Annotated in this window: 52 protein-coding genes, 1 tRNA gene, 1 rRNA gene, 1 pseudogene and 1 riboswitch (1 of these 56 running past the window's edge); of the genes and pseudogenes, 26 read left to right on the top strand and 29 right to left on the bottom strand. The window is 52.7% G+C overall.

Annotated features, from left to right (window positions below; translation table 11 throughout):
• The 7 genes in view from murA to mlaF are tightly spaced (at most 9 nt apart) and all read right to left on the bottom strand, a layout consistent with a single transcriptional unit that may run on beyond the window.
• Positions 1 to 281 carry the beginning of a UDP-N-acetylglucosamine 1-carboxyvinyltransferase gene (gene murA, locus C7A19_RS08500; protein WP_069363317.1) on the bottom strand. It extends 979 nt beyond the left edge of the window, so the window shows 281 of its 1,260 coding nt (coding positions 1–281); the start codon lies at positions 279 to 281; its stop codon lies off the left edge, out of view.
• A gap of 9 nt (positions 282 to 290) precedes the next feature.
• Entirely contained in the window at positions 291 to 560 is a 270-nt protein-coding gene (gene ibaG, locus C7A19_RS08495; protein WP_116644691.1) for a BolA family iron metabolism protein IbaG, read from the bottom strand.
• Positions 561 to 562: 2 nt separating this feature from the next.
• Entirely contained in the window at positions 563 to 877 is a 315-nt protein-coding gene (locus C7A19_RS08490) for an STAS domain-containing protein (RefSeq protein ID WP_069363315.1), read from the bottom strand.
• A complete protein-coding gene (gene mlaC, locus C7A19_RS08485; RefSeq protein WP_069363314.1) occupies positions 874 to 1,548 on the bottom strand; it encodes a phospholipid-binding protein MlaC in 675 nt (224 codons plus the stop codon). Before mlaC ends, C7A19_RS08490 begins: the two co-directional genes overlap by 4 nt.
• 5 nt (positions 1,549 to 1,553) lie before the next feature.
• Positions 1,554 to 2,033 (bottom strand): outer membrane lipid asymmetry maintenance protein MlaD, encoded by a 480-nt coding sequence (gene mlaD / locus C7A19_RS08480; protein ID WP_069363313.1) that lies wholly within the window; start codon positions 2,031 to 2,033, stop codon positions 1,554 to 1,556.
• A 2-nt stretch (positions 2,034 to 2,035) separates the two neighbouring features.
• Entirely contained in the window at positions 2,036 to 2,818 is a 783-nt protein-coding gene (gene mlaE, locus C7A19_RS08475; protein ID WP_069363312.1) for a lipid asymmetry maintenance ABC transporter permease subunit MlaE, read from the bottom strand.
• The gene (gene mlaF / locus C7A19_RS08470; protein ID WP_116644690.1) at positions 2,815 to 3,612 is read right to left on the bottom strand and encodes a phospholipid ABC transporter ATP-binding protein MlaF; all 798 of its coding nucleotides are present in this window, start codon (positions 3,610 to 3,612) and stop codon (positions 2,815 to 2,817) included. The genes mlaE and mlaF overlap by 4 nt, the downstream gene beginning before the upstream one ends.
• A gap of 460 nt (positions 3,613 to 4,072) precedes the next feature.
• Between mlaF and C7A19_RS08465 the strand changes: the two genes are divergently transcribed.
• The 12 genes from C7A19_RS08465 to mgtE all read left to right on the top strand — a co-directional run bounded on the left by C7A19_RS08465 (position 4,073) and on the right by mgtE (position 13,449).
• The gene (locus tag C7A19_RS08465; protein WP_046073915.1) at positions 4,073 to 5,035 is read left to right on the top strand and encodes a calcium/sodium antiporter; all 963 of its coding nucleotides are present in this window, start codon (positions 4,073 to 4,075) and stop codon (positions 5,033 to 5,035) included.
• 12 nt (positions 5,036 to 5,047) lie between these two features.
• Positions 5,048 to 6,022 carry a KpsF/GutQ family sugar-phosphate isomerase gene (locus C7A19_RS08460; protein ID WP_116644689.1) on the top strand — a complete coding sequence of 325 codons (975 nt, stop codon included), beginning with the start codon at positions 5,048 to 5,050 and terminating at the stop codon, positions 6,020 to 6,022.
• Entirely contained in the window at positions 6,022 to 6,582 is a 561-nt protein-coding gene (gene kdsC / locus C7A19_RS08455; RefSeq protein WP_116644688.1) for a 3-deoxy-manno-octulosonate-8-phosphatase KdsC, read from the top strand. Before C7A19_RS08460 ends, kdsC begins: the two co-directional genes overlap by 1 nt.
• A complete protein-coding gene (gene lptC, locus C7A19_RS08450; protein WP_069363307.1) occupies positions 6,579 to 7,142 on the top strand; it encodes an LPS export ABC transporter periplasmic protein LptC in 564 nt (187 codons plus the stop codon). Before kdsC ends, lptC begins: the two co-directional genes overlap by 4 nt.
• Positions 7,123 to 7,656, top strand: coding sequence for a lipopolysaccharide transport periplasmic protein LptA (lptA, locus tag C7A19_RS08445; protein ID WP_046074202.1), 534 nt, complete (start codon positions 7,123 to 7,125; stop codon positions 7,654 to 7,656). The genes lptC and lptA overlap by 20 nt, the downstream gene beginning before the upstream one ends.
• 8 nt (positions 7,657 to 7,664) lie before the next feature.
• Complete coding sequence (lptB, locus tag C7A19_RS08440; protein ID WP_046073911.1) at positions 7,665 to 8,390, top strand: LPS export ABC transporter ATP-binding protein; 726 nt, start codon at positions 7,665 to 7,667, stop codon at positions 8,388 to 8,390.
• A 172-nt stretch (positions 8,391 to 8,562) separates the two neighbouring features.
• The gene (locus tag C7A19_RS08435) at positions 8,563 to 10,038 is read left to right on the top strand and encodes an RNA polymerase factor sigma-54 (protein WP_077457699.1); all 1,476 of its coding nucleotides are present in this window, start codon (positions 8,563 to 8,565) and stop codon (positions 10,036 to 10,038) included.
• Between the two features lie 25 nt (positions 10,039 to 10,063).
• The gene (gene hpf / locus C7A19_RS08430) at positions 10,064 to 10,351 is read left to right on the top strand and encodes a ribosome hibernation promoting factor (RefSeq protein WP_046073909.1); all 288 of its coding nucleotides are present in this window, start codon (positions 10,064 to 10,066) and stop codon (positions 10,349 to 10,351) included.
• Between the two features lie 3 nt (positions 10,352 to 10,354).
• On the top strand, positions 10,355 to 10,798 hold the full coding sequence (gene ptsN / locus C7A19_RS08425; protein WP_069363305.1) for a PTS IIA-like nitrogen regulatory protein PtsN: 444 nt from the start codon (positions 10,355 to 10,357) through the stop codon (positions 10,796 to 10,798).
• 25 nt (positions 10,799 to 10,823) lie between these two features.
• On the top strand, positions 10,824 to 11,675 hold the full coding sequence (gene rapZ, locus C7A19_RS08420; protein WP_069363304.1) for an RNase adapter RapZ: 852 nt from the start codon (positions 10,824 to 10,826) through the stop codon (positions 11,673 to 11,675).
• Positions 11,672 to 11,947: an HPr family phosphocarrier protein gene (locus C7A19_RS08415; protein WP_116644687.1), complete on the top strand. Its 276-nt coding sequence runs from the start codon at positions 11,672 to 11,674 to the stop codon at positions 11,945 to 11,947. Before rapZ ends, C7A19_RS08415 begins: the two co-directional genes overlap by 4 nt.
• Before the next feature lie 134 nt (positions 11,948 to 12,081).
• Positions 12,082 to 13,449, top strand: coding sequence for a magnesium transporter (mgtE, locus tag C7A19_RS08410; protein WP_069363302.1), 1,368 nt, complete (start codon positions 12,082 to 12,084; stop codon positions 13,447 to 13,449).
• Positions 13,450 to 13,517: 68 nt separating this feature from the next.
• On the opposite strand, the pseudogene rpoD reads toward mgtE, so the two are convergent.
• From rpoD to rpsU, 4 genes and pseudogenes are all read right to left on the bottom strand, one after another.
• Positions 13,518 to 15,395: pseudogene (rpoD, locus tag C7A19_RS08405) on the bottom strand (RNA polymerase sigma factor RpoD); the annotation flags it as partial.
• Positions 15,396 to 15,458: 63 nt separating this feature from the next.
• Positions 15,459 to 17,210: a DNA primase gene (gene dnaG, locus C7A19_RS08400; protein ID WP_069363300.1), complete on the bottom strand. Its 1,752-nt coding sequence runs from the start codon at positions 17,208 to 17,210 to the stop codon at positions 15,459 to 15,461.
• Positions 17,211 to 17,293: 83 nt separating this feature from the next.
• The gene (locus C7A19_RS08395) at positions 17,294 to 17,737 is read right to left on the bottom strand and encodes a GatB/YqeY domain-containing protein (protein WP_069363299.1); all 444 of its coding nucleotides are present in this window, start codon (positions 17,735 to 17,737) and stop codon (positions 17,294 to 17,296) included.
• Between the two features lie 24 nt (positions 17,738 to 17,761).
• Entirely contained in the window at positions 17,762 to 17,977 is a 216-nt protein-coding gene (gene rpsU / locus C7A19_RS08390; RefSeq protein WP_046073901.1) for a 30S ribosomal protein S21, read from the bottom strand.
• Positions 17,978 to 18,228: 251 nt separating this feature from the next.
• Between rpsU and tsaD the strand changes: the two genes are divergently transcribed.
• Positions 18,229 to 19,254: a tRNA (adenosine(37)-N6)-threonylcarbamoyltransferase complex transferase subunit TsaD gene (gene tsaD / locus C7A19_RS08385; protein WP_069363298.1), complete on the top strand. Its 1,026-nt coding sequence runs from the start codon at positions 18,229 to 18,231 to the stop codon at positions 19,252 to 19,254.
• An 88-nt stretch (positions 19,255 to 19,342) separates the two neighbouring features.
• Here tsaD and plsY read toward each other — a convergent pair whose 3' ends face one another.
• Positions 19,343 to 19,942: a glycerol-3-phosphate 1-O-acyltransferase PlsY gene (plsY, locus tag C7A19_RS08380; RefSeq protein ID WP_077457707.1), complete on the bottom strand. Its 600-nt coding sequence runs from the start codon at positions 19,940 to 19,942 to the stop codon at positions 19,343 to 19,345.
• A 170-nt stretch (positions 19,943 to 20,112) separates the two neighbouring features.
• On the opposite strand from plsY, the gene folB reads away from it, so the two are divergent.
• The 3 genes from folB to C7A19_RS08365 are packed head-to-tail and all read left to right on the top strand — an operon-like array spanning position 20,113 to position 21,763.
• Positions 20,113 to 20,466 (top strand): dihydroneopterin aldolase, encoded by a 354-nt coding sequence (gene folB, locus C7A19_RS08375; RefSeq protein WP_077457709.1) that lies wholly within the window; start codon positions 20,113 to 20,115, stop codon positions 20,464 to 20,466.
• Complete coding sequence (gene folK / locus C7A19_RS08370) at positions 20,463 to 20,960, top strand: 2-amino-4-hydroxy-6-hydroxymethyldihydropteridine diphosphokinase (RefSeq protein ID WP_077600027.1); 498 nt, start codon at positions 20,463 to 20,465, stop codon at positions 20,958 to 20,960. Before folB ends, folK begins: the two co-directional genes overlap by 4 nt.
• Before the next feature lie 5 nt (positions 20,961 to 20,965).
• Positions 20,966 to 21,763, top strand: a complete 798-nt coding sequence (locus tag C7A19_RS08365; RefSeq protein ID WP_077600026.1) for an undecaprenyl-diphosphate phosphatase — start codon at positions 20,966 to 20,968, stop codon at positions 21,761 to 21,763.
• 67 nt (positions 21,764 to 21,830) lie between these two features.
• Here C7A19_RS08365 and pmbA read toward each other — a convergent pair whose 3' ends face one another.
• Positions 21,831 to 23,171 (bottom strand): metalloprotease PmbA, encoded by a 1,341-nt coding sequence (gene pmbA, locus C7A19_RS08360; protein WP_116644686.1) that lies wholly within the window; start codon positions 23,169 to 23,171, stop codon positions 21,831 to 21,833.
• Positions 23,172 to 23,299: 128 nt separating this feature from the next.
• Between pmbA and yjgA the strand changes: the two genes are divergently transcribed.
• Entirely contained in the window at positions 23,300 to 23,827 is a 528-nt protein-coding gene (gene yjgA / locus C7A19_RS08355; protein ID WP_046073894.1) for a ribosome biogenesis factor YjgA, read from the top strand.
• A gap of 35 nt (positions 23,828 to 23,862) precedes the next feature.
• On the opposite strand, the gene tldD is transcribed toward yjgA, so the two are convergent.
• From tldD to csrD, 10 genes are all read right to left on the bottom strand, one after another.
• A complete protein-coding gene (gene tldD, locus C7A19_RS08350) occupies positions 23,863 to 25,311 on the bottom strand; it encodes a metalloprotease TldD (RefSeq protein WP_077659034.1) in 1,449 nt (482 codons plus the stop codon).
• Positions 25,312 to 25,377: 66 nt separating this feature from the next.
• On the bottom strand, positions 25,378 to 26,196 hold the full coding sequence (locus C7A19_RS08345; RefSeq protein WP_077649959.1) for a carbon-nitrogen hydrolase family protein: 819 nt from the start codon (positions 26,194 to 26,196) through the stop codon (positions 25,378 to 25,380).
• Positions 26,197 to 26,198: 2 nt separating this feature from the next.
• Entirely contained in the window at positions 26,199 to 30,035 is a 3,837-nt protein-coding gene (locus tag C7A19_RS08340; RefSeq protein WP_162300260.1) for a YhdP family protein, read from the bottom strand.
• A gap of 24 nt (positions 30,036 to 30,059) precedes the next feature.
• A complete protein-coding gene (gene rng, locus C7A19_RS08335; protein ID WP_069361774.1) occupies positions 30,060 to 31,529 on the bottom strand; it encodes a ribonuclease G in 1,470 nt (489 codons plus the stop codon).
• 47 nt (positions 31,530 to 31,576) lie between these two features.
• A complete protein-coding gene (locus C7A19_RS08330) occupies positions 31,577 to 32,143 on the bottom strand; it encodes a Maf family protein (RefSeq protein ID WP_116644684.1) in 567 nt (188 codons plus the stop codon).
• 23 nt (positions 32,144 to 32,166) lie between these two features.
• Entirely contained in the window at positions 32,167 to 32,655 is a 489-nt protein-coding gene (gene mreD, locus C7A19_RS08325) for a rod shape-determining protein MreD (RefSeq protein ID WP_046073888.1), read from the bottom strand.
• Positions 32,655 to 33,584, bottom strand: coding sequence for a rod shape-determining protein MreC (gene mreC / locus C7A19_RS08320; protein WP_077457725.1), 930 nt, complete (start codon positions 33,582 to 33,584; stop codon positions 32,655 to 32,657). The genes mreD and mreC overlap by 1 nt, the downstream gene beginning before the upstream one ends.
• Before the next feature lie 33 nt (positions 33,585 to 33,617).
• Entirely contained in the window at positions 33,618 to 34,661 is a 1,044-nt protein-coding gene (locus C7A19_RS08315; protein WP_046073887.1) for a rod shape-determining protein, read from the bottom strand.
• A 158-nt stretch (positions 34,662 to 34,819) separates the two neighbouring features.
• Positions 34,820 to 35,329: a hypothetical protein gene (locus tag C7A19_RS08310; RefSeq protein ID WP_077457729.1), complete on the bottom strand. Its 510-nt coding sequence runs from the start codon at positions 35,327 to 35,329 to the stop codon at positions 34,820 to 34,822.
• Positions 35,326 to 37,305, bottom strand: coding sequence for an RNase E specificity factor CsrD (gene csrD, locus C7A19_RS08305; protein WP_069361771.1), 1,980 nt, complete (start codon positions 37,303 to 37,305; stop codon positions 35,326 to 35,328). The genes C7A19_RS08310 and csrD overlap by 4 nt, the downstream gene beginning before the upstream one ends.
• A gap of 120 nt (positions 37,306 to 37,425) precedes the next feature.
• Between csrD and C7A19_RS08300 the strand changes: the two genes are divergently transcribed.
• The gene (locus C7A19_RS08300; protein ID WP_069361770.1) at positions 37,426 to 38,313 is read left to right on the top strand and encodes a LysR family transcriptional regulator; all 888 of its coding nucleotides are present in this window, start codon (positions 37,426 to 37,428) and stop codon (positions 38,311 to 38,313) included.
• A gap of 144 nt (positions 38,314 to 38,457) precedes the next feature.
• Positions 38,458 to 39,618: an alpha-hydroxy acid oxidase gene (locus C7A19_RS08295; protein WP_077457731.1), complete on the top strand. Its 1,161-nt coding sequence runs from the start codon at positions 38,458 to 38,460 to the stop codon at positions 39,616 to 39,618.
• Between the two features lie 105 nt (positions 39,619 to 39,723).
• On the opposite strand, the gene C7A19_RS08290 is transcribed toward C7A19_RS08295, so the two are convergent.
• Positions 39,724 to 40,272 (bottom strand): single-stranded DNA-binding protein, encoded by a 549-nt coding sequence (locus C7A19_RS08290; protein ID WP_069361768.1) that lies wholly within the window; start codon positions 40,270 to 40,272, stop codon positions 39,724 to 39,726.
• 285 nt (positions 40,273 to 40,557) lie between these two features.
• Here C7A19_RS08290 and C7A19_RS08285 point away from each other — a divergent pair, with 285 nt between their 5' ends.
• The 5 genes from C7A19_RS08285 to C7A19_RS08265 all read left to right on the top strand — a co-directional run bounded on the left by C7A19_RS08285 (position 40,558) and on the right by C7A19_RS08265 (position 47,970).
• Positions 40,558 to 41,265, top strand: coding sequence for a LuxR C-terminal-related transcriptional regulator (locus C7A19_RS08285; RefSeq protein WP_069361767.1), 708 nt, complete (start codon positions 40,558 to 40,560; stop codon positions 41,263 to 41,265).
• A gap of 63 nt (positions 41,266 to 41,328) precedes the next feature.
• Complete coding sequence (locus C7A19_RS08280) at positions 41,329 to 42,294, top strand: DHH family phosphoesterase (RefSeq protein ID WP_116644683.1); 966 nt, start codon at positions 41,329 to 41,331, stop codon at positions 42,292 to 42,294.
• Between the two features lie 180 nt (positions 42,295 to 42,474).
• Positions 42,475 to 43,338 carry a UTP--glucose-1-phosphate uridylyltransferase GalU gene (galU, locus tag C7A19_RS08275; protein WP_069361765.1) on the top strand — a complete coding sequence of 288 codons (864 nt, stop codon included), beginning with the start codon at positions 42,475 to 42,477 and terminating at the stop codon, positions 43,336 to 43,338.
• Positions 43,339 to 43,474: 136 nt separating this feature from the next.
• Positions 43,475 to 46,300: an excinuclease ABC subunit UvrA gene (gene uvrA / locus C7A19_RS08270; protein ID WP_077659031.1), complete on the top strand. Its 2,826-nt coding sequence runs from the start codon at positions 43,475 to 43,477 to the stop codon at positions 46,298 to 46,300.
• Positions 46,300 to 47,970, top strand: a complete 1,671-nt coding sequence (locus C7A19_RS08265) for a Wzy polymerase domain-containing protein (RefSeq protein WP_116644682.1) — start codon at positions 46,300 to 46,302, stop codon at positions 47,968 to 47,970. The genes uvrA and C7A19_RS08265 overlap by 1 nt, the downstream gene beginning before the upstream one ends.
• Here the strand turns inward: C7A19_RS08265 and C7A19_RS08260 are convergent.
• A complete protein-coding gene (locus C7A19_RS08260) occupies positions 47,967 to 49,100 on the bottom strand; it encodes an alanine--glyoxylate aminotransferase family protein (protein ID WP_116644681.1) in 1,134 nt (377 codons plus the stop codon). The genes C7A19_RS08265 and C7A19_RS08260 overlap by 4 nt on opposite strands.
• A 263-nt stretch (positions 49,101 to 49,363) precedes the next feature.
• Positions 49,364 to 49,551, top strand: a riboswitch (Lysine riboswitch).
• A gap of 121 nt (positions 49,552 to 49,672) precedes the next feature.
• On the opposite strand from C7A19_RS08260, the gene lysC reads away from it, so the two are divergent.
• Entirely contained in the window at positions 49,673 to 51,031 is a 1,359-nt protein-coding gene (lysC, locus tag C7A19_RS08255; RefSeq protein ID WP_116644680.1) for a lysine-sensitive aspartokinase 3, read from the top strand.
• Positions 51,032 to 51,069: 38 nt separating this feature from the next.
• On the opposite strand, the gene metH is transcribed toward lysC, so the two are convergent.
• Entirely contained in the window at positions 51,070 to 54,729 is a 3,660-nt protein-coding gene (metH, locus tag C7A19_RS08250) for a methionine synthase (protein ID WP_116644679.1), read from the bottom strand.
• A gap of 183 nt (positions 54,730 to 54,912) precedes the next feature.
• Here metH and C7A19_RS08245 point away from each other — a divergent pair, with 183 nt between their 5' ends.
• Positions 54,913 to 56,205: a sodium:proton antiporter gene (locus C7A19_RS08245; protein ID WP_116644678.1), complete on the top strand. Its 1,293-nt coding sequence runs from the start codon at positions 54,913 to 54,915 to the stop codon at positions 56,203 to 56,205.
• Between the two features lie 44 nt (positions 56,206 to 56,249).
• Here the strand turns inward: C7A19_RS08245 and metA are convergent, their stop codons facing one another.
• From metA to C7A19_RS08230, 3 genes are all read right to left on the bottom strand, one after another.
• On the bottom strand, positions 56,250 to 57,197 hold the full coding sequence (metA, locus tag C7A19_RS08240; protein WP_077484117.1) for a homoserine O-succinyltransferase: 948 nt from the start codon (positions 57,195 to 57,197) through the stop codon (positions 56,250 to 56,252).
• 180 nt (positions 57,198 to 57,377) lie between these two features.
• Positions 57,378 to 57,493: ribosomal RNA gene (gene rrf / locus C7A19_RS08235) — 5S ribosomal RNA — on the bottom strand.
• A gap of 7 nt (positions 57,494 to 57,500) precedes the next feature.
• Positions 57,501 to 57,576, bottom strand: a tRNA-Thr gene (locus tag C7A19_RS08230).
• Positions 57,577 to 57,671 lie beyond the last annotated feature (95 nt).

Here is a 57,671-nt window from a genome sequence, read left to right as displayed (position 1 = left end):
ATAGACGCGCGCATGGTTTTGACTAAATCATACGGCGCACACAGCTCGGTGATGTCACTGGCATCCACATGGACAGAGCCGTTGCGGCTCACCTTGGCCCCCAGGCGAGATAACAGTGCCATGGTGGTATCAATGTCACGTAGTTTAGGGACATTCGCCACCTCGACCGGCTCTTCAGCGAGTAATGAAGCAAATAAAATCGGGAGGGCGGCATTTTTCGCGCCGGAAATGGCCACTTCACCTTTTAGCGGGCCATTGCCCGTCACTCGAAACTTTTGCATCAGACCCTCTTACAGCTGCATCAGCTTTTTATCGCGTGCCCACTCAGCTGGTGTCATCGCTTTAATGCTGACCGCATGAATATCATTACGCGCAATGTGGTCCGTTAGCGGACCATAGATCGTTTGTTGCTTTTTCACACGTGACATCCCGTCAAACATCTCTGCCACAGCAATCACTTCAAAGTGGCTGCCATCGCCTTTGACGTGCAGCTCGTCCACTGACAAAGCCTTTTCTGAAAAAGCGGCCTCTAAAATGGCTTTAACTTCGCTTGTTTCCACGTTTAAACCCCTTCTTGATGCTCAGCATCGTCAAAAAATGTGTCTAAATTACTCAGCGTTAACAACAGTTTAAGTTGCTCGGGCACCCCTTGATAACGCACCTGTTGCCCCTGGCTACGTAGTTGCTTATCAAGGTGTAGCAACATCGCCATACCGGCGGAATCGACGCGTGACAACGCGCTTAAATCCAGGCTAAAGGCGGTGTCGGCGGGGAGCCACTGGTCACGTTGACGCCAAAAGTCAGGCACTGTGTCACGATCTAATCGCCCTGACAAGTGATACTGTTGCCCCTCCCCGGCGGTTAAGCGGATGCTCATGAGGCGTCCTGTTTTTGCTTGTCTTCGCGACGGATGGGGCGCTCTGCCAAAGTTTTTAATTGTTCGATGACCGAATCAATGCCATCACGACGTAGCGGCGCTTTCCACTCCGACTGCTTAGACTGGATCATACTCACCCCTTCAGCGGTGACGTCATAGGCTTGCCAATTTCCTGTCCGAGAATTTTTACGTAAACTAAAATCAAGGCGAATTGGCGGTCGTGATGGGTCGGTAATGTCCACCCGCACTTTGACAATTTTATCGTCCGGGGCAATCGGCTGATCTTTTTGTACCTCGACGGCCTGGTCATCATATTCGAGCAGGATTTGGGCATAAGAAGCAATCATGTATTCAGTGAAGGCCTCGGTAAAGGCATCACGCTGCGCCGGTGTCGCTTTGCGATAATACTGCGCCCCTAACACCAACGATGCCGCATACCGGGTATGGATATAAGGCAGCAACTCGTCTTTCACCACATCTCGCAGCAAGTCCGGATCGGCGCGGAATAAGGTGCGATCTTTACGCAAGCGACTAAACGTGTTGTCCGCAACTTGCTCAATCAGCTGATAAGGGTTGGATTGATCAACCGGCTCACTGGCCTGCGCCACAGAACTAAGGCTAGAAACCATTAAGCAAATGGCGCTACCCAGTGCGATCAATGTCTTCTTCATGCTGTTTACTCCTTGTCACCCATGCTGTAGAGGAATTGACCGATCAGGTCTTCTAGCACCAGTGCCGATTTGGTGTCCTGAATTTTATCTCCCGCCTCGAGATAGCCAATGCCGAGGGCTTCATCCACGAAACCTGGAGTAATACCAATGTACTGCTCGCCCAATAACCCCGCGGTATAAATCGAGGCCGAACTTGATTCCGGAAAGCGCCCGGCGTCCGCGTTTATTTGCAAGGTGACCTGAGGGACATACGTCTCTGCATTCAAAGAAATATCTGTGACCTGGCCGACCGTCACGCCCCCCACCTTGACGGGTGAGCGTACTTTCAAACCACCAATATTGTCGAACTCAGCGGTTAAGGTATAGGTATCCGCCCGCCCCCAACGTTGGACGTCTGCCACTTGAAACGCCAAGACCAATAACGCTGCAATGCCCGCAATGACAAAGCAGCCTACCCAAAATTCTGTTTTACGACTCTGTTGCATGATTAATTCCCAAACATGAGTGCAGTAAGGACAAAGTCAAGGCCAAGCACGGCCAACGATGAATGTACCACAGTACGTGTGGTGGCGCGGCTGATCCCTTCCGATGTCGGCGTGGCATCATAGCCGTTAAAAAGCGCAATCCAGGTCACAGCCACGGCAAATACCACGCTTTTGATCAGGGCGTTGCCCACGTCATAACCCAGATCAACCGACGCTTGCATCACTGACCAGAAACTGCCGTGATCAATGCCTTTCCAGTCGACGCCAACTAACTCGCCGCCCCAAATGCCCACCAGCATAAAAATCACGGCCAGCAGTGGCATGGCGATTACGCCCGCCCAAAAACGCGGGGCAATCACTCGGCGTAGCGGGTCGACCGCCATCATTTCAAGGCTAGAGAGCTGCTCGGTGGCTTTCATCAAGCCTATTTCGGCGGTCAGTGCTGACCCGGCGCGTCCGGCAAACAGCAAGGCGGTCACCACGGGGCCAAGCTCACGCAGCAGCGACAAGGCCACCATTTGCCCAAGGCTGGTTTCCGCGCCAAAGTCTGACAACACCAGATAGCCTTGCAAGCTCAGTACCATGCCAATAAATAAGCCGGACACCATAATGATCGCCAGTGAGCGAACGCCCACCGAATAAAGCTGTTTGACCAACAATGGAAAGGTTTTGCTTGGCTGCGGACGGCCAATCAGTGCGCCTGCCATCACAAAGGTTGCACGGCCCATGGACTCGGCCACACGCATCGCCCGGCGGCCCACATCTTCAATTTGTGTTCTGATCACCGGAAAATCTCCTGCGTTAACTCGCCAGCGGGATAGCGAAAAGGCACAGGGCCATCGGCATGGCCTTCTAAGAATTGTTTGACCCAAGGATCAGGGTTGTCACGCAGCGACTGGGGCGAGCCACTGGCGATAATGCGGCTATCGGCCAGTAAATAAACCTGATCGGCAATGCTCATCACCTCAGGGACATCGTGTGAGACCACCACACAGGTCAACCCTAGTGCTTGGTTGAGTTGGCGGATCAAGGTGACCAGTACGCCCATGGTAATCGGGTCTTGGCCGACAAAGGGCTCATCAAACAAAATCAGTTCAGGATCGAGGGCTATCGAGCGTGCGAGTGCTGCACGACGTGCCATGCCGCCAGACAGATCACTGGGCATTAAGTCGTGTGCACCACGCAACCCCACCGCTTCTAACTTAAGCATCACGATGGTGTGGATCAATGACTCGTCTAAAGCGGTATGTTCGCGCAGCGGAAAGGCGACATTGTCAAACACCGACATATCGGTGAACAGCGCCCCTGATTGGAACAGCATACTCATACGCTGACGGACTTCAAACAGCTTGCGTCGTCCTAGAGTAGGAATGGCGTGACCATCAAACACAATCTCGCCCGCATCCGGTTTAATCTGACCGGCAATCAAACGTAGCAAGGTGGTTTTGCCAATGCCTGATGGCCCCATGATCGCGGTTACCTGGCCACGTGGCACTTGCAAATCAATATTGTCAAAAATGCATCGATTGCCCCGTGAGAAAGTCATCCCACTGATATCTATCAGGCTCTGTGCTGCCATGGCCGCATCTCATGGTTATAAAGGAACAAAATGAAGTGGCTGATAATAAGGCGTCACCCACCCTAACACAAGCCACGCCGCACCTCAGCGCCCGCAGGACGTGACTTATCCCTGATAATAGCAGCTTCTTTTCGCTTTTCGTGTCAGACATCAGTCAGCTTACGTCCGGTAAATGTAACGCCAAGTACGCCCAGGTATTGCCAGACACGATCCCGGTCAGCCAATAACCACTGCCGACAGCCTCTGTATGGCTAACCATCCTTTCGTGGCTATCGTTTTATCGTGTTCTTTCACGACGACCATTTCATGGCGACCGTTTCACGGCGACAACTCTCATGTTGATGAATGAAATCGCTGATTTCATCGCTAAAGCACGGGCTTTTCGCTTCACATTTACCCCGTTAGCCGTCAGAATTGCACCTCATTTGAACCCAATCAATAAACGCAAAGGATAGGTGTCATGGTCATAGCGGTTGCCATACTCATTGTTGGACTCATCGTGCTAGTGTGGAGTGCCGACCGATTAGTGTTCGGCGCGGCAGCAATCGCGAAAAACTACGGCGTCTCTCCGCTGGTGATCGGGATGACTATCCTGGCCATGGGCTCCTCCGCCCCCGAGATGATGGTCTCGGCCAATGCTGCCTTAGCAGATAAAACCGACACCGCCGTAGGAAATGTGTTGGGCTCCAACATCGCTAATATTGCGCTGATCCTCGGTTTCACCGCACTGATCAAGCCCCTTTCTATTGGCTCGACTATTATTCGTCGCGAGCTGCCTCTGATGCTAGGGGTCACCGTATTGGCTGGGGTGCTGCTTTGGAACAACCACCTGGGCTTTTTTGAAGGCGTGGGGCTGTTCACCCTGTTTGTGATTTTCATCCTAATGATGCTAAAAATCGGCAAAGACTCGGGTGGCACCGATCCAATACTGGCCGACCAACAATCGGATATTCCTAATGATGTCAGTAACCTGAAAGCGGTGCTGTGGATCATCATTGGTTTGCCATTGCTGCTGGTCTCTTCCGATCAAGTGGTTGACTCGGCGGTGACCATCGCGCAGTACTTTGGCATGAGCGATTTGGTGATCGGCTTGACCATTATCGCCATTGGCACCAGCTTGCCTGAGCTCGCCGCGTCGATAGCGGGGGTAATGAAAGGGGAAGATGATTTGGCCGTCGGCAATATTATCGGCTCAAACGTGTTCAATATTCTCGCGGTGATGGGGATTCCAGGATTACTCAACCCCTCAGCGATCAGTGAGTATGCCATGAGCCGCGATTATTATATTATGTTGGTGCTTTCCATCATGTTGCTGATTTTTGCACTCGGTAAATCACGTAGCATCAACCGCATTGAAGGCGCTGTTTTTCTCCTTTGTTATATCGGCTATCAAGGCTACCTGTTTGTTAACGCAGCAGCCTAAACGGACACGAGTATGAGTGATTACAGTTTTGATTTTCGCCGCGCAGGGCTTGATGTGCTCAACATTGAGCAAGACGCGATTGCGCAGCTAAAAACGGCAATTGATGCCCACTTCGAGGCCGCATGCGAGCTTATTTTGCACGCCACCGGCAAGGTCGTGGTCATGGGCATGGGTAAATCCGGTCATATTGGTAAAAAAATTGCCGCGACATTGGCGAGCACGGGCACACCGGCGTTTTTTGTCCACCCAGGGGAAGCCAGCCACGGCGATCTGGGAATGATAAACCAAGGTGATGTGGTACTGGCCATTTCCAACTCGGGGGAAGCCGGTGAAATCTTAACCTTGCTGCCCGTGATTAAACGCCTCGGGATCCCATTGGTCTGTATGACCGGCAACCCTAATTCCAGCATGGGTCAGCTCGCGAAAGTGAATCTTAATATTCATGTCCCGCAAGAAGCCTGCCCATTGGCCTTGGCCCCCACCTCCAGCACCACCGCCACCTTAGTGATGGGCGATGCCCTCGCGATGGCGTTGATGCAAGCCAGAGGCTTTACCGCGAACGACTTTGCCCTCTCCCACCCCGGCGGCGCACTGGGGCGTAAGCTATTATTACGTATCAGTGATTTAATGCACCAAGACGAGCGCTTACCCGTGGTTGAGGACTCCGCCACCGTCCGTGATGCGCTTTTAGAGGTGTCAGAAAAAGGCCTAGGCATGACAGCGATTGTTGATAGCCACGGGCAACTGACGGGCGTGTTTACCGATGGCGATTTGCGCCGCTTGCTGGATATGCGCATTGACCTGCATACCACCACCATTGGCTCAGTGATGTCGACAAACCCGGTCACCATTGAACCGGAACTGCTCGCGGCAGAAGGACTCAAACTCATGGAAGAGCGTAAAATTAACGGACTGCTGGTTGCTAAAAACGGCCAGCTGCTCGGCGCCCTTAACATGCATGACCTTTTAAAAGCCGGAGTTATCTAATGGCCTCCACTGTGATTGACACCCTCTATGGCCCTGTGGCTGCCGACGTTTTTCAACGTGCGGCGGCGATAAAACTGCTGATTTGCGATATTGACGGTGTCTTCTCCGATGGCCGCGTATACATGGGCAATCAGGGTGAAGAGCTCAAAGCATTTCATACCCGTGATGGGTATGGCATCAAATCGATCATGAATGCCGGCATCGAGGTCGCGGTGATCACAGGCCGCCAATCGCAGATTGTCGCGAACCGCATGCACGCCCTCGGTGTCCAACATGTTTATCAAGGACAAAGTGATAAACTTTCGGCGTATCAAGACTTGTGCCGCCATGTTGATGTTTTACCCGCACACACCGCCTATATGGGCGATGACTTAATTGATTGGCCGGTGATGGAGAAAGTCGGGCTTGCCTGCTGTGTCGCGGATGGTCATCCACTCCTTAAGCGTCGCGCGCACTTTGTCACGCAAACAGGCGGTGGCTTCGGCGCCGTGCGTGAAGTGTGCGATCTCATGTTAGAGGCGCGTGGTGAACTCGACCAACACAAGGGCTTGAGTTTATGATCCGGCGGCTTGGCCTGCTTCTATTGGTCGTGCTTTGTAGCGTAAGCGGTTACTATCTATTGGTTCAGCATGGCTGGCAGCAAGTACAACAGGTTACCCCTGATGCCGAAAAGCCGCTTTTTACTGGCGAAGCGATCCAAACTGTGCAATATGATGCGGATGGTGTGCGCAGCTACACCGTACACGCCAAGCATCTTGAGCATTATGCCAAGATTGATGAAACCCACTTTAATGAGCCCGTTCTGTGGACGTACAAAGCAGGCACAGAGGAAGAGTGGCGGGTGAGTGCAGACTACGCAATATTGTCCGATGACCACCTGTTGACCATGACGGGCAACGTGCGCATTTTTAACCTACTACCGAATGCACAAATAGATTCGGTAGCCACTGATTCGGTGACCTTGAATCTCACCACGCGAGATTTTTGGTCTGAGAGTCCGACGACGATCACCGGCACCCGTTTTCAAACCAAAGGTCAACGGGTGAAAGGAAATTTCGGTAACCACCAGATGGAATTGTTAGACGATGTTAGAGGCCGATATGAAACGACCCCTCGTTAAAGCGCTGGCAGGTGCCATGTTGCTACTGTCGCATTACTCACTGGCTCTAAGCAGTGATACTGAGCAACCTATTTATATAGAGTCAGAAAGCCAGCACCTGGATATGGCCACCAACACGGTGACCTTTACCCAGAATGTGGTCCTGACCCAAGGCAGCATTAAAATCTTGGCTGATAAACTGATCGTGATTCGCCCGGAGGGCCAAGAGGGGGATGAAACCATCGAAGCCTATGGCAAGCCGGCCACGTTTGAGCAAACCATGGACGATGGCAAAGAGATTCATGGCGAAGCCAACAAGCTGCGCTACGAAGTGGGCAATGAATTTCTTAAAATGTCGACCAATGCGATGCTTGAGCAAAGTGGCAATCAGGTGGAAGGCAACGTGATCACCTATGAAATCGACAAGCAACAGCTTGTGGCAGAAAGTGATAGCACCAAACGCGTCACCACGATTTTGCAGCCGAGCACCAAGTCGTCATCCTCTCAGGATGCATCAACGTCAGACGAGCAATAAGAGGCGACATGGCAACACTCACAGCGGCCAATCTGGCCAAAAGTTATAAAGGGCGAAAGGTGGTCGCCGATGTCAGCTTAGAAGTGAAATCCGGTGAAATTGTTGGTCTTTTAGGCCCTAACGGTGCGGGTAAAACCACCTCGTTTTACATGATTGTCGGCTTGGTCGCTCGTGACGAAGGGGCCATCTATATCGATGACAAAGACATCAGCATTCAGCCGATGCATAACCGCTCACGCTTGGGGATCGGCTACTTGCCACAAGAGGCGTCGATATTTCGTAAGCTGAGCGTCTACGATAACCTGATGGCCGTGCTACAAACCCGTAAGTCGCTAAGCAAAGAAGAGCGCCAAGACAAGGCAGAAGATTTGCTCGATGAGTTTAATATCCAGCATATCCGTGACAGCTTGGGGATGGCCTTATCCGGCGGTGAACGCCGTCGGGTAGAAATCGCGCGTGCATTGGCCGCCAATCCGAAATTTATTTTGCTGGATGAGCCCTTTGCCGGGGTCGATCCGATATCGGTGATCGATATTAAGAAAATCATCGAGCATTTACGTGATCGTGGCTTAGGCGTACTGATCACCGACCACAATGTGCGCGAAACGCTCAGTGTCTGTGAACATGCTTACATTGTCAGCCAAGGACACTTGATTGCACACGGCACCCCTGATGAAGTGCTTAATGATGAGCATGTCAAACGGGTCTATTTGGGTGATCAATTCAAACTCTAGTGCGCCCGATCATGCCAGCTTGGTGAGCGTGTTCGGATAAAATATAGTGGACTGGCTCACGCTACAAACTGCCAATCAAGGCTATAGTTACTAAAGAGCGCTTGCCCTGTTAGCCAGAGCAAGCGTTTTTAACCTCTTCGGTCGTTGAAATAAGGAAAGGTGTACCGCCTCTATGAAACCCACGCTTCAGCTTAAGCTTGGACAACAACTCGCAATGACACCGCAGTTGCAACAGGCGATCCGTCTGTTGCAACTGTCGACGCTGGACTTGCAACAGGAAATCCAAGAAGCGTTGGAAAGTAACCCGCTGTTAGAGCATGACGAGGGCCAAGAGCAAGAGGCCACTCAGCACGAGCCATCCCATGATAAAGACGCGGACGCACAAGAAACTGCAACCGCCAGCGCCGACACCATGGAAACCTCTGACGCGTTTGAAAAGAACGAAATGCCAGACGATCTCCCGGTCGATACTACCTGGGATCATCTCTACTCGGCTGGCACGGGCAACACGGGCGCAGGTGCCAGCGGATACGACGACCAACCGGTTTATCAAGGCGAAACCACCCAAACGCTTTACGACTACTTAAAATGGCAGCTCGAGCTGACGCCTTTTTCGGAAAACGATCAGGTGATTGCGATGGCGATCATTGATGCGGTGGACGATCAAGGTTACTTGTCAGTGAGTACCGAAGAGATCCTCGATAGCTTAGGCAGCGAAGAGATTGAACTTGACGAAGTCGAAGCGGTGCTCAAACGCGTGCAGCATTTTGATCCCCTAGGCGTTGCCTCTCGCACACTGCAAGAGTGCTTGATGCTGCAACTGGCCACCTACGACGCCGATACCCCTTGGCTGGACGACGCGCGGAAGGTGCTCACCGAACACATGGACTTGCTCGCCAACCGTGATTATCGCCAGTTGATGCGTGAAACCCGGCTAAAAGAGCCTGAGCTTAAATCAGTGATGCAATTGATTCATAGCCTCGAGCCACGCCCAGGTAACTTGATTGTGACCAACGAGGCCGAATACGTCGTCCCTGATGTCTCCGTATTTAAGCATCAAGGTCAGTGGGTGGTTCAAATCAACCCAGATAGTGTGCCCAAACTAAAAGTGAATGAGCAATACGCCGCCTATGGCCGTAATGGGTGTAGCCCTTCTGATAGCCAGTTTATTCGCTCACACCTGCAAGAAGCCAAGTGGCTGATCAAAAGCCTCGAGAGCCGCAATGACACCTTGCTGAAGGTAGCGCGCTGTATTGTCGAACATCAGCATGACTTCTTTGAGTATGGGGAAGAGGCCATGAAGCCGATGGTACTTAACGACATCGCCTTGGATGTCGATATGCATGAATCGACCATCTCCCGTGTGACCACCCAAAAGTTCATGCATACGCCACGCGGTATTTTCGAGCTGAAATACTTTTTCTCTAGTCATGTCAGTACCGACAATGGCGGCGAGTGCTCATCCACGGCGATTCGCGCACTGATCAAAAAATTGGTCGCTGACGAGCCGGCTAACAAACCGCTCAGCGACAGTAAGATTGCCACATTGCTGGCCGAGCAAGGCATTAAAGTTGCACGACGGACCATTGCTAAATACCGAGAATCTCTAGGTATTGCACCGTCAAACCAGCGTAAGCGTCTACTATAGGCGCCTCAACAGAAGGAAAGTGTGTATGCAAATCAATCTGACCGGACAGTCTGTCGACGTCACGCCACCACTACGCGAGTATGTGGAGACCAAGTTTGCTAAACTCGAGCGCTTTTTCGAGCACATTAATAATGTCCATGTTGTACTGAATGTCCAAAAGCTCGACCAGATTGCAGAAGCAACGCTCCACGTCAACAACGGGGAGATCCATGCAAAAGCACAATCGCATGATATGTATGCGGCCATCGATGGGCTGACCGATAAGCTGGTCAAGCAACTGAGTAAACACAAAGAAAAGCTCAAACAGCACTAAGCTATGGAACTGAAAGAAGTACTGTCAGTGGACTGCACCCGCAGTGCCGTCCACTGCTCTAGCAAGAAACGCGCACTGGAAATTATCAGCCAGGTTGCTGCGGACAAGCTAGGCACCAACGCACAAACCTTGTTTGAATGCATGCTAAGTCGCGAAAAGCTGGGGACGACCGGCATAGGAGCGGGGATTGCCATTCCCCATGGTCGCACACTCGATAGCCAACATGCCGTGGGGGTGCTGCTACAATGCGCCCAGCCCATTGAGTTTGATGCGGTGGACAAACGGCCTGTCGATCTGCTGTTCGCGCTACTGGTGCCCGACGAACAGTGCAAGGTACACCTGCAAACCCTGTCCGCGATTGCCGAGAAGTTGAATGACAAAAAGCTGTGTCGTCAACTGCGCAATGCTAATTCAGACCAAGAGCTGTACAATATCATTACCCAATAATGGGCAATGCTGACGGGAGCGAACTATGATGCTAAAAATTGTTAGTGGCCGTTCCGGCTCAGGAAAGTCAGTGGCATTGCGGGTGCTGGAAGATCTTGGCTATTACTGCGTTGATAACCTGCCCGTCAACTTACTGCGTGACTTTGTGGTCTCTCAAGACGATGTGGACGCCAAGATTGCGGTCAGTCTCGATATTCGCAATTTCCCTAACGCTAAAGAACCGGTTGCCGACACCTTGGCGGCGCTGCGCGACATCTGCGATGTCACTGTGTACTATTTAGACGCCGACGATAAAGATCTGATTAAACGCTTCAGTGAAACACGTCGGTTGCATCCACTGTCTCGCCAAAACCTTTCTTTAGAGCAAGCCATTTTGGCCGAGCGTCAGCAGATGGCACCGATTAAAGAGCACGCCGATCGGGTGATTAACACCACGGGCTTGTCGATTCACGACTTAAGTGAGTCCGTCCGTTCATTGGTGCTAGGTCGCACCAGTAGTGATTTGGTGATGGTGTTTGAATCTTTTGGCTTTAAACATGGCTTGCCTGCCGATGCCGATTATGTGTTTGATGTTCGCTTTCTCCCCAATCCACACTGGGAGCCCGCGCTCCGCCCTCATACTGGCTTGGAAAAACCGGTGCGTATGTTTCTTGCCGCCCAGCCTGACGTGGCCATGTTAGTGGCGCAGATTAAAGGGTTTCTCGAGTCTTGGTTACCTGCGCTTAAAAATAACAACCGTAGTTATGTCACCGTGGCGATTGGCTGTACTGGGGGCAAACACCGCTCGGTGTATGTCGCGCAATACTTATCGGATTATTTTCAGGAGCTGGGCGAGCAAGTGCAAACACGTCACCGTACCTTGGAGCAAAAACAGTGACCTCGATGTCGGCTCAAGTGTGTATTCGTAACCGCTTAGGCTTGCATGCGCGCGCGGCGATCAAATTAGTGGAACTGATGCAAGATTATGATGCTGATGTGATACTGCAAAGCGCGGATAAATCCGCAACGGCTGACAGTGTGATGGCGATGCTGATGCTGGAATCGGCGCAAGGTGAAACCATTACCGTTTCAGCCACTGGCCCACAAGCATCGCCTGCTCTCGATGCCGTGAAAGCATTATTTGAAGCCGGCTTCGACGAAGACAGCTAATCGTCTCCCCTTCTATGCCACTGCGCAGACCAGCGCGTTGAATCGCGCTAAATCCCGCCGATAACCGATTTGTCATGCGACAGACTCCCCTGATTGGGTTAGAATTTTAGTCATTGCATTTGGGGGAGTGGCCGATGGCAGAAACACTAGAACAAGAACAAAGTAACCTAACCCACCAACGGCTCCAAGAAGTCACTCAATTGCTCGAGCAAGGGATGTTCGTTCGCGTACGCCGTATGCTCGAGGACATGGAGCCAGAAGACATAGCACACCTTTTAGAGGCCTCTCCACCGAAAGGCCGTCTAGTGCTTTGGCAGCTCACCGATCCTGAAGATCAAGGTGAGATCCTTGATGAGCTATCAGAAGATGTGAAAGACGGCATCATGGTTCGCATGGCCCCTGACCAGCTCGCGGCAGCGACGGAGGGGATGGAAACCGATGATGTGGCTTACTTGCTCCGCAGCCTACCGCAAGACGTGTCCCAAGACGTGCTGGCGGAAATGGACGCCCAAGACAGGACGCGGGTACAGCAAGCCCTTTCTTACCCCGAGGAGTCCGCTGGCGGGATCATGAATACGGACGTCATCACTATCCGTGATGATGTCACCGTGGATGTGGTATTGCGCTATTTGCGGATGCGCGGTGAGTTACCCGACACCACAGATACCCTGTATGTGATCGACCCCAACGGCCGCTTGATTGGTAACTTGCCGATCAGTGCCCTGTTGGTTAACCAGCCGGATACCGATATCGCTGACATCATGGATGCCCCGGATGAAGCGATCAGTGTCACCATGGACGACGGGGATGTCGCTAGCTTGTTTGAACGCCGTAATTGGGTCTCTGCGCCCGTGGTGGATGAGCATAATCACTTGGTTGGTCGGATCACCATTGATGATGTGGTGGACATTATTCGCGAAGACGCTGAACACTCGATGATGAGCATGGCAGGTCTTGATGACGAGGAAGACACCTTTGCCCCCGCGTTTAAAAGTGCGCGCCGCCGTAGTATTTGGCTAGGGATCAATGTGTTGGCAGCGTTAACCGCGGCCTCGGTGTCCAACATGTTTGAAGGGACCCTGGATAAAATGGCGGCGATTGCGGTGTTGATGACCATTGTCCCCTCCATGGGCGGTGTGGCCGGTAACCAGACCGTCGCCTTGGTGATTCGCGGTCTGGCCGTTGGCCATATTGGTGATTCCAACACCCGCTGGCTATTGGCCAAAGAAGCCACTGTCGGCATGATTAACGGACTAGTGTGGTCGATGATCATTGGCGGTGTGGTGGTGTTATGGAAAGGCAATATTGAGCTGGGCTTGATCATCTCAGGCGCGATGATGGTTAACCTGTTTGTCGCAGGTATTGCTGGGGTAGCGATACCGACGTTGCTGAAAAAGTACAACATCGATCCGGCATTGGCGGGGGGGATGGCACTAACCACGGTCACCGATGTGGTCGGTCTGCTCGCCTTTTTGGGGCTGGCTACCTTATTTATTACTTAGCCTCTGTCGTATAAAAAAGGCGAGCCACCTGGCTCGCCTTTCTCATTGGATAGCTTGGAACCGCGTCATTACTCGTCCAAGAAACTACGCAATGTCTCAGAGCGGCTTGGGTGACGTAACTTACGCAGCGCTTTCGCCTCAATCTGACGAATACGTTCACGGGTCACATCAAACTGCTTACCCACTTCTTCCAGGGTATGGTCGGTATTCATTTCAATACCAAAGCGCATACGCAGGACTTTCGCTTCACGCGGTGTCAGACCGGCCAGCACATCATTGGTCGCCATCTTAAGATTGTTCGACGTCGCCGAATCCATCGGTAGCTCCAAGGTGGTGTCCTCGATAAAGTCACCCAGGTGTGAATCTTCGTCATCACCAATTGGGGTTTCCATCGAGATCGGCTCTTTAGCGATCTTCAATACCTTGCGAATTTTGTCTTCCGGCATCAACATCCGTTCAGCCAGCTCTTCAGGCAACGGCTCTCGGCCCATTTCCTGAAGCATCTGACGCGAAATACGGTTGAGCTTGTTGATGGTCTCAATCATGTGCACCGGAATACGGATGGTTCGCGCTTGGTCAGCAATCGAGCGCGTGATTGCCTGACGGATCCACCAGGTCGCATAGGTTGAGAACTTATAGCCACGGCGATATTCAAACTTATCGACCGCTTTCATCAAGCCAATGTTACCTTCCTGGATAAGGTCCAAGAACTGTAGACCACGGTTGGTGTATTTCTTAGCAATCGAAATAACCAGACGTAGGTTGGCCTCAACCATTTCTTTTTTCGCACGGCGTGCTTTCGCTTCACCGATAGACATGCGACGACTGATGTCTTTGATCCGCTCGACCGACAAGCCCGTCTCTTCTTCGATAATCTTCAGCTTCTGCACACAGCGGCGAAGATCTTCTTCGTAACGCGCCACACGCTCTGCGTAAGGCTTGCCAGAGTTCAGCGCTTCGTCAATCCAGGCATCCGATGACTCATTGCCCGCAAACAGTTGCACGAAGGTTTTCTTCGGCATTTTGGCCTGGTCGACACAAAGACGCATCACCAAACGCTCTTGGGTGCGCACCTTGTCCATGGTTTGACGCATGTCATTAACCAGACGATCAAACTGCTTGGGGATCAGACGGAACTGCTTAAACGTTTCAGACAGCGCATCGATCGACGCTTTAGTACGCTCATCATAACGACCGTACTGTTGGATCGCGGTTTCCATCGCCGCATAGGTACGACGAAGCTCGCTGAACTTCTCACGCGCCAGTTCAGGATCGATACCAACATCTTCATCACTCTCATCGTCTTCGTCGGTATCGTCTTTTTCTTCGTCTTCATCATCTTCGTCATCAAGCTCTTTTTCGCTGAGCTCGGAGCCGATATGGGTCGCCGTGGGCGCGACGTCATCCTGGTCTGGATCGATGAAACCAGAAATAATGTCGGTTAAGCGAAGCTCTTCCGCTTCCACTTTATCGAACTGATCAAGCAGTGAGGCAATCGAGGCCGGATATTCTGCCACCGAACACTGCACCTGGTTGATGCCGTCTTCGATACGCTTGGCGATATCGATCTCACCCTCACGGGTCAACAGCTCAACCGTGCCCATTTCTCGCATATACATGCGAACAGGATCCGTGGTGCGACCGATTTCACTCTCCACGCTAGAAAGTGCCGCCGCCGCTTCTTCGGCTGCGTCTTCGTCGGCCACGGTTTCTGACATCATTAGCTCATCGGCATCAGGGGCGGATTCCACCACTTGAATGCCCATGTCGTTAATCATCTGAATGATGTCTTCTATTTGGTCGGAATCGACAATGTCTTCCGGGAGGTGGTCATTAACTTCGGCATAGGTCAGATAGCCTTGCTCCTTGCCTTTTGCGACAAGCAACTTCAGCTGTGACTGCGGATTTTGATCCATAGACGATATCCAACTTCGGGTCTGAGTGAAGAATTTAGTATGCGGAAACGCAAACCGCCAATTTTAACAAATGTCACCTTTGCTGGCTACTTTCTAAACGGACTGGCTCTGTATCAGTAGCATCAGTTCCCGCTTCTCTTCGACTGATAAGCCGACGGTATTTGACTTCGCTTGCAACTTGGCTATTTGTTGTTCGACACACTGGGCGAGTATTTTATCCAGTGAATCGCAAAAAAGTTCTGACGCATTTTCATCGTCAACATGTAGATCCCAGCCAGCCAACCGGGCTAGCAAGGCTTCTTGCTTGGTTCCCCGCCAGTGCTCTAGCAACTGACCGGTAGTGATATGGGGGCGCTGTCGGCAAATCTCAAGGATGGGGTTTAACAACGCTAACCCGGGTAAATCAATGGTATCGGCCGATGGCAACGGCGGCACTTCTTGGCCGAGTTTGGGGTACTGCACTAACAGCGCAATCACCTCACGCATCGGCGTGCGCTTAATGTCCTGTTGACCATGCACTTTCACCGGCTGACCCTGACGACGAATCAGGGTATCAAGCTGATGATCATCCATAATCCCCAGCTTCTGTCCCAGAGTATTACGCAAGTAAAGCCGCAAGGTATCACCCGGCACCTTTTCAATCAGCGGCACCGCCAAATTCGCCAGCTTGGCTTTCCCCTCTTGGCTACTGGTATCCACCTGCTTGAGCAAGGTGGTAAACATAAAGGTCGATAAACTCTGCGCCTCGCCCAGACGCTGCTCAAACCCTTCTTTGCCTTCTTGGCGGATGATAGAGTCCGGATCGTCACCGTCAGGCAAAAACATAAATTTTAACTGGCGGCCATCGTGGATATAAGGCAGCGCTTGCTCCATCGCCCGCCAAGCGGCATCGCGTCCTGCTCTATCGCCGTCGTAGCAACACAGTATAGTACCGGTTTGCCGGAAAAGGGTTTGAATATGTTCGCCCGTGGTCGAGGTGCCCAAGGAGGCCACCGCATAATCCACGCCAAATTGCGCCAACGCGACCACGTCCATGTACCCTTCTACCACGAGTATACGCTCGGGATGGCGATAGCGTTGCATCACCTCATACAAGCCGTATAGCTCACGCCCTTTATGGAAAATCGGCGTTTCTGGCGAGTTAAGGTATTTGGGGGTGCCATCCCCTAATACACGGCCACCAAAACCGATTACTCGCCCACGGCGATCACGGATTGGGAACATCACGCGGCCACGGAATCTGTCGTAGCTATGGCCGTTATCGTTCTCAATCAACATGCCAGCGGTGAGCAACTGACGAATATCAGCTTGATTGCGACCAAAGCGGCGCTTAATGGTGTCCCATTTATCCGGGACAAAGCCAATACCAAATTGCTTAACTACTTCGCCGGATAGACCACGCTGTTTGAGGTAATCAATGGCCACTTGCCCCGCATCAGTGCGTAGTTCGCCACTGTAGGTACGCGCAATGGCTTCCATCATCTCGTAGATCTGACGCTTGTCATCACTGGGCATACTCGGACGCGTGTTGCCGCCCCCGGTTTGCTCACGAGGTACCTCTAAGCCTAAGGTGCTGGCGAGCTCTTCGATGGCATCAGGAAACTCCAGTCGCTCGAATTCCATCACAAAGTCGATAGCATTGCCGTGCACACCACATCCGAAGCAGTGATAAAACTGCTTGTCTTGGCTTACACTGAATGAAGGCGTCTTTTCGTTATGGAAAGGGCAACAGGCACTGTAGTTTTTGCCTTTTTTCTTGAGCTTGACCCGTGCATCAATGATCTCAACGATGTCGAGACGTGAAAGCAAGTCATCAATGAATGCGCGCGGGATTCTGCCTGCCATAACCTGAAATTTATAGGGAGAGAAGCAAACAAGCCGCGCCGTCCAAATAAGGAAAGCACGGCTTGTTATAGAGTGGGAAAAGACTAGCCTAGGTGTGCTTTAACACGCTGGCTTACTTTTCCCATATCAGCACGGCCTTGAACCTGAGGTTTTAATACCCCCATTACTTTGCCCATGTCTTGCATTGACGATGCACCGGCTTTCTCAACCGCTGCTTTCACCAATGCATCGACCTCGTCATCGCTTAACGGTTGGGGTAGAAATTCTTCTATCACCGCAATCTCGGCAAGCTCTGTCTCGGCAAGATCATCACGACCGGCTGCTTGGTACTGGGCTACGGAATCACGGCGCTGCTTCACATTTTTGGTCAGCACAGCCAGGATAGCTTCGTCGCTAAGCGACTGACGGGTATCCACTTCTTGCTGTTTAATCGCTGCCATCACAAGGCGAAGCGTCCCGAGACGCGCCTTGTCTTTTTGTTTCATCGCCGTTTTTTGGGCGTCTTTTAGACGTTCAAGCAATTCCATAGCACCTTCCTGAATCTGTCTTTATTAGTACAGACGTACGCGGCGTTGGTTTTCGCGGGCCAACTTCTTCAGGTGACGCTTCTGAGCGGCAGCTTTAGCGCGTTTGCGAACGGTCGTTGGCTTTTCATAGTTCTCACGACGACGAACTTCAGAAAGAATACCGGCTTTCTCACAAGAGCGCTTAAAGCGACGCAGTGCTACGTCAAATGGTTCGTTTTCACGTACTTTAACTACTGGCATGTGCCTTTCACCTCGGGGGTTGTCAGTTACTGCTGGCGAACAATTGGCCAGCCTTGATTAAAAATGGTGCGAAATTCTAATCCGAATAGGGGGTGATTGTAAAGCGCATCTGGCGAATTACTTCTAAGCCATGTAAGATTGCGCGCACGGTCAGCCTGCGCTGACACTGTCTTCTTCGCTTTGGTCATCACAATAATACGTGAAGCATGACTGTAAGTACTCCATCTATCGGCTGTTATTCTGAGGTTATGATGCGCATTCTAGGCATAGAGACATCTTGTGACGAAACCGGCGTCGCCATCTACGACGACCAAGCAGGCCTGCTGTCACATAAACTTTACAGCCAAGTCAAGCTTCACGCTGATTACGGTGGCGTGGTGCCTGAACTTGCCTCGCGCGATCATGTTAAAAAAACCTTGCCGCTGATTAAAGCGGCCATGGCGGAGGCCAATCTCACCCCCGCTCAGATTGATGGCATTGCTTATACCGCGGGCCCCGGCCTAGTCGGTGCCTTGCTGGTTGGCTCAACCATTGGACGCAGTCTGGCCTATGCATGGCAAGTCCCCGCGGTGGGCGTTCACCATATGGAAGGTCACCTTCTCGCCCCGATGCTAGAAGACAACCCGCCGCCTTTTCCATTTATTGCTCTATTGGTCTCTGGCGGCCATACACAGCTGGTCGAAGTGAAAGGGATTGGTCAATATCGCATTCTTGGTGAGTCAATTGACGACGCCGCCGGTGAGGCGTTTGATAAAACGGCCAAACTGATGAATCTCGATTATCCCGGTGGCCCCTTGCTGTCGAAATTGGCAGAAAACGGCACCCACGGCCGTTTTACTTTTCCACGCCCGATGACCGATCGCCCCGGGTTAGACTTTAGCTTCTCCGGTTTAAAAACCTTTGCCGCCAATACCATCGCCGCTAATGAGACGGACGAACAAACGCGCGCCGATATTGCTTATGCGTTTCAAGATGCCGTGGTCGATACCTTAGCTATTAAGTGTAAGCGAGCGCTCGATCAGTGCGGTCTGAATCGCTTAGTGGTCGCGGGCGGCGTGAGTGCCAACCGTCATTTACGGGAAAAGCTGGAGGCGCTGACGCAAAAGCGCGGCGGCGATGTGTTCTATCCTCGTCCTGAGTTTTGTACCGATAATGGCGCAATGATCGCTTATGCGGGCATGCAGCGGCTTAAAAACGGCGAGCATCTGGGTCTCGGTGTAAAAGCCCAGCCACGTTGGCCACTCGACACGCTTGCCGCGGTCGAAACCGACGCATAGTCGTTGGTCAAACCAGACAGACAAAAGGCAGCCTGAGGCTGCCTTTTTTGCTTCGAACGCGCTAGCGTAACCTGCCTCTCACCCGTCGCTAACGTCGCCACCAACCAAGAAGCACAGGTTTTTCATCACCATCCAGCAAGCGCCGGATATTGTCGTAGTGACGAAACAAAATCAAACACGAAAGCATGGCAACGGGCATGGTAAATTGCGGCTTTATCCACCAGGTAAATAGCGGGGCGACGATCGCTGTCACAATCGCACTGAGTGACGAGTAGCCCGTCAACACAAGCACCAACCCCCAGGTCACCACCAGCAGGCCAGTTAAGCTCAAACCAATCGGGGCCATGGCGCCCAGTGCGGTCGCCACCCCTTTGCCGCCACGGAAATGGAAAAAGACCGGGTAAATATGTCCTAGACAGGCCGCAATGGCGATAAGGCCCAGTAGAAATGGATTAATGCCAATCAGGTAGCTTAGCCAAACGGGGATCATCCCTTTTAGCATATCACACAGCAGCACCCAGGCCGCGGCAAAGCGCCCACCGAGACGATAAACGTTCGTCGCCCCTGGGTTTTTCGACCCTTGATCTCTTGGGTCTGGCAAGCCAAACGCGCGACAAACCAACACGGCACTGGACACAGAGCCAAGTAAGTAGGCAGCGATGATGATGGCAATGGCCAGTGCAGTCATGTGAAATCCCTAGAGTTTGTGCCGCATTCGTTGCTATAGTGCGCCGACGTTCATCGATAAACCTATCATGGATCGGAACGCATTGCGTATCCATCTGTCAATGAACACATCCAATAATACGAACTTTCTTACCACAGTGGTATCCGACCTGTCACGGAGTGTGAAAAAACATGGATTCCGTATTCATAGAGCAACTCGACGTGTACACCACTATCGGTGTCTACGATTGGGAACAAACCATCCAGCAAAAGTTGGTGTTCGATATTGAAATGGCGCACGATAATCAACCCGCCGCCCAGCAGGATGACGTGTCGCTAGCGCTTGATTATGCCAGTATCAGTGAGGCGGTTATCGCCCATGTACAGGCCAGCCGCTGTGCGTTGATCGAACGCGTGGCGGAAGAGGTTGCTCAATTAATTCAAACCCAGTTTGGCGTCAGCTGGATTAGAGTGCGGGTGGCCAAGCCAGGCGCAGTCGCTCAGGCTCGTAACGTGGGTGTAGTCATAGAGCGAGGCACACGGTGACACAAGCATTACTTAGTATCGGCTCTAATATCGAGCGCGATTATCACATCGAACAGGCCGTTAAAGCCTTGCGCCAGCTTGACCCACACTGCCGCTTTTCCCGCATTTTTGAAGCCGAACCAGTCGGATTTGAAGGCCCTCACTTTTACAACCTGATTGCCGAGCTTCACACCTCGCTTCCGTTGCACGACTTTTGGCAAGCCGTTCGTGACATTGAATCGCAACAAGGAAGAGAGCGCAACGACCCCAAATGCCGCGATCGCACCATAGACATAGACCTACTCACCTTTGGCGAACACTGCCAGGCAAAAGGGCCAACGTTGCCACGCAATGATATCTACAAATTTGCCTTTACCCTGTGGCCACTCGCCGAGCTCTGCCCTGACCAAGCCATTCCTGGCGATGGCCGGACGTTCGCCCAGCTTTGGCAAGCCTTTGACCAAGATCAACCACTATGGCCGATTGAGACGCCGACGTATTTGAAGGATATTTAAGCACCATGAGCCTCTTTGAAGCCTTTTTTTTGGCCTTGATTCAAGGATTAACCGAGTTTCTTCCTATTTCTAGCTCCGCGCACCTTATTCTGCCTTCACAGCTTTTTGGCTGGGCCGATCAGGGCCTTGCCTTTGATGTTGCTGTACACGTCGGCACACTGGCCGCAGTGGTGGGGTATTTTCGCCGTGAAGTGTGGAATCTCCTTAAAGCCTTTTTTGCCTCGCTCAAAGGTGAGCACAGCTCGGATAGCCAGTTGGCATGGATGATCGTCTTAGCCACGATCCCTGCGTGTGTGGCCGGTTTGTTTTTAAAAGACGTGATCGAGCTTTACCTGCGTGCGGCCTGGGTAATCGCGGCAACCACACTGATTTTTGGTGGCTTATTGTGGTGGGCGGATCGCAAAGCGACCCAAACATGCGATGAGTATCAAACCACGCCCTACCGCGCCGTACTGATAGGTGTGGCGCAAGCCCTTGCCTTAATTCCTGGGACGTCGCGCTCAGGCGCCACAATCACTGCGGCATTAATGCTCGGTTATACGCGCGAAGCCGCGGCACGATTTTCGTTTTTGATGTCGATTCCTATCATTACCCTCGCAGGCTCCTATCTGGGGCTGCAATTGGCGACCAGCCCAGAGCCGGTGGCCATGGATGCGATCGGTGTTGGGCTATTGGTGTCGTTTGTCAGTGCTTACGCGTGTATTCACGCCTTTTTAAAGCTGGTGACACGGGTGGGCATGTTACCCTTCGTGATCTACCGCTTGGTATTGGGTGTGCTGTTACTCGCCTTTATCGCCGGATAAAAAAACACCAAGCACGATACACGTGCTTGGTGATCTCTCCGTCAGGAATGGGTGGCTGACCGAGGCGTTACTCTCCGGCCACCTTCATGCCATCAATGATCACTGAGCCGGTTTGAATTTGGCTGCGCGTTTCGATATCGGTACCAATCGCGACAATGTTAGCAAACATCTCATTGAGATTGCCGGCAATGGTGATCCCGCTCACCGGGTATTGGATCTCACCATTTTCCACCCAAAAGCCGGCGGCACCGCGTGAGTAATCGCCAGTCACTGGGTTCACCCCTTGTCCCATCAACTCAGTCACCAATAACCCCGTGCCTAAGGTTTTTAGCATGGCATCGGCATCTTGACCGGTGTGGCTCACGTACCAGTTGTGAATGCCGCCGGCATGGCCGGTTGGTTCCATGCCTAGCTTACGCGCGGCATAACTGGTGGCGAGATAGGTGTTTAATACCCCCTTTTCAATGATGCGCCTGTCTTGTGTGATCACTCCTTCACTATCAAAGGGTGCACTCGCGGCGCCTTTTCGTACATGGGGTAACTCGTTGATGGTGAGCCAATCTGGGAAGATCTGCTCGCCTTTCTTATCCAATAAGAAAGAGGACTTGCGGTAAAGCGCTGAACCGCTGATCGCCATCACCAAATGGCCAAACAGCCCAGTAGCCACACTGCGATCGAACATCACTGGCACTTGGCATGTCGCCACACTGCGTGGGTTTAAGCGCGCCACAGCGTGTTTGGCCGCTTCGACTCCCACAAAGCCCGGTGTCCATAAGTCCGCTTTGTCCCGTGCCACCGTGTAGCTCATGTCACGCTCCATCCCTGCGTCACTCTCCGCTATCACTGAGCAGCTTAGCGCTTGGCGGCTTGAAGGGTAACTGCCGAGCATGCCATGGCTATTGCCATAGACACGCACCCCATAGTGGCTGTCATAGCTGGCACCATCGCTGAACTTGATTCGGCTGTCATGGCTCAGTGCCGCTTGCTCGGCTTCAATCGCCAACGCGGCGGCGGTATCCGGCTCGGGCTCATCGGGATAGAATAAATCGAGGTCAGGATAGTCAAAGGCCATTAACGCTTTAGGTGCTGGGCCTCCGAAAGGATCCGGCGAAGTATAGCTTGCGATCTCAAGCGCCGCTTCAACGGTTTTCGCGATCGCTTTGTCCGACAAATCAGTGGTGGATGCGCTGCCTTTGCGCTGATCCCGGTAAACGGTGATCCCAAGGGCACCATCTTGATTGAACTCCACGTTCTCGACTTCGCCCATCCGCGAGCTGACGCTGATGCCGGTACTTTTGGTAATCGCCACTTCCGCCTGGTCACTTTTGGCCGATGCCATGTCGAGCGCACGGCTGACAGCTTGACGAAGTTGCTGCTCTTGCTCGGCGACTTGTTGTTTCACACTCATAGTTGACCTTTTTGATTCGCATTCAAGTTCGACACACTCAGCGCCACGCGCCTATGATAAAAAAGCCCGCGTTTGGGCGCATTTCTTGTTAACATACGTGTCATTGCACATTCTCACTGAGGTTGAACATGGGCCGTAAAAATAAACCCGCTCCCTGGGAGGAAGAGGAAGAGATCATCTGGGTCAGCAAGTCCGAGATGAAACGCGATATGCTTGCCTTGCAAGAACTTGGCGAAGCACTGGTCAAACTCAAACCAGCCGTGTTAGAAAAATTCCCGCTCGACGATGACTTGCTCAGCGCGATTACAGACGCCCAACGCTTGAAGAACGAAGCGCGCCGTCGCCAACTGCAATATGTTGGCAAGCTTATGCGCTCTCGTGACCCTGAGCCGATTCAGGCAGCGCTTGATAAGTTGCAAAATAAGCATGCTCAGCAAACGGTCGAGCTTCACAAGCTTGAGCAACTGCGTGACCGCATCATTGACCAAGGCGACAGTGCGATTAGCGATGTGCTGTTGCAGTACCCTGATGCCGATCGTCAACGTTTACGTCAGCTAGCACGCCAGGCTAAAAAAGAGCAGCAGCAAAACAAACCGCCCAAGGCGTATCGCGAGATTTTCCAGTATCTCAAAAGCTTTTACGACCAAAGCCTGTAAATTGCCACGCCAGTGCCCCGCACTGGCGTGCAGACTTAGGACTCAGTGCCTCCGACCGTCATCGCATCCAGCTTCAAGGTCGGCTGTCCAACCCCCACTGGAACACTTTGCCCAGCTTTACCACACACCCCAACACCGGGATCGATGGCCAAATCATTCCCCACCATCGAGACTTGCTGCATCGCTTCGACGCCGCTGCCAATTAAGGTCGCCCCTTTCACTGGCGTGGTCAGTTCACCGTTTTCAATCAGGTAAGCCTCTGAGGTGGAGAATACAAACTTACCCGAGGTAATATCGACCTGACCGCCGCCAAAGTTTGGCGCGTATAAGCCACGCTCCACGCTGGCAATCATCGACGCTGGCGAGCTTTCACCGCCTAGCATGTAGGTATTGGTCATCCGCGGCATCGGCAGATGCGCATACGACTCACGACGGCCATTACCGGTGGGTGCGACGCCCATGAGGCTGGCATTGTGCTTATCTTGCATATAGCCTTTGAGCACACCCTTTTCGATTAACACATTGTACTGACCCGGCACCCCCTCATCATCGATGCTCATTGAGCCGCGGCGATCATTCATGGTGCCATCATCAACAATGGTACACAGCGGTGAGGTGACCTGCTCGCCAAGGCGACCGGTAAATACCGATGACTCTTTACGGTTAAAGTCTCCTTCTAAGCCGTGTCCAACCGCTTCATGCAATAAGACGCCTGGCCAGCCAGCCCCCAACACCACGGGCATGGTGCCTGCCGGTGCCGCGTCGGCGCGTAGGTTGACCAGGGCTAGGCGAATCGCTTCATCGGCAAACTGCAGCGCGCGTGACTTACCCGCATCCTCTTGCAAGAATACATCATAGCCATAACGGCCACCGCCCCCCGCACTGCCGCGTTCACGGCGTCCATCTTGTTCAACCAATACAGAAACCGACAAGCGAACCAATGGACGAATATCGGCGCCATAGGTGCCATCGGTGGCGGCCACCAGCACTTGCTCATAAAGGCCGTTTAGGCTGGCATTCACTTCTTTCACCCGTGGTTCTTTGGCACGGATGTAGCTGTCGATTTCTTTGAGTAGAGCGATTTTCTGCTCACGTGTTAGGCTCGCGAGCGGATCGATGGGACCATAGTACGGCCTTGCGTGCACCGCAGAAAACGCGCTCACTTTGCCTTGCCCGCCAGCCGGGGCAATCCCGCGTGCTGCAGTGGCACTTTGCATCAAGGCATCGGGGGTGAGCTGATCCGAATAGGCAAATCCGGTTTTTTCACCGCTGATCGCTCTCACACCGACCCCGCGGTCGATATTAAATGAACCGTCTTTAATGATGCTGTCTTCCAAGGCGAGGGATTCATGCCAGGTGGATTGGAAGAAAATATCACCGTAGTCAATCTGGCGACCGCTCAGGTGCGCCAGTGTCGCATGCAGTTGCGACTCACTCACGCCCGCCGGGCGCAGCAAGGTTTCTTCGACCTGTTCCAGACTCATTCGTTTACTCTTGGTTGTGGCTGCCGAGCCGGCAGCCGAGAAAAAAGATAACGCGCCGAGGGTGCGCTATTTCAGTTGGCTTTGCAACCGGGTATGAGACAGTACGGGCATCTTATGCCGAATGGATTCCCCCATGCTTAGATCAAGCTCAGCCCAGGTCACGCCGGGCTCACTTCCCAGCGACGCCACGACCTGTCCCCAGGGATCGATGATCATCGAGTGTCCCCAAGTTTGGCGTCCTTTGCTATGCTCACCACACTGCCCTGCCGCAATTACCCAGCATTGGGTTTCTATTGCTCGCGCCCGCAACAAAGTTTCCCAATGCGCTTGACCGGTCACGCGGGTAAAGGCCGCTGGCACGGTTATGATATCGGCACCTTGGGCGCGTAGCGCTTGATACATGGGGGCAAAGCGAACATCGTAGCAGATACTTAATCCAAGGCAGCCAAAGGGCGTATCGAGTGTGGCGAGACGGTCACCGGCCTCAAAGTAGTCAGACTCGCAATACCGTCCGTGGGCATCGGCCACTTCTACATCAAATAGGTGCAATTTGTCGTAACTGCCGCGCAAGTGTCCGGCGTTGTCAAACACCAAGCTCGTACTGCTTAACATGCCATTGTCGTTTTGAATCGGAAAGGCGCCCACCACCAGCCAAAGGTCGTAATGATGGGCCAGTTCGGCAAGCTGTTGCTGCAGTGGACCATGACCCAATCGCTCGGCATGGCGCTGATAATCTTGTTTGCCGCCAAACACTAGGGCATTTTCTGGGGTGAGAGCCAGTTTCACCCCTTGCTCGCTTAACCGATGTAAACTGGCTTGCAATGCCTTCATGTTGTGGCTGGGATCGGCGCTGGATGTCATCTGGACAACACCTGCTTTCATCATGCTCACTCCTTGGCGTTTTCTGCTTGTTGGCGCAATCGTTCCGTCGCGTCGGCTGGCAAAGCGAGTGCCTCTTTATCACGCGACACTTCCCTGATATCAGGCGTCCCTATCGGCCCGCTTACTTGATAACGGACTTGGGTGAAAACGTCCACCACGGGTGAAATGGCGGTGGTGACCGCTAACACATACAGCGCCGTCTGCGGCGTGACCGCAAATGCGCTTAATACTGGGATCCCAGAGGTAATATCCGGCGTAAACCGCACATCGGCGTTCACGCGATTGGTCACCAAATTGGCAATCCCTTTAATAACCATATCACCGGCTATCCCATCCATGCGGATATTATCCGTCACAACCACGCCATTTGTGATCACAGCCCGCCCGGTAATGTCATCAAAGGCCAAACCATCTTCAAATACGCCCGAAAAATCGAGCTGAATTTTACGCAGAATGGAGTCGAGACTGAAAAGCCCTAACAGCTTCCCAGCGCCTCCCACCCCGCTTATATAGCCGTCTTTAACATCAGAGCGGATATCACCATTAAGGCTGGCAATATCGACTTTCCAAGGCAGACCCGCGTAATCTAACGAGGCTTGCGTTGTGAAGCTGGCATCTTGGATCCCGCCACTGATACCAAATCGTCCCATGAGATCTGACGTACTCTCCCCGCCTAGCGCGAGGGTTAACGCGGTTTGATGATGGCCTTGCTCATCAATCAACCAATGGCCGCTGATGGACGCGTGGTTTTTCCCACTCTCCAGCGTCAGAGAAGTCAGGTCGACCTGTGAGGCTTTCTTATCGAGTACCGCCTCAACGCGCCCTAGCCGATACCCTTGCAACCACAGATCCTCAATCACCAAGTGTGTCGGCGGAATCGCAGCAAGCAAAGCTTTCTCTTCCGGACTCGCCCGGGTATCCACAGGTTCAAAAAGCGGCTTATCCGTCGTCTGTTCGTCCTCGGTTAACCGACGATTGATATGCCAATGATCAATCTCAACGTTCAAGCGCCCCTGTGTCGGCCACATGGCTTGCCCGCTTAGCTCACGACTGCCCATTAACAGATCCCAGCCCTCGGCTTTGTGTCGCGCCGCTAAAGACACATCGTGAAACGCTAAAGGGTCTGCTCTCACCGTCTCGATCTTGGCATTAATACGCTGCGGCATGGGTAAAGCAGGATATGGCCCGCTTCCGCTCGGCCAGGATTGGCTGGCCTGCTGCCAAACTCGCTTCCAAGCCGCGAGATCGAGTTGCTCAAGCTTTAGATCAAAACGATGACCACGCGTTGCCAATAAGCGGCTACCTTGCTCACCAATCTGCCATTGACTGGCAGTAAACTGCGGACGCCGGCCTTGGGTATTGATGCGCGCTTGATAATTCACACCAGGAAGCGCCACACGCCCGGTCAAGCCTTCACTGTTCCCGGTCGCCTCGATACGGGCCTGCCCTTTTTGCCAGCGTGGTTTGTTAAGTGGCGCGGGCAACGTCGACTGCAGCGGCGTGGTATCGACATCCACACCGAGCCGATAATCAAAACCGGTATCATTTAAGGTTAAATCGAGCCCCGCCTGCCAACGTGCACCGCCCGCCAGGTAAGCGTCAAGTGGCAACGAAAGCATGTCCAGCAATGGCACCACATCCCAATCCGCATCCATACCTAAGTCAAGCTGATACCCGGCCGCTACGGTTTCGCCCGTAAACTGGAGGTTGACGGGCTGCCCTAACCATTGAGCCTGCATCGACTGAGTGGTGAGGGTGTCGTCGCTAAAGGCCAGCTCGCCGGACAGGTTATCCAGTTGCATATCGGGTGCCTGAATCGATATCTGGTTGCCGGTAAAGCGAACCCTTCCTTCGGCATGAGGCTGCTCACCATTGAGCGGGATATTGAGCCCGAGGTTAGCATTAACCAGCCCATCGACTTGCACATGAGTCAAGGCCGCCCCCACCGTGTCTACTAAAGGCGTCGCCAGCATGTATTGGCGGACAGCCGGTCCGGTTGCCGCCAATGACGCGTGAATATCGAGTTCGCTGCCCGGCTGGGTCATATCGGCAATCTCAGCTTGCACTTGGCGACTGACGGCGTCGCCCAAACGAACATGGTCCCCCTCAATCGCTAAGCGCGCATTTTCAAACAGTAAACGGGCGTCGAGCTCCGTCAACGTCGGCCAAGCGGTGTTAAAGCTAAACGCCCCGCCGCGAAGCGGTACCTTGGCTTGAAAAATGCCGCTGTGATCCTGGTAAGGAAACGCATCGAGGGCACCAAACCAAAGAATTTCACTGTCTTTGGCCCGTCCGGCTTGAATGGCGCGAGAAAGGTAATCGGTTAACGAGTCAGGCAATGCCCGGGTGGGGAGATAGCGCCATGTCTGCCCAGCATCCGATACGTCGGCCTGCACGTATAACGCCAAAAAAGGCGCGCCTTTTGAGGGAATATCCAGACGAAACGCGCCTGAGCCTTGCACGTCTGCCCCCTTAACCACTGCCTGCTCACTCCATACTGACAAGCCTTGTTTGGTGGACTGCCAATTGAGGGTCAACGCACCGTGTTCAAGCGGTAGCGGCGCTTGAAAAAAGTCGCCGTAAGGCAAGGATTGTGCGCCAAGCTCAAGCTGTGCTTGCCCTTGCTGGCCTTGCCCGGAGAGGGTTACACTCAGGCCTTGGAACGCAGGCAGATAGCCCCAGCGCTTGGCTGAAACCTTATCCAGGGTCGCTTGATAACGCAACGGGGCGTCAGGTGCTTTACTCAACGCCAACGAACGGATCTGGCCTGATGGCGATAAAGCAGCCGCCACACTGTGCTGTTGCGCCGATTGACTGACAAGCCCAAGCAAAGGCCGTAAAGAGGCAATATCAACATTCGCCGCATTGAGACGCCAGTTGTCGAGCGCCCCCTGCCAAGAGAGCTGTGACAGCGCTGCCTGAGTGGTCGCGCCGGTTTGTACCCATAGCCCATCCGTGTCGAGACGCCACGTCTGTTCATCGACGGCCTGCCACTGAACCTGACTGTCTTTTATCGCCCATTGCTTCGCTTGGTGCTCATCCTCTTGCCACGCTAACGCGAAATGATCAATCGACAACAGCCCATTGTCGACACGCCCCTGCTCCACCCTGACCCAGGCTTTTGCGTCTAAACGCGCGGTGTTGATCGTGGCGGATGGCGTCAGCTTTTCCGTCAGCCAAGGGGCAATATCCATCGCCTCACTGGCCAAATAAACGTCGCCCGTTAACGTACTCAAGCCGTCCGTTTCGCGGAAAGCGGCATTCACGCGCACCTTATCGAGTTGCGTGCCTTGCATGCCAAGCCTGGCTTGTACCTGGTGCTCACCTTGGTTATTGCGCCAAAACAAGTCACTGATCACCAGTGTTTGGGTTTCCAGCGAAGGGGTGACCAGGATCACCTTGGCATTGGGGATGGAAAATTGTCCCAACCGCGCCAAGAATAAGTCTTCTAGTCGCTCTCGCACACCCGCTTGGGTGTTTTTATCGGGTAGTTGACCGGTATCGAACACCAGTCCATCGAGGGTGACATGAGAAAAGACGGGCTGACGCCGAATGAGGGTGGCAGAGACATCCAATTGCAAATTAATGGCACGAGCGGTTAACAGCGGGGGGCCGTTGTCGCTGGTGGCGAGCGCGACGTTTTCAAGTTGCAATGACGGCGTTAGATTGCGCCACTGGCCGGCAATGCCTTCCACTTGCGCACTAAAGCCGGTTTGCTCAGACACCCATTGCCGCAATGGGGCTTGCAATATATCCATATTGGGCAATAGAAAGCGCAAACCGCCGATTAGCAAGGCGGTTATCACGATGACACTGATGGCGCTGACCGTTAGCCAGCGCATACCCTTTCTCATCCAGGCCATGGATTACATCATTACTACATCAAACTGTTCTTGCGTGTATAAAGGCTCGGATTTCACTTTCACTTGCTTGCCAATAAACACTTCCAACTCCGCCACAAGGTGCGAATCTTCCTCTGCCAATGCCTCAATCACCGCCGGGGCCGCGTACACCACAAACTTATCCGCTTCATAAATGCGGTTAACGCGCGTGATTTCACGTAGCACTTCGTAGCAGACGGTTTCTACCGTTTTGACCGAGCCTCGTCCGTCACAGGTTGGACAGCCACCGCACAGCACATGTTCAATACTTTCTCGCGTGCGTTTGCGTGTCATTTCCACTAGCCCTAGCTGGGTGAAGCCATTGATATTGGTTTTTACCCTGTCTTGGCTGAGCGCCTGCTCGAGTGAGTGCAACACGCGACGCCGGTGCTCATCGGTGCTCATATCGATAAAATCGATAATGATGATCCCGCCTAGGTTTCTTAGCCGCAATTGGCGAGCAATCGCACGTGTGGCCTCAATATTAGTATTAAAGATAGTCTCATCCAGGTTCCGTCGCCCGACGAACGCACCTGTATTGATATCAATGGTGGTCATCGCCTCGGTCTGATCGATAATCAAATAGCCGCCAGACTTGAGCTGGACCTTTCGCTCCAATGAGCGTTGAATTTCATTTTCGGTGTCGTACATGTCAAAAATCGGCACCTGACCGTCGTAATACACCAATTTATCGGCCAGCTCCGGCACAAACTCAGAGGTGAACTCTTGGAGTTTTTCATAGGCTTGCTTGGAATCCACCCGAATTAAATCCAGCTCGGTCCCGACAAAGTCACGCACAATGCGCTGTGCCAGTGCCAGCTCACCATACAGCATGGATTTGGCGGGATAACGCGTGCGACGCTCTAACACCTTATTCCACAGACGCTTTAAAAAAGCGGCGTCTTGCGCCATCTCATTGTCTGTTGCCCCTTCAGCGGCAGTACGGATAATAAAACCACCCAGTTCGTCACAGTAATCACTGACAATGCTTTTTAGGCGCTTACGTTCATCTTCACTTTCAATGCGTTGTGATACCCCAACATGGGCCGCACCTGGCATAAAGACCAGATAACGCGAAGGCAAGGTAATATCGGTGGTAAGACGCGCGCCCTTGGTGCCCAGCGGATCTTTGACCACTTGCACCACAATATCTTGCCCTTGGCGAACCAGTTCGGAGATATCGCGCACTTGGAATTGTTGCTTCTCATTTTCCGACACGCACTCGGTATGAGGAACAATATCTGAGGCATGTAAGAACGCCGCTTTCTCTAGGCCAATATCGACAAAGGCTGCCTGCATGCCAGGCAACACACGACTGACTTTGCCTTTGTAGATATTGCCTACAATGCCACGCTTTGCTTCACGTTCGATATGGATTTCTTGGAGGTTCCCCCCATCAATCATCGCCACCCTCGTCTCGCTAGGGGTGACGTTTATTAGCAGTTCCGCACTCATGGTTTCCCCGAATCTCTCAAAAGTGGGGCCTAGCGACAGATGTGCGCTCAGACCGAAAATTGTTTGAGCAGTTGCTCGGTTTCATACAGTGGCAAACCAACCACGGCGTGATAGCTACCATCAATACGTGTCACAAATTTACCGCCCAGCCCTTGAATCGCATAGGCGCCAGCCTTATCGACGGGCTCGCCCGATTGCCAATACGCCTCAATCTGCTCATCACTGAGCGTACAAAACCATACCTTGGTGGTCACCACAGTGGTGATCTGCTTCATGGCATTGGCGACAGTGACCGCGGTCATCACTTGGTGCTCGCGTCCTGACAGTTGCTTAAGCATTCGGACTGCCTCCGCTTTATCATCAGGCTTTTCGAGTACCTGCTCGCCATCTACCACAATAGTATCCGCACCGAGCACCGGGGTATGGCCACCGGTTTGCACCACCCCTGCTCGTGCCTTGTCTTGCGATAAGCGCGACACGTAGGCGTAAGGGGACTCACCGGCCTGTTGTTGCTCCGCTACATCGACCACCACACGGGAAAAATTCCCCCCCATTTCGGTGAGTAATTCATGACGTCGAGGCGACCCCGAGGCCAGATATAAGTCACAGCTCATGATACCTCTTTACGATTAGTGCGTTAGCGAATGGCAAAGCGACGACGTAAACGGCGCAATAACAGAAAGATCCAAGGCCAGAGTATAAAGTTAAGCACACCGGCCCAAAGCTGCTCTGGGTTAAACTGTACGTTAGACACCAAGTACTCCGCCCAGAACTCGATCAATTTTCCCGCCAAGGTCAGTAATGCCAACAAGAGTGCCTGCTGCCAATACGACATGTTGCGTAACAATTGAAAGTTCAGCGCCACGATGTAGACCAAAATCGCCATCATCAAGCCGCGCACCCCAAGGGTTGAGCCCAACATTAAATCCCATAACAGGCCGAGTACTAGCGCCGTACCAACATTCACCCGATGGGGTAATGCCAGCACCCAATAAAACGTGACGAGCAAGACCCAAGAAGGACGAAAAGGAGCCAGTTCCCCCGGCCAGGGAGCCGCTTGCAAAATCAGCGCAATGATAAAAGAGAGCCAGATGACAAACTGGCCGCGAAATGTCACATTTGCCATTACGGCGCTTCTCCCTCACCATCTGACGATGGCGCTGTATCAGGTGATGGTGCGGTGTCTGACGACGGCTGCGCGACAGGCTGATCCGGGCGCGCGTTTTCGCCCTTTTCGGGAGTTGGCCACACCAAAAGCAGATAACGCAGACGATCAAACTTCACCGCTGTGGTGGCTCGCACTTGCGCAAACGGGCGCTTGTTATCAAACGAAAACTCCGTCACCGTGCCAACCGGGTAGCCTTCAGGAAAGACACCGCCCAGTCCCGAGGTGACTAATTTGTCACCCACTTTAATGTCCGTGCTGCTAGGAATATTGTCCAACCCGACGTAGTGGGTCGACCCGCGCCCAGACGCAATCACCCGAATATCATTGCGCATGACCTGAACGGGGATCGCATGGGTGGGATCGGTCAGCAGTAGCACGCGGCTATTGTGGGCACCCACATATGCAATTTGGCCAACTACCCCGTGCTCGTTGATCACCGGTTGCCCTTCATAAACGCCATTCGTCCGCCCTTTATCTAGCATGACTTGATGTTTATAAGGGTCCGAGTCAACGGCCATGACTTCAGCCACCATTTTGCGTTCATCACGAATAAACGACGAGCCCAGCAGCTCGCGTAGACGCTGATTTTCACGCTCTGTCTGCGCTAACAGAAGCTGATCACTTTCCAGTTGTAACACCTGCTTTCGCAATGCGCGGTTCTCTGCCACCAAACGTTGGTGAGAACGAAACTGCATCACCAGTTCATCTAGCGTGTCGCGCGGGACGTTGGACGCATATTGTAGCGGCGCCACCAACGTGTTTAGGAAATAACGCACCCCAGCGAACGCATCAAGACGACTATCAGCCAGCATAAGGCTGACTGATAGTAAAAGAGCGAAAAACAGGCGCAATTGCAGAGAGGGTCCTCTGCCAAACATAGGTTTCATAATGAAAACGACCTGTTTGTAGGCGCAGTCACGTTAATCTTCGCTAAAAAGATCACCGCCGTGCATATCGATCATTTCCAGCGCTTTACCCCCGCCACGCGCGACACACGTCAGTGGATCTTCGGCAACGACCACTGGAATACCGGTTTCTTCGGTCAGCAAGCGATCAAGATCACGTAGCAGCGCACCACCGCCGGTGATCACCATGCCACGCTCAGAAATATCAGATGCTAGCTCCGGTGGGCATTGCTCGAGCGCCACCATCACCGCAGAGACAATCCCAGTTAGCGGCTCTTGCAGGGCTTCTAAGATCTCATTGGAGTTAAGCGTGAAGCTACGCGGCACCCCTTCAGCGAGGTTACGACCACGTACCTCAATTTCACGCACTTCATCGCCTGGGTAGGCGGACCCGATTTCATGCTTAATCCGCTCTGCGGTGGCTTCACCAATCAAGCTGCCATAATTTCGGCGAACATAATTGATGATAGACTCATCAAAACGATCCCCACCAATACGGACCGACGATGAATACACCACGCCATTAAGCGAAATGACCGCCACTTCTGTGGTACCGCCGCCGATATCGATCACCATCGAACCGGTTGCTTCGGACACGGGCAAGCCTGCGCCAATCGCTGCCGCCATCGGCTCATCAATTAAGTAGACTTCACGGGCACCGGCCCCTAAGGCCGACTCACGGATGGCTCGGCGTTCAACTTGGGTTGAGCCACAAGGTACCGCCACCAAGACGCGCGGGCTTGGACGCATGTAGCTGTGATCGTGTACCGATTTGATAAAGTGCTGCAGCATTTTTTCTGTGACGTAGAAATCAGCAATCACACCGTCTTTCATCGGACGAATCGCGGCAATGTTCCCCGGTGTTCGACCTAGCATCTGCTTCGCATCATGACCCACAGCAGCCACACTCTTGGGAGAGCCTGCACGGTCTTGGCGAATAGCAACAACAGACGGCTCATCCAGAACAATGCCCTGTTCTTTTACGTAAATCAGTGTATTGGCGGTTCCCAAGTCAATGGATAGATCGTTGGAAAACATCCCGCGAAGTTTCTTAAACATGATGGTCGATTAATCCTGCAAGCTATGAAATCAGACAAATTGAGCTAAATGTATCAACGCGCAAGGTAAGCGGCAAGATACGGTGCTGTAAACCTGAATGAGATCTGTGTTTTTTTTCAATGCGCTGTCATTTTGATGATTTTTCCATCAACAACGCATTATTCCTGTTGTCTTTCTCGGGTTGGTGATTGGCATGACTGATGGATCACCAACTGCGTCGATGCCTTCGTTGACGCCGTTGCCTCGTTATACGTTAAGTAACAATCCGTCGCGGGCTGCTCATGGAACAGCCAGATCAAGTCGACCCGATTCTTATCTGGATAGCGTCGTAACTGCCAACGCGTTGCATCCTTCAGCGCCGTCACTAACTCAGGCAGGGCACTGATCTCGGGGTAGCCATAAGAAACGCGAATGGACGTGCCATTGACGGTCAGTGTGTGTTCAGCCTGATCACTGACCTTTTTCTTTTCGGCCAATGCATGTGTTTGCGTCATGGCGCTTTCGATACCGCTTTTTAAGCCTTTAAGCGCTGACACATTGGCATCCGCCTCATAATCGTAGAACTTCGGGATCGCAATCACCACCAGCACCGACAAAATACTGACGACGAGTAAGGCTTCTAACCATCCGCGTCCTTGTTGATGGGAGAGCTTGATGGCTGGACTCATCGCTTCCCCCATCGGCGGCGTTTTCTCTGTGCCGGATGCGGCGACATTTCCGCCCCAAGCAGCCGCCCTTGTCCGCCCGCGACACCCAGTTCTTTCACCACAGACCATTCCTCATTGGTTTCCACGCCCACCGCCAGTACCTCGGTAGTGGTGGCCTCACAAGCACCTAACACGCTGCGTAAATACAGCTGGTTCTCTGGTCGTTGGTCAATATTGCGCACCAAACTACGGTGAAGCTTGATATAGGCTGGTTGAATATCCTTAACATAGTGAGTGCTCACTATCGTTCTACCTGCTTGGTCAACAACTAGACGGCACCCTAACGCGGCAATCATTCGTAAGCAAGGCCGCGCCGCATCAAAGTGTGAAACCAAAGCGCCTTCAGACACTTCCACCAGTAAGCGATTCAAGGTACTGCGTGGCGTTTGTAGCAAGATATCGCGCAGCCACACCACAAACTCACGTTGACAAAGTGAGTATGCACTTACATTGACGGCATAGTTATCGATATAGTCACGCGTTTTTAACCACCACAGCGCGCGACCCATGGTCGCCTTGTCAAATGCCACATCCATACCCACCCACTCGACGCCTGGCCAAAAGCGCGAAGCCTTGAGTACCTTGCCTTTTTCGTCCTTAATTCGGCCTAAAAGTTCATAATGAAGGCGGGTTTTGCCATCTCGCGCAAACACAGGTTGGCGATAAAGCATCGGTCCCTCTCCTGCCATCACCGACTCGAGCAACGTCCGCCAACGCACACTGCCCCGCTTATCCAGTTGGCTGAGTTGCTTATCGAACTGTGACCAACCATTCTGGCCGGTTAGTACCGCCGCTTTAAGGGCGCGTTCGGCTTCGTCCATTAATCGTCCACGTCGCTCACTGGCACCAAACGAGGTCATGCCAAGGTGAAACCAGTTGTCTTGATCAAGTGCCTCCGGGGGGGCAAGCTTATCTAACGCATTGGTGATTTGCGCTAAAAAGGGATGCACTTCGTCTCCAGCTTGGTTGACCAGTAAAATGGCGAAATCCGAGGCAAAATAGCGCGCCAGCACCGCATCGGGAAAGCGCTGAATCGCATTAGACAGGACATTGCCAATCGCTTGAATCAGTTGGTCGGCGGCTTCTTGCCCATGCTGCGCCACCAAATCTTCCCATTCTGCCACTCGCACCAAGATCACACTACCTTGGCTGGCATCATCACTGGCCAGGGTATGCAGGCGATTATCAAACATCACTCGATTCGCGGCGCCGGTAAGTTGGTCTAAAAAGGTGTTGGTGCGAATAAAGGTATCAAAGCGGCTTCGCTCTTGGCGGGCTTCTTTAAGCTCTTCGATCAGTTGCGTTAACGCCGCACTGGCAGGGATTGGCCACTCGCGGGGATCGCCTTGCTGCGCATCGTCGAGTCGCCCTGCTAAAATCAGTCGGCCACGCTGCTCGAGCACCTCACTGCCATACAGCTGACGCCGGAGCCAACGGATCCCCCATGTGAGCCCCAATACAATCACCAAAATCGCCGCCGATAACGAGGACAATGGACCAATCGAATAGGCAAACTCCGCATAAGGCGGTACGAAGGTCAATTTGACCGCAAAACCAGGGTTGCTCTCCAAAGGAATATCGCGCGAGATCACCTGCTGGTTAGCAACTGTCTGGTATTGAATTTGTTCGTATTGATACAGAATGCCAGCGTCCGAGTAAATCGTTAGGGACGTTACATCACTGGCTTTCAACATCTTGGGGAGCCAACGCGAAAAGTATTGATTATCGCGCTGATCGCCTGCCATCTCTTGATCGATGACCTCCACCATGCCATCGACATAATGCGAGATAAAATCAATCCCTAACTGGCGAAAACTGATCGCACCGCCAATAAACAACACAAAAATGGCGCACACCACAATAAGGGTGACAAATGCTACGAGTCGGTTGGTCAGCTTCATACCGCTGACTTTGATCGCATTGGCTGTTCTATCCATGATTCTCTGCTGACTTGGGTCGCCTTTGGGGGCTAATAGCCGCTATTATCAGGCTTGGTTATCATAATGTGAATGCCTAGACCACGAATCGGTGGCTGTCTTTTTACGCAACGAGGACTCATGGACTGGATTACCTGTACACAAAGCTTTATCTGCGTGGTGGATCATGGCTCGCTAGCCCAAGCGGCTACCAAGCTACACACCTCAAGCTCTGCCCTTTCAAAACGCTTAAGCTGGCTAGAGCGCCAATTGGGCGTGCAATTGCTCAAACGCACCACGCGCAGTCTGTCGATGACGGATGCGGGCGATCTCTTCTACCATCGCGCCAAGACGTGGGTCGACGACTGGCAACAATTAGTCAGTGAGACCACCTCCACCTTTGGTGAGGTCAGTGGTGTGTTGCGTATCGGGGCACCATTGGTGACAGGGAACCGCTTTCTGGTCAACTTTATTGCTGAGTTTCTTGAGATTTACCCGAAAATCAAAGTCGAACTCACCACCCTCACCCCTGGTCAGCTGCCGGATCTGAACCTAGACGTGGTGATCAGCCGTGAACTCGAATATTTTAACTCCGCCAGCTACATCGCCGCTAAGTTATTTGATTTTCAACCTGGCTTTTTTGCCGCCCCTGCCTATCTCGAACGCCATCCCCCTATCACCGCGCCCGAGCAATTAACCCAACACAATATTTTGCTGTACGGTAATTCACATCAGCCTCAAGAGCGGGTGTTTGAAGACGGCACCCGCTTACAATTATCCGGGAATTTTGTCTCACCTAACCCTGAAGCCTTAGTCAGTGCTGCCGTGATTGGTATGGGGATCATTTTGGGGGGCGCCGGGACGGTGCAGAAAGAAATCGACCAAGGCTTATTGGTCCCGGTGCTGCCAGCCCTTAAGCAACCACGGTTATCGGCCTACGCCTACTACCCTAAGCTGGAGTACAACCACACCAAAACCAAATTATTCATCGACTTTATTAAACAAAAAGTTAAAGGCTTGTACGTTTAGTGTGCCGTTAAAACATAGGTAATACCAAGCTTCATCAGAGCTTAGCCGATTTTGGAAAAAGTATTTTATCTTTTATCTATATATCGATAACAATCACTGCGCTAGGGTGAGCCAAGACACTCAACGCAACAAGGCACGAGATCCATGGCCTATTATAATCCTAAGTACCCTGATACTCCTTCTCTCAAACGCGCCGCAAAGCGGCGTATCCCCGCGTTCGCCTTTGATTACCTTTGTGGCGGTTGCCATGATGAGATTGGCGTGGCGCACAATGCCGGGGCGTTTGAACACGTAAAACTGCAATCTGACTTGCTTGCGCCGACCCCAGAGATCGACTTATCCGTCGAGTTATTTGGCCAACGCTATGCCGCGCCGTTTGGTGTCGCCCCTGTGGGACTTCAAGGGTTAATGTGGCCCAAGGCCCCGGAAATTCTAGCGAAAGCGGCCTATCAAGCAAAGCTTCCTTATGTACTCAGCACCGTATCCTCAGCGAGTCTTGAAACCATCGCCGAGATCTCTGAGGGAACGGCGTGGTATCAACTCTATAATCCGACGGATGCCAAGATCCGTGAGGATCTCATGGGGCGTATCAAACGCGCAGGGTATAAGGTACTGGTGGTGACCGTGGATGTGCCGACCTTCGGTTATCGTCCGCGCGATATAAAAAATGGCTTGGCGATGCCGCCGAAAATGAACCTGCGCAATATCCTGCAAATGATGAAGTGTCCGGCGTGGAGCTGGCAGACGTTACTGGCCGGCGTGCCTGAGATGCAAACCCTCAAGCCTTATATGCCAAAAAACATGCCCACCAGCGAACTGGCGAACTTTATGAACAATACGGTGATGGGCGCCGTCGACTTCGACAGCCTTAAGGTGATCCGAGATAACTGGGACGGCCCCTTGGTACTAAAAGGCTTGGTTAACCCAGACGATGTCAAACAAGCGGTTGCGCTCGGGGCCGACGCGGTGGTCTTATCCAACCATGGTGGCCGCCAGTTAGATGTTGGCGAGTCACCACTGGATACCATTCAAACCATCAAGCGCTTATATGGCGACAAGATTAAACTGCTGATGGACAGTGGCGTACAAAGCGGCGGCAATGTCGCCCAAGCGATGGCCATGGGCGCTGACTTTACCTTGCTGGGCCGCACTTTTGTCTATGCCTGTGGCGCCGTGGGTCACCACGGCGGTGAGCATGCAATAGACATGCTCACCCAACAAATGACACAAGTGATGGGACAGTTAAAGTGTCCAACGCCGACACAACTGCCACACTTCTTAAAAGCAGGGCCTGGCGTCGCCTAACTCCTTCCGTTCAGTGACCGACCATGCCAAAACGCAAAAAGCCCCAACCGGGGCTTTTTCGTTGCAACAACCTTGGCGTTGACACGCCATTTCACGCCGCGCGTTTTAGAACGGAATGTCGTCGTCAAAATCAGGCAAATCGTTATATTGCTGCTGAGGTTGCGACTGTGGCTGTGGTGCCGACTGTTGTTGCGGTGGCTGTTGGTTAAAGTTTTGCTGTGGTTGCTTAGGCTGCTGAGGCTGTCCCCACCCACCTTGCTGCTGCGGTGACTGCTGCATGGGCTGACCTTGGTTCTGACCACCACGGCCACCCAGCATTTGCATACTGCCACTAAACGGCTGTACCGCGACTTCCGTGGTGTAACGGTCTTGCCCGTTTTGGTCTTGCCACTTGCGTGTCTGCAGTTGACCTTCGATATATACCTGAGAGCCTTTGCGCAGATACTCACCCGCCACTTCGGCGGTTTTACCGAACAGCACAACACGGTGCCACTCTGTTTTCTCACGCATCTCACCGGTGTTTTTATCACGCCATGACTCTGAGGTCGCGAGGCTGAGGTTCGCCACCGCACCGCCGTTGGGGAGGTAACGGATTTCCGGATCGTTGCCCAAATTACCAATCAAGATGACTTTGTTTATGCCACGGCTGGCCATAGGTGACTCCCACTGTTCTTGGTTGCGCGCGAAACGATTTCGCAAACTGGATAAATAAGGAAGAAGTCTAGCACGAGCACCCCAGAGGTTCGAAGCTTTTCCACGCGATCTGTTTCCATATTCTGCAGTTAACGCGTCGGCACAATGGGTTATCCCTCGCAACGTATACCTTAAAGATAAAAATGGTTTAGACTGATGGAAAGCTTGCCCAGCCTTGACGTCGGTGATCACCCCACTGACGTCACGCGCGGATACGCATGTTGAGTCATCATCAGTAGGATGCTTATGAACCAGGCCGAAACCACCTCAGATAGTTACACTCTGCTTCTTATCTCTCAGCCCAGCATGTCTGTGTCTGCACTGATGACATGCTTGGAAAAAGAAATCCATAGCGAGGTTGAGCTCGTCACGCCCGATGCGATCACCGACAAGCTCACCGCCCGCCCAGGCCTGGTGCTGGTCGACTTAAACGCCTTTGATGATATGGCCACCGAGCAGCTAAAACAATCGCTGATCCCCTTTGCCGACCAACATGTCTTTGCGCTGCTCAATGCACATGATTTAAGTGCCAAAGAACTCGCCAGCTGGCCATTTATCAAAGGGGTCTTCAAAAAAGAAGATGAGATCCGGCACCTGTGTTACGGCATCGAAAAAATGTTCTCTGGCGAGTACTGGCTACCCCGTCATAAAATGGCCGCGTTAATTCACTATTATCAGCAGCACCACCAACAAGCGATCGATGAGCAGACCATTGTCCTGACCAACCGTGAACAACAAATCCTACGCCACCTAGTCACGGGCGCTTCCAACCAAGATATAGCCCGTGCATTGGACGTCAGTGAACACACCGTCAAGTCGCATCTTTATAATGTGTTCAAGAAAATCAATGTCAGAAACCGGGTGCAAGCGGTGTTTTGGGCGAAAAACAATTTATCCTTAATTGGCTCAACAGGGCTTGAGGCCTACCCTGGCGCTGACGACGATCACCGCTAGTTGGGCCAAGCTCGTCAATCAAGGTAAGATGGCGCATCACTCAATTAACAAGGAAGTCACGGTATGGGGTTTGATGTCTTTAACGGGGATGCAGATGGGCTTACCGCGCTGGTGCAATGGCGCTTAGCATACCCACAAGCCACCACGTTAGTGACTGGGGTGAAGCGCGATATTGCCCTGTTAAAACAGGTACCCACCGACACCGAACAGGTCACTGTACTCGATATTTCGATGGCGAAAAATCAAGAGCCGCTGGCCACACTGCTCGCCTCGGGCGCGCATGTTTTCTACGCCGATCACCACCAAAGTGGCCCCATCCCTGACTCGCCGTTGTTAGACGCGCATATTCATACCCGTGCCAATACCTGTACCGCGCTTATTATCGACAAGCTTCTCGGTGGCCAGTATCGAGAATGGGCGTTGGTTGGCGCGTATGGCGATAACTTGGATCGTACTGCTAATGCCCTCGCCCGACAGTCGGGTATTGACGAACATACCCGCGCACGCTTAGAGCAGCTCGGCCACTACCTCAATTACAACAGCTATGGCGCGAGCTTGGATGATCTGATTATCCCGCCCGCGGTGTTATACCGCCACCTGTGTGGCTTTTCGACCCCCGATGCTTTTATGCGTGCTTATCCGGACATGGTGATGGAATTAGCTAATGCGTATCAACACGATCGGGAGCGCGCCCAAACCCTCAGCCCCGAGCTTAGCGATGAAAACGCCCAGGTCTATCTACTCCCTGATACCGCATGGGCACGCAGAATCAGCGGCATGCTTGGTAACCAATTAGCCAACCGCCACCCTGACCGCGCCCATGCTGTGCTCACCCCTATGCCCGGAGGAGAGTGGATGGTCAGCATTCGTGCCCCGTTAAATCGCCCCACTGGGGCCGCGCAATTGGCAGAGCAGTTTGTCACGGGCGGAGGGCGGGCCGCCGCAGCGGGGATTAATGCCCTTCCCTCTGCATCCTTATCGGCCTTTACCGATGCATTTATGACACATTTTTCCGCCCATGCGGACTAAGCAACGCGGGTGTGGTCACGCTATCTGGGGGCATTGGTGCGTAGGACTTGCTTAGCCGCACTGAACCCAGCAAACTATTGACCCAGATAACATTGTTAGCAGCCGCTTGCTAGCAACCCGCTTGGTGGTGTCGACCGAATAAAGATCCGTCGCCACCCAATATAAAAGAAAGGATCTGAGATGATTAAAAAATGTCTGTTCCCAGCGGCTGGCTATGGCACCCGCTTTTTACCGGCAACCAAATCGATGCCCAAAGAGATGATGCCAGTGGTCAACAAGCCTTTGATTGAATACGGCGTGGATGAAGCCTTGGAAGCGGGTATCAACGGCATGTGTATCGTCACGGGGCGTGGTAAGCATGCCATCATGGATCACTTTGATAAGAACTATGAGCTGGAACATCAGATCAGTGGCACCAACAAAGAAGTGCTACTCGATGACATCCGCAACACCATCGAAAAAGCCTCTTTCACTTACATTCGCCAACACGAAATGCGCGGTCTGGGGCATGCGATTTTAACCGGCCGTGAACTGGTTGGCGACGAAGCCTTTGCCGTCGTACTCGCCGATGATCTTTGCATCCATCCTGATAACGGCGTCCTCAAACAAATGGTGGCCTTATATAATCAATTCCGTTGCTCGATTGTCGCGGTGGAAGAGGTGCCGGAAGATGAGACCCATAAATATGGTGTGATTGCCGGCCAAGAGATCAAAGATGACCTTTTCCGCGTAGATAATATGGTGGAAAAACCCGATCCGGGCAATGCGCCAAGCAACCTTGCCATCATTGGCCGATATATTCTGACGCCAGATATCTTTGATCTGTTAGAAACGACCCCACCGGGTAAAAACGGCGAAGTTCAGATCACCGATGCGCTGCTCAAACAGGCACAATCAGGCTGTGTACTGGCGTACAAATTTAAAGGTGAGCGCTTTGATTGTGGCAGCGTGGAAGGCTTTATTGAAGCCACTAACCACTGCTACCAACATCACTACCTTGGCGGACGCAATAAAGACGAAGCGACGGTGAAAAATCGCCGATAACGTTAATCGCGTCGGATCGCGTGTTTTCCCCTTCATGTAAAGGCTGTGTAAATATACAGCCTTTTTATTTGGTCATGGTCATGTCTATGCCATACTAGGCGACCAACCAGTGAGCTGACTGAGTAGTAGGATAATAATGGACAATATCGACGTCAGAGGCGCGCGCACGCACAACCTCAAAAACATCAACCTCACCATCCCTCGCGACAAGCTGATCGTGATCACTGGCCTGTCGGGTTCCGGCAAGTCATCATTGGCTTTCGATACCTTATACGCAGAAGGCCAGCGCCGCTACGTTGAATCCTTGTCAGCGTATGCACGCCAGTTTCTTTCCTTGATGGAAAAACCCGATGTTGACCATATTGAGGGCCTGTCGCCTGCCATCTCGATAGAGCAAAAGTCCACCTCGCACAATCCACGCTCAACGGTCGGCACCATCACTGAAGTGTATGACTACTTACGCTTACTGTACGCGCGAGTGGGCGAGCCACGCTGTCCCACTCATGATGTGACCTTGGCCGCTCAGACCATTAGTCAGATGGTCGATAAAGTGCTTGCGCTGCCAGAGGGCAGCAAGCTGATGCTGCTCGCGCCAATCATTAAAAACCGTAAAGGGGAGCATGTTAAGACCCTTGAGAACCTCGCCGCGCAGGGATTTATCCGTGCAAGGATCAATGGCGAAGTGTGCGATCTTTCGGATCCGCCGACACTCGAGCTGCAGAAAAAGCACACCATTGAGGTGGTGGTCGACCGCTTTAAAGTGCGCGATGATCAGCAACAGCGTTTGGCGGAATCTTTTGAGACTGCGCTCGAGCTAACAGGCGGCAGCGCGGTGATCAGTTGGATGGACGGTGAAGGGGAAGAGATCATCTTTTCCGCCAACTTTGCCTGCCCACACTGCGGTTACAGCATGCAAGAGCTTGAACCTCGCCTGTTCTCCTTTAATAATCCAGCCGGTGCCTGTGGTACCTGCGACGGCTTGGGGGTGCAACAGTATTTTGATCCCAAGCGGGTGATTCAAAACCCAGCGGTTAGCTTGGCGGGGGGCGCGATCCGCGGCTGGGATCGGCGTAATTTTTATTACTTCCAAATGCTACGCTCGCTGTCTGAGCATTACGGGTTTGATTTGGAAGAGCCATGGCAGGATCTCTCCGGCACCATTCAGGACATTCTCTTGTATGGGTCAGGGCCGAAAGAGATCGAGTTCAAATACGTCAACGATCGGGGCGATATTCGTGTACGCAAACATCCGTTTGAGGGGATCCTCAACAATATGGAGCGTCGCTACCGTGACACCGAATCGAATGCCGTGCGCGATGAACTGGCCAAATATATCGCTACTAAACCCTGTGCCAGCTGCGGTGGCTCACGCTTACGCCAAGAAGCCCGTCATGTGTTTATCGACGGCCACAACCTACCCGAGATTTGTGAGCTGAGCATTCAACAGGCGCTGGACTTCTTTGAACAACTGACCTTGACCGGGCAACGCGCCAAGATTGCCGAAAAGGTGATGAAAGAGATCCATGACCGGCTACGGTTTTTGGTCAATGTGGGGCTTAACTACCTGAATTTATCGCGCAGTGCCGATACCCTCTCTGGCGGTGAAGCACAGCGTATTCGACTGGCCAGCCAAATTGGCGCGGGCTTGGTGGGCGTCATGTATGTTCTGGATGAGCCCTCTATCGGCCTGCACCAGCGTGACAATGCCCGCTTGCTTGACACCTTGGAGCACCTGCGCGATCTGGGGAACACCGTGATGGTGGTCGAGCATGACGAAGATGCCATACGTGCAGCCGATTACATCATTGATATTGGCCCGGGGGCCGGGGCACATGGGGGCCACATTGTTGCCGAAGGCAGTTTAGAGGACATACTCGCCAGTGAGTCGTCACTAACAGGCCAGTATCTAAGTGGCAAGCAAGCCATCGAGGTGCCCGCAAAGCGTATTGAGCGCGACCCGAACAAAATGTTGACCCTGAAAGGGGCAACGGGCAACAACCTGAAAAACGTTGATCTCCACCTACCTGTCGGACTCCTTACCTGTGTGACGGGTGTGTCAGGCTCAGGCAAGTCAACGCTTATCAATGACACCTTCTTTAAAGTCGCCCACCAGCAATTAAACGGCGCGACCACCGCTGATCCCGCGCCTTATCAATCGATTGATGGCTTGGGGCACTTTGATAAGGTGATCGATATTGACCAAAGTCCTATTGGCCGTACCCCACGCTCAAACCCAGCCACTTATACGGGGATCTTTACCCCGATCCGTGAGCTGTTTGCCGGCACGCAAGAAGCGCGTGCGCGCGGCTATAAAGTGGGTCGCTTCAGCTTTAACGTGCGCGGCGGTCGCTGTGAAGCCTGCCAAGGGGATGGCGTAATCAAAGTGGAAATGCATTTCTTACCCGATGTGTATGTGCCTTGTGATGTGTGTAAAGGCAAGCGTTATAACCGGGAAACATTGGAAGTACGCTATAAAGGCAAGACCATCGATGAAGTCCTTGAGATGACTGTCGAGGACGCGCGTGAGTTTTTCGACGCCGTGCCCGCGATCAAGCGCAAGCTACAGACGTTGATGGATGTGGGCCTGAGCTATATTCGTCTAGGCCAAGCCGCCACCACCTTATCGGGCGGTGAAGCACAGCGGGTCAAGTTAGCCCGAGAGTTGTCTAAACGGGATACGGGTAAAACGCTCTACATCCTCGATGAGCCGACCACAGGGCTTCATTTCCATGATATTCAACAACTGCTTAATGTCTTGCATCGCTTGCGTGAACAGGGCAACACTATCGTGGTGATTGAGCATAATCTGGATGTGATAAAAACCGCGGACTGGATCATCGACTTAGGACCTGAGGGCGGTAACGGCGGCGGTGAAATCATCGCGCAAGGTACGCCAGAAGACATCGTCGATGTTTTGGGTAGCCACACCGCTCACTTCCTCAAACCTATGTTGGAGCGATAATGACCTCAGCGCTGCCGCCGAGTCGCGTAATAAGAAAGCCGCTAACAGCCCCATTTCTGCTTGCGTTAGCGGCCTTGTGGTTAATCTGTTTGCCCCTCTATTCGGTGTCTCTCCCGTTAGTGGGCATTCGCCATCCTGCGGCAGCGTTATCACTACTGACCTTGGCGTTTACATTAGGGTTTGCCTGTTTGGAAGTCGTGCGTCAACATACCTGGCGGGCAAGCCGACTGACCTGGATGCTTGGTTTGGCAACGGGCCTGGCGATTATTCCTTATTACTATCCGCACGCAGAGGCACTCAATAGCGGTTATGCTATGGCCGCCTTGATACTGAGCCTCGGTTTCTTCTCCAGCCTTCAGCAGTTTGTTTTTAACCATTCGCAGCGGCAAAAGCTACTCGGGGTATTTTTGCTCGCCTCTTGGCTCGCGGTGCTGTCGGTGTTGGGCAATCAATCACCTCCGGGCATGGCACCTTTTATGTTTAACAACTGGGTGCCTCACTTGCCCCCAGCGGTCACGCATACCCTGCTGCTCACGGGGCTGACGTTAGCCGCATACATTCTCGCCAGAGAGCCGAGTGGCCGCTATCGCCACCCTATCAGCCAAAGCTTATTGGCCGTCACCCCCTTCATTTTTATTCCCGTATTAGCGATGCAAGGCCAGCCCCTGCTGCTGCTCTTTGCCTTGTGTGCCGTCGTGTTACAGCAAGCCTATTTGGCTCGCTTTGCCTCCAGGCGCCAGCACAAAGCCTGGCTTGTGGCGGTCTGTCTCGGCGCTATCCTGGCGGTATTTTTCCTCAGTGGTCAAGATAATTGGCAATGGCTGAGCGCCAGCGAGCAACGTGCGTTGTTGTTAGCGTGGCAACAATGGCAGACAACGCCGTTTTTTGGGGTAGGCATGGGGAATGGCAAGCAGGCCTTGCTATTGCTTTCTGCTTCACAACCCGGCCATCTGGGTCCAGTGAACCTGCCCAGTGCACTGCTATTTTGGCTGTTGGAAGGAGGCTTATTGATTGGATTGGGCTATGTGTTGGTGATCATGGCTATCGGCGTCAGGATCTTTCGTGCGCCCTCAGGAACACGGCGGATCTTGATTGCTTTAGTGCTTCCTCCGCTCACAGGACTGATGATCTATCCGGTGAGCGGCACCCAGTGGTTTAATGGGATATTGTTACTCCTTTGGCTATACTGGCTTGATAACCTCACCAGCAAATATCGCCGCTACCCGGTACTCACTCATGGTTACAGCCAACGTGTGGCCAGTCGCACCGTGATCACTGCCCTCGTCATCACGACACTCGTGTGCCTGTCATCCGTATATTTGGCCAATCGTTATTTGCGCGACTCTTTACTCAGCTCGCAACGTTTTGCCTTATACCAGCAACATCCATGGTGGCAGCAAAAGCTCGCCCACGCACAACAAAGCCGTCACTTTCAGGCTAATTTAGCAACTCTGTCTGACACTGAGCGCCAGCAACATCTTAACCAATTATTGCGCCAAGTCGCACAACGACCACGCTTTGCTGGCTATCAGCATGCCTATCAAGTGGCCCTACAAATCGGTGACCGTCAGCGGGCTCGCGATATCCAGCAAGAAGCACGTTACTTGTATCCAAACGCGGCGAAGGTATGGACAATCCGCCATACCCTACCGGATCATTCGACGCCCTAGCGCAATGCCTCTTCAAGGGCTTTAAGGCACAGGGCAATGTTCTCATCCCTTGCGCCGTAGCCCATTAAGCCGATTCGCCAGGCTTTACCCGCCAAATCACCGAGGCCAGCGCCAATTTCCAAGTTATAGGTGTGAAGTAAATGCTGGCGCACGGCGGCATCATCCACGCCCTCAGGAATATAAACGGCGTTAAGCTGGGGCAAACGATAAGGTTCATCGACCACAAAGCCAATCCCTAAATTGTCCAATCCCGCTTTCAAACGCTGATGCATGGTATCGTGGCGTTGCCACGCGTTCTCAATCCCTTCGTGATACAGTTTGAGCAGGGCTTCATGTAGGGCATATAAACTATTCACGGGTGCCGTATGGTGGTAGCTACGTTTGCCGTCGCCGCTCCAATACCCCAGCACCAAACTTTGATCGAGAAACCAGCTTTGCACCTTGTGAGTCCGCGCCTGCATTTTTTCTACTGCACGGGGCGAGAATGTCACTGGCGACAAGCCCGGTACACACGACAAACATTTTTGACTGCCTGAATAGACTGCATCTAATTGCCACTCGTCCACCTTCAACGGCACGCCACCGAGTGAGGTCACCGCATCGACAATGGTGAGGCAGCCGTGTTCACGTGCCAAGGTGGCAAGGGCCTGTGCATCAGAGCAAGCGCCTGTGGACGTCTCCGCGTGGACAAATGCGACTATGCTAGCCTCCGGGTGCGCCTTCAAGGCCGCTTCAATCTTTTCAGGATTAACCGGAGCGCCCCAGGCATCATCAACCATGACCGCATGTGCACCACAACGCTCCACGTTTTCTCGCATCCGGTCGCCAAACACGCCATTGCGACAGACGATCACTGTGTCGCCAGGCTCCACCAAATTGACAAAACAGGCTTCCATCCCCGCACTTCCAGGTGCAGAGACCGCAATGGTAAACGGATTGTCGGTTTGAAAAGCGTACTGCAGTAGCTGCTTGACCTCATCCATCATGGCAATGAATAAGGGGTCAAGATGCCCCAATGTCGGCTTGCTCAATGATTGCAGCACCGACGGGTAAATGTCAGAGGGCCCTGGCCCCATCAATGTGCGAGCGACGGGTTGAAAAGACTGAATATCGGAAATTGCACGAGCCATCACGAATCCTTGTTGTTGGTACCGAGGCTCACCGTTATAGCATATTTTTTCGCCATTCCCCTAGCCTCTGGCACATGAACTGTGTGATCGCTAGCGGCGATTCGCTTTTCTTGTCAGTGTCGATAGGGCGTGATGGCCTCCTCTTGCCTAGGTGAGATGCTGGTGCTGGGCAGTGCTCCCATCGGGCGTAAAAACACGGTTGACACCCTGCGATCACACCCGTAATGTTAAAACTGTTCATGCGGTTACCAACCCATGACTGAACATGCAGAAGAGGTGCATTTCTCAGGCAGTTATCAAGCGGAGCCCCACTCCTAAGCATGATAACCAGGGGAGACAATGCCGAGGTGGCGTACGATCGGGGTCGATACGCTGCCGGCCTTGAAGGCTGAATCCTTCAGGCTGTCACTTGTCATCCATATGGAAAGACAGGTGGAGCGCTTCTGGCAGACTACACCTGCCGTTTGCTCTTCCTATCCTTGTCGCGGTATTTATCGCGGTCACGATGTGACTTCTGATGTTCCCCATCATTTTTAATTTATTGACTCTGCTAGCCAGAGAGGGGAAAGGACGTGAGGCCATTACCATCAATTTCAGTCGCTAAATTTGGCGGCACCAGTGTCGGAACGCTAGAGGCGATGCAGCAAAGCGCCACTGTTATCGAGCAAAACCCGCAAACCCGTTTAATCGTGATCAGTGCGTGCGCCGGTGTGACCAACCACTTGGTCGCGCTGGCAAAAGGGATCAGCGACCCTGACGTGCGCCAAGCCAAGTTGGACGCCATTCATGCCATTCACCAAGCCATATTGCAGCAACTTCCTGATTGCCAAAACACGCAAGCAGCAGTCGAACACTGGCATCTCGCCATTGCCGAGTATGCCGAAAAAGCGGCCATCACCCCTGACACAGCGTTAACGGATGCGTTGGTGGCCTGCGGCGAGCTGATCTCGACCCATATTTTCACTCATTTACTCAATAGCCGAGGAATGGCAACAATACGGGCCGATGCGCGTGAATTGCTGCGCACCGACAGCCAGTTTGGCTGTGCCCAGCCTGACCCACAGCAGACGCGAACACAGTGCCACGACCAATTGCTTCCGCATTTAGCCACACACCGAGTGGTCACCCAAGGGTTTATCGGCGCGGATGCCCACGGACAAACCACCACCTTAGGCCGTGGTGGTAGCGACTACAGTGCCGCACTGTTCGCCGAAGCCGTGGACGCAGAGAGTTTGGCCATTTGGACTGATGTACCGGGGATTTATACCACCGACCCGCGGATTGCCGACCAAGCGCGCCCAATCAGTGAAATTAGTTTTAGCGAAGCCTCAGAAATGGCCACGTTTGGTGCCAAAATCCTGCACCCATCCACCTTAGTGCCTGCAGTGCGCCAACATATTCCTGTGTTTGTCGGGGCTGCGAGCGCGCCTGAGCAAGGCGGCACCTGGATCCGCGAACAAGCGCACTCGGCACCGCTGTTTCGTGCCGTCGCCTTACGACGAAACCAAACCATGGTGACACTGACCAGCTTAAACATGTTCCATGCATATGGCTTTTTGGCCAAAGTATTTGAGGTTTTGGCACGATTTGAAATCTCGGTGGACTTGATCACCACCTCGGAGGTCAGTGTCGCTTTAACCCTTGATCAAACCAACACTCAGGGCGACGCACCGCAGCTGCCAGAAGCGGCTATCGCCGAGCTGACCCAGTTATGTCATGTCGAGATCTGCGAGAACCTGGCGGTGGTGGCGCTGATTGGCAATGATATGAATCATACTGCTGGCGCGACAGCGCCGGTGTTCAGTGCCTTAGCACAACACAAACTACGCATGATTTGCTACGGTGCCAGCAACCACAATGTCTGTGTTGTGGTTGAAGATGACGATGCCACCCAGGTGGTGCAGCGGTTACACGCGGACTTATTTGAATAATAAAGAAGCCAGCACAGCCAATGTGCTGGCTTCTTTCGTTAGCCGTTTAAGTTCGGCCCGAGCCATTTTTCCGCTTCTTCGCTGCTCCACCCTTTGCGTGCTGCATAGCTGTCTCGCTGATCGTTTTGGATCTTCGCCACCGCAAAGTAACGTGACTCAGGATGGGAAAAATACCAACCTGAGACTGACGCCCCCGGCCACATCGCGTAGCTTTCAGTGAGTGTCATCCCCGTATGCGCTTCTACCGATAGCAATTGCCAAATTTTGCCTTTCTCACTGTGTTCAGGACAGGCGGCATAACCCGGCGCTGGCCGGATCCCTTGGTATTGCTCGCGGATCAGCGCGTCGTTATCGAGCGTCTCATCGGGCGCATAGCCCCACAAGGTGATCCGAATTTGCTGATGGAGGTACTCTGCAAAGGCTTCTGCGAGTCTATCGGCGACCGCCTGGATCATGATCGCGTTATAATCATCCCCTTTCGCTTTGTATTCTTCCGCCAAGGCATATTCGCCAATACCACCTGTGACCGCAAATGCGCCAATCCAATCCGGCTGGCCACTGCTTGTTGGCGCAATAAAGTCCGACAAGCAATAGTTGGCACCACGTGGCTTTTTCGTTTGCTGCCGCAAGTGGTTCAGTACGGTGAGCGTCGCTTGGCGAGACCCATCCTCATAGACCTCAATATCATCATCAATGCTATTGGCAGGAAAAAGGCCACACACCCCTTTTGCCGCCACTAATCCTTCCGCTTCGAAACGATCGAGCCAAGCATTGGCGTCTTGATACAAACGACGGGCTTCTTCCCCCACCAGTTCGTGATCCAAAATCGCAGGGAATTTGCCACTGAGTGACCACGTCATAAAGAAGGGTGTCCAGTCGATATACTGACGTAAGGTTGCTATCGAGACATCATCGTAAACGTGCACGCCCGGCTTCGCCGGTTGCGGAGGCACATAGTTTGTCCAATCCGTTTGCCACTTGTTATCGCGTGCCTGCTCAAGGGTTACCGGTGCCGTGCGCGGGGTTTTACGCTGGTGCTGCTCACGTACAGCGGCATAGTCTTTAGCTAAACGGGCCACAAAATCCGGTCGCTGCGTATCGGATAATAACGAGGCGCATACCCCAACCGCACGCGACGCGTTGGGCACATAGACCACGGGCGCATGGTAATGCTGCTCAATTTTCACCGCGGTATGGGCTTTGGACGTGGTCGCGCCGCCAATCAGCAGAGGAATATCAAATCCTTGGCGCTCCATCTCTTTCGCCACGTTCACCATCTCATCTAACGATGGGGTAATCAGGCCTGATAAACCAATAATATCGACGTTTTCTTCTCGGGCCGCCGACAGGATTTTATCGGTCGGCACCATCACGCCGAGATCAATAATCTCGAAGTTATTACATTGCAGCACCACACCAACAATGTTTTTGCCAATGTCATGCACATCCCCTTTGACCGTGGCGAGCAAGATCTTGCCATTGGTCTGTCCTTGCTGCTTTTCAGCATTGATGTAGGGCTCAAGGTAGGCCACTGCCTGCTTCATCACCCGTGCCGACTTCACCACTTGTGGCAGGAACATCTTGCCTTCACCAAATAAGTCCCCGACCACGTTCATGCCTGCCATCAACGGGCCTTCAATCACTTCTAGAGGTTTACTTGCCGCGGCGCGAGCCAGCTCGGTATCTTCAACAATAAACTCGGTAATGCCTTTGACCAGTGCATGTTCCAACCGCTTTTCCACTGGCCAACTACGCCACTCTGCAGTTTCTGCGACCTCGCTCTCCCCGCTATCGCGATAGCTGTCGGCGATGTCCAGCAAACGCTCTGTCGCCCCATCGTCTTTGTTGAGCACCACATCTTCCACTGCTAGGCGCAAAGACTCGGATAAATCATCATAAATCGCCAATTGACCGGCATTGACGATCCCCATGTCCATGCCATTTTTGATGCAGTGATACAAAAACACCGCATGAATAGCCTCACGGACGGGATTGTTGCCTCGAAACGAAAACGACACATTGGAGACGCCGCCCGAGATCATGGCATGCGGCAGAGTTTGTTTAATGTCGGCCACCGCGTTGATGAAATCAACCGCGTAGTTATTGTGCTCGTCAATGCCGGTGGCAACCGCAAAAATATTAGGATCGAAAATAATGTCTTCCGGTGGAAAGCCGACTTGCTCGACCAGAAGGTGATAGGCCCGCGTACAGATTTCCACTTTCCGCGCCTGGGTATCAGCCTGTCCTTGCTCATCAAACGCCATCACGATCACTGCCGCGCCATAGCGACGGACTAAACGTGCTTGGTGTAGAAAGGCTTCTTCTCCTTCTTTGAGCGAAATAGAGTTGACGATGCCTTTACCTTGAATGCACTTGAGGCCAGCTTCAATTACCTCCCATTTGGAGGAATCAATCATCACAGGCACACGGGCAATATCCGGCTCCCCCGCGCAAAGGTTGAGAAATCGCACCATGGCCTGTTCGGCATCCAACATGCCCTCATCCATATTGATATCGATGATTTGGGCGCCGTTCTCCACTTGCTGCAATGCCACTTCAAGCGCTTCGTCATATTGCTCCTCAACGATTAAGCGTTTAAAGCGTGCTGAGCCGGTGACATTGGTGCGCTCCCCCACGTTGACGAACAAGCTATCAGCATTAATGGTCAGGGGCTCGAGCCCAGACAAACGGCATGCCACAGGATGATCAGGAAGCGCGCGTGGCGCATGTTGCTTCACCGCGTCGCTAATCGCTTGAATATGTTCGGGCGTAGTGCCACAGCACCCCCCGACCAAGTTGATAAAGCCAGACGCCGCCCACTCATCAATGTGTGTCGCCATCTCTTCGGGAGAAAGATCATACTCGCCAAAGGCGTTGGGCAACCCCGCATTGGGGTGGACGGAGACAAAGCCCTCACAAATGTCGCTCAGCTCTTTGACATACTGGCGCAATTCAGCTGGCCCAAGTGCGCAGTTTAAGCCAAACGACAGTGGCTCGACATGACGCAACGAGTGATAAAAAGCGGCGGTAGTTTGTCCGGATAAGGTGCGTCCAGACGCATCAGTGATGGTGCCGGAGATCATAATGGGTAGCCGAAAACCCCGGGCATCAAAGACCTTCTCAACCGCAAACGCGCATGCTTTGGCATTCAAGGTATCAAAAATGGTCTCCCACATGATGATATCAACACCGCCGTCAATGAGCGCTTCGGTGGACTCGGCATACACGTCGACTAACTGATCAAAGCTGACATTGCGAAAGCCCGGGTCATTCACGTCTGGAGAGATTGAACACGTTCGGTTCGTCGGCCCTAACACGCCCGCGACAAAACGGGGTTTATCCGGCGTTTTCGCCGTCCACGAATCAGCAACCTCACGCGCAAGCCGAGCTGCCGCGCCGTTGATTTCCGCACTCAGCGCCTGCATGTCGTAATCAGCCATCGCGATTTGGGTGGCGTTAAAGGTGTTGGTTTCAATAATGTCCGCGCCCGCCGCCAGATAATCACTGTGTAGCGAAGCGATCTTATCAGGCTGCGTCAGCACCAAGAGATCATTATTACCTTTCACATCACAGTGCCAATCTTTAAAACGTTGGCCACGATAATCGGCTTCGCTCAGTGCCAAACCTTGGATCATGGTGCCCATGCCACCATCGATCACTAGAATACGGTCGCGCAGTTGCTGTGTTAGTCGGTTCATACTATTACGCTTATCATCTTCCTCGTTGCAGTCATTTCATCCTACCACAGCGAAAATGGAAATCTAGACGTCTATAAATAACAATTTATTTTGATCTATTTCAATTCAGCTGTTCGTTTTGAAAGCGATTTCTATTAATATTTCGACACACTTTTTCATTCCCTCGTTGCACTAGGAAGCGGCATGTCAACCTACGCAATCCTCAGCTTTATGGCTGCTGCAGCCATCTTAATCGCTTTTATTAATAGTAAAATCAGCCGAGTACAAACCACGATCGCCATCACCGCTAGCTCGCTCCTACTGTCTTTGCTGATAGTGATCGCCGGTCAATACCAAGCCATTCCACTAAAAGCCATGGCCGAGCAGATACTGACAGATATCCACTTTGATACGTTTTTGCTCAAAGGCGTCCTCGGCTTTTTGCTCTTCGCAGGGGGGATTGGCGTCAAGCTTCCCTCTTTCTCCGACCAAAAGTGGGAGATCACAACCCTGGTGATCGGCGGGCTATTGGTCTCTGTGTTGTTAATCGGCTCCGGTATCTGGGGCGTGTTTCAACTGATTGGCATCCCCTTTGATTTCCTCTACTGCCTGTTATTTGGCGCGCTGATATCGCCCACCGACCCAATCGCTGTGCTTGCTATCGTCAAAAAGCTGCAAGCACCGACGCGGATCACCACACAAATTGAGGGAGAGTCATTATTCAATGATGGTGTGGGTATCGTGATCTTTGTGACCCTTTTTACCCTAGCCTTTGGCGACAACAACCCGACGGTGGGCGGTACCATTGCCTTGTTTTTACAAGAAGCCGTTGGCGGGGTTTTATATGGCCTAGTGCTGGGCTATCTTTTCCATCGCTTGATTTGTGCCACTAACGATCACTCGATGGAATTGTTATTAACGCTGGCTATCCCCAGCGCTGGCTATGTCTTGGCCGATATGCTGCATGTCTCTGGCCCGCTGGCAATGGTGGTATCGGGGATCATGATCGGTAACTGGACCCGCTTTATTGGCTTTTCCAAAGAAAGTGAAGATCACCTCGACCACTTCTGGGAATTAGTCGATGAATTTCTTAACAGCCTACTCTTTCTCCTCATCGGGGTTAGCTTGCTGCAAATCAGTTTCCATAAAGAAGACTGGATCATTATGGCGGCGGTGGTGCCTATTGTGCTTCTCGCCCGTTTTATTAGCGTGAAAATGTGCTATCTCGGTTTCAACCGCTTTCGTTCTTATAACCCTTGGGCGGTGCGTATATTAAGCTGGGGTGGGTTACGTGGCGGTCTCGCACTGGCGATGGCGATGGCCGTGCCCGCTGGCATCATGGTGGTGCCGGAAAAAAATATCGATGTCCGCGAGCTGATCCTCATCATGACCTACGCGGTGGTGGTGTTTTCCATTTTGGTGCAAGGCTCAACCATGACAGGCATGGTTGATAAAGCAAACGCAGCACAAGACGAAATGGATACACATCAAACCTAAATCCACACAGCTCCCTCAGCAAAAGGCGTCCGCGGGCGCCTTTTTTATTCATCCAGGGTAAAGTTAGACGCAGAGAAGGTATCCAAGTCGAAGGGCGTTTGCTGGTAAACACAATAGTTCAGCCAGTTGGCAAACAGTAAATGGCCATGGCTGCGCCAACTCACATACGGTGGCTGCGAGGGGTCATCATCCGGGTAATAGTTAAGGGGAACCGCTGGCTCCATCCCTTCTTCTAAATCCCGATGATATTCATGATGCAAGCTATGAGAATCATACTCAGGGTGACCGGTGACAAACACATTGCGCTTATCTTTCGTCGCCGCCAGATAGGTACCCGCTTCATTAGAGGTTGCTAAGATGTCGAGATCCGTATGCTCTGCAAGATAGTTAGGCGAAAAATCCGCATAGCGCGAGTGGGGCGCTAAGAAACTATCATCAAAGCCGCGTAATAGCGGATGTTTGCATAAGTCAGCATTAATGTCGTGCTGATAGACACCCGATAACTTCTCCTTACGAGTTTTCTTAGGCAAGTCGTAAAGTAGCTTTAAGCCTGCTTGCGCGGCCCAACAGATATAGAGGGTTGAAGTAACGTGTTGGTGCGCCCAATTCATCACATCCTGTAAATGCTCCCAGTAAATCACATCCTCGAACTGTACCAACCCGAGTGGCGCGCCTGTCACGATAAGACCATCGAAATTACGTCCGCGAACGGCCTCAAACTGACGGTAGAAGGTATCGAGATGCTCGGTTGGCGTATTTTTGCTTGGCCGGTTATCTATCCGTAAAAGCTCAACATCCACTTGCAAAGGACTGTTAGAGAGTAGACGCATAAATTGCGTTTCCGTCTCGATTTTCTTTGGCATCAGGTTGAGCAGCAGCACCTTCAACGGGCGGATGTTTTGACTCACCGCGCGCGTCTCGGTCATTACGAATATGTTTTCACGCCTTAGGATATTAGTCGCGGGGAGCTGATCCGGGATTTTAATCGGCATCACTGCCTCCTAGAGATGTTTAGACGTCCAGATATCTAATAACATAACCTAGTCACTGATTAAGCTCAAGCAGTGATCACCCTTAGACCAACATTGTTTTAAGCATAGGAGAAGACAGTATTGATAAGAAAGATAGAAACGAAAAAAGCCCCCCGCGAATGCGGAGGGCTTCGAAAAAACTCTTGGCAGTGACCTACTCTCACATGGGGAGACCCCACACTACCATCGGCGCAGCAACGTTTCACTTCTGAGTTCGGCATGGGTTCAGGTGGTGCCGTTACGCTATGGCCGCCAAGAAAATTCTGGTGCTGATAGGCAGATTTGAACTGCCGACCTCACCCTTACCAAGGGTGCGCTCTACCAACTGAGCTATATCAGCGAAAACGCGTCATCAAAGTCTTACGTCAACCTGCTTTGATACTTTAATCCGTTTTTGCCTTCAGATTTTTCCAAAAATCTGAAAACAAGAAAGCA

The sequence above is a fragment of the Salinivibrio sp. HTSP genome (genome assembly GCF_003390965.1).
GTDB classification, from domain to species: Bacteria; Pseudomonadota; Gammaproteobacteria; order Enterobacterales; family Vibrionaceae; genus Salinivibrio; species Salinivibrio kushneri.
The sequence above is the reverse complement of the archived record's forward strand: the minus strand, read 5'-3'. Positions and strand labels throughout refer to the sequence as shown.

What these genes read in the sequence shown, in the direction of transcription:
- C7A19_RS08490 (WP_069363315.1), bottom strand. Translation starts at nt 877, where the DNA reads ATGAGCATCCGCTTAACCGCCGGGGAGGGGCAACAGTATCACTTGTCA.
- mlaC (WP_069363314.1), bottom strand. Translation starts at nt 1,548, where the DNA reads ATGAAGAAGACATTGATCGCACTGGGTAGCGCCATTTGCTTAATGGTT.
- mlaD (WP_069363313.1), bottom strand. Translation starts at nt 2,033, where the DNA reads ATGCAACAGAGTCGTAAAACAGAATTTTGGGTAGGCTGCTTTGTCATT.
- mlaF (WP_116644690.1), bottom strand. Translation starts at nt 3,612, where the DNA reads ATGGCAGCACAGAGCCTGATAGATATCAGTGGGATGACTTTCTCACGG.
- C7A19_RS08465 (WP_046073915.1), top strand. Translation starts at nt 4,073, where the DNA reads ATGGTCATAGCGGTTGCCATACTCATTGTTGGACTCATCGTGCTAGTG.
- C7A19_RS08460 (WP_116644689.1), top strand. Translation starts at nt 5,048, where the DNA reads ATGAGTGATTACAGTTTTGATTTTCGCCGCGCAGGGCTTGATGTGCTC.
- kdsC (WP_116644688.1), top strand. Translation starts at nt 6,022, where the DNA reads ATGGCCTCCACTGTGATTGACACCCTCTATGGCCCTGTGGCTGCCGAC.
- lptC (WP_069363307.1), top strand. Translation starts at nt 6,579, where the DNA reads ATGATCCGGCGGCTTGGCCTGCTTCTATTGGTCGTGCTTTGTAGCGTA.
- lptA (WP_046074202.1), top strand. Translation starts at nt 7,123, where the DNA reads ATGAAACGACCCCTCGTTAAAGCGCTGGCAGGTGCCATGTTGCTACTG.
- lptB (WP_046073911.1), top strand. Translation starts at nt 7,665, where the DNA reads ATGGCAACACTCACAGCGGCCAATCTGGCCAAAAGTTATAAAGGGCGA.
- C7A19_RS08435 (WP_077457699.1), top strand. Translation starts at nt 8,563, where the DNA reads ATGAAACCCACGCTTCAGCTTAAGCTTGGACAACAACTCGCAATGACA.
- hpf (WP_046073909.1), top strand. Translation starts at nt 10,064, where the DNA reads ATGCAAATCAATCTGACCGGACAGTCTGTCGACGTCACGCCACCACTA.
- ptsN (WP_069363305.1), top strand. Translation starts at nt 10,355, where the DNA reads ATGGAACTGAAAGAAGTACTGTCAGTGGACTGCACCCGCAGTGCCGTC.
- rapZ (WP_069363304.1), top strand. Translation starts at nt 10,824, where the DNA reads ATGATGCTAAAAATTGTTAGTGGCCGTTCCGGCTCAGGAAAGTCAGTG.
- mgtE (WP_069363302.1), top strand. Translation starts at nt 12,082, where the DNA reads ATGGCAGAAACACTAGAACAAGAACAAAGTAACCTAACCCACCAACGG.
- dnaG (WP_069363300.1), bottom strand. Translation starts at nt 17,210, where the DNA reads ATGGCAGGCAGAATCCCGCGCGCATTCATTGATGACTTGCTTTCACGT.
- C7A19_RS08395 (WP_069363299.1), bottom strand. Translation starts at nt 17,737, where the DNA reads ATGGAATTGCTTGAACGTCTAAAAGACGCCCAAAAAACGGCGATGAAA.
- rpsU (WP_046073901.1), bottom strand. Translation starts at nt 17,977, where the DNA reads ATGCCAGTAGTTAAAGTACGTGAAAACGAACCATTTGACGTAGCACTG.
- tsaD (WP_069363298.1), top strand. Translation starts at nt 18,229, where the DNA reads ATGCGCATTCTAGGCATAGAGACATCTTGTGACGAAACCGGCGTCGCC.
- plsY (WP_077457707.1), bottom strand. Translation starts at nt 19,942, where the DNA reads ATGACTGCACTGGCCATTGCCATCATCATCGCTGCCTACTTACTTGGC.
- folB (WP_077457709.1), top strand. Translation starts at nt 20,113, where the DNA reads ATGGATTCCGTATTCATAGAGCAACTCGACGTGTACACCACTATCGGT.
- C7A19_RS08365 (WP_077600026.1), top strand. Translation starts at nt 20,966, where the DNA reads ATGAGCCTCTTTGAAGCCTTTTTTTTGGCCTTGATTCAAGGATTAACC.
- pmbA (WP_116644686.1), bottom strand. Translation starts at nt 23,171, where the DNA reads ATGAGTGTGAAACAACAAGTCGCCGAGCAAGAGCAGCAACTTCGTCAA.
- yjgA (WP_046073894.1), top strand. Translation starts at nt 23,300, where the DNA reads ATGGGCCGTAAAAATAAACCCGCTCCCTGGGAGGAAGAGGAAGAGATC.
- tldD (WP_077659034.1), bottom strand. Translation starts at nt 25,311, where the DNA reads ATGAGTCTGGAACAGGTCGAAGAAACCTTGCTGCGCCCGGCGGGCGTG.
- C7A19_RS08345 (WP_077649959.1), bottom strand. Translation starts at nt 26,196, where the DNA reads ATGATGAAAGCAGGTGTTGTCCAGATGACATCCAGCGCCGATCCCAGC.
- C7A19_RS08340 (WP_162300260.1), bottom strand. Translation starts at nt 30,035, where the DNA reads ATGCGCTGGCTAACGGTCAGCGCCATCAGTGTCATCGTGATAACCGCC.
- rng (WP_069361774.1), bottom strand. Translation starts at nt 31,529, where the DNA reads ATGAGTGCGGAACTGCTAATAAACGTCACCCCTAGCGAGACGAGGGTG.
- C7A19_RS08330 (WP_116644684.1), bottom strand. Translation starts at nt 32,143, where the DNA reads ATGAGCTGTGACTTATATCTGGCCTCGGGGTCGCCTCGACGTCATGAA.
- mreD (WP_046073888.1), bottom strand. Translation starts at nt 32,655, where the DNA reads ATGGCAAATGTGACATTTCGCGGCCAGTTTGTCATCTGGCTCTCTTTT.
- mreC (WP_077457725.1), bottom strand. Translation starts at nt 33,584, where the DNA reads ATGAAACCTATGTTTGGCAGAGGACCCTCTCTGCAATTGCGCCTGTTT.
- C7A19_RS08315 (WP_046073887.1), bottom strand. Translation starts at nt 34,661, where the DNA reads ATGTTTAAGAAACTTCGCGGGATGTTTTCCAACGATCTATCCATTGAC.
- C7A19_RS08310 (WP_077457729.1), bottom strand. Translation starts at nt 35,329, where the DNA reads ATGAGTCCAGCCATCAAGCTCTCCCATCAACAAGGACGCGGATGGTTA.
- csrD (WP_069361771.1), bottom strand. Translation starts at nt 37,305, where the DNA reads ATGGATAGAACAGCCAATGCGATCAAAGTCAGCGGTATGAAGCTGACC.
- C7A19_RS08300 (WP_069361770.1), top strand. Translation starts at nt 37,426, where the DNA reads ATGGACTGGATTACCTGTACACAAAGCTTTATCTGCGTGGTGGATCAT.
- C7A19_RS08295 (WP_077457731.1), top strand. Translation starts at nt 38,458, where the DNA reads ATGGCCTATTATAATCCTAAGTACCCTGATACTCCTTCTCTCAAACGC.
- C7A19_RS08290 (WP_069361768.1), bottom strand. Translation starts at nt 40,272, where the DNA reads ATGGCCAGCCGTGGCATAAACAAAGTCATCTTGATTGGTAATTTGGGC.
- C7A19_RS08285 (WP_069361767.1), top strand. Translation starts at nt 40,558, where the DNA reads ATGAACCAGGCCGAAACCACCTCAGATAGTTACACTCTGCTTCTTATC.
- C7A19_RS08280 (WP_116644683.1), top strand. Translation starts at nt 41,329, where the DNA reads ATGGGGTTTGATGTCTTTAACGGGGATGCAGATGGGCTTACCGCGCTG.
- galU (WP_069361765.1), top strand. Translation starts at nt 42,475, where the DNA reads ATGATTAAAAAATGTCTGTTCCCAGCGGCTGGCTATGGCACCCGCTTT.
- uvrA (WP_077659031.1), top strand. Translation starts at nt 43,475, where the DNA reads ATGGACAATATCGACGTCAGAGGCGCGCGCACGCACAACCTCAAAAAC.
- C7A19_RS08265 (WP_116644682.1), top strand. Translation starts at nt 46,300, where the DNA reads ATGACCTCAGCGCTGCCGCCGAGTCGCGTAATAAGAAAGCCGCTAACA.
- C7A19_RS08260 (WP_116644681.1), bottom strand. Translation starts at nt 49,100, where the DNA reads ATGGCTCGTGCAATTTCCGATATTCAGTCTTTTCAACCCGTCGCTCGC.
- metH (WP_116644679.1), bottom strand. Translation starts at nt 54,729, where the DNA reads ATGAACCGACTAACACAGCAACTGCGCGACCGTATTCTAGTGATCGAT.
- C7A19_RS08245 (WP_116644678.1), top strand. Translation starts at nt 54,913, where the DNA reads ATGTCAACCTACGCAATCCTCAGCTTTATGGCTGCTGCAGCCATCTTA.
- metA (WP_077484117.1), bottom strand. Translation starts at nt 57,197, where the DNA reads ATGCCGATTAAAATCCCGGATCAGCTCCCCGCGACTAATATCCTAAGG.